Source organism: Bradyrhizobium sp. CB2312, from assembly GCF_029714425.1.
Classification (GTDB): domain Bacteria; phylum Pseudomonadota; class Alphaproteobacteria; order Rhizobiales; family Xanthobacteraceae; genus Bradyrhizobium.
Genome location: NZ_CP121668.1, coordinates 5,528,851 through 5,586,521 on the forward strand (window position 1 = coordinate 5,528,851; position 57,671 = coordinate 5,586,521).

The 57,671-nt window shown below is 64.8% G+C and carries 50 protein-coding genes (2 of these 50 only partly in view); 24 read left to right on the forward strand and 26 right to left on the reverse strand.

What is annotated here, in order from left to right; genetic code table 11:
- On the reverse strand, positions 1-331 hold the beginning of the coding sequence (gene aspS / locus QA642_RS27215; protein ID WP_283079599.1) for an aspartate--tRNA ligase. It extends 1,442 nt beyond the left edge of the window; only the first 331 of its 1,773 coding nucleotides appear in the window; its start codon is at positions 329-331; its stop codon lies off the left edge, out of view.
- A gap of 210 nt (positions 332-541) precedes the next feature.
- On the opposite strand from aspS, the gene QA642_RS27220 reads away from it, so the two are divergent.
- Positions 542-2,014, forward strand: coding sequence for a protein adenylyltransferase SelO (locus QA642_RS27220; protein ID WP_283086990.1), 1,473 nt, complete (start codon positions 542-544; stop codon positions 2,012-2,014).
- Between the two features lie 116 nt (positions 2,015-2,130).
- Here QA642_RS27220 and QA642_RS27225 read toward each other — a convergent pair whose 3' ends face one another.
- On the reverse strand, positions 2,131-2,667 hold the full coding sequence (locus QA642_RS27225; RefSeq protein ID WP_283079600.1) for a transposase: 537 nt from the start codon (positions 2,665-2,667) through the stop codon (positions 2,131-2,133).
- A 191-nt stretch (positions 2,668-2,858) separates the two neighbouring features.
- Between QA642_RS27225 and QA642_RS27230 the strand changes: the two genes are divergently transcribed.
- The 4 genes from QA642_RS27230 to QA642_RS27245 are packed head-to-tail and all read left to right on the forward strand — an operon-like array spanning position 2,859 to position 6,871.
- Positions 2,859-3,710, forward strand: coding sequence for a phosphodiesterase (locus QA642_RS27230; protein WP_283079601.1), 852 nt, complete (start codon positions 2,859-2,861; stop codon positions 3,708-3,710).
- Between the two features lies 1 nt (position 3,711).
- Positions 3,712-4,662: a sugar ABC transporter permease gene (locus QA642_RS27235; protein ID WP_283079602.1), complete on the forward strand. Its 951-nt coding sequence runs from the start codon at positions 3,712-3,714 to the stop codon at positions 4,660-4,662.
- A complete protein-coding gene (locus QA642_RS27240; protein ID WP_283079603.1) occupies positions 4,659-5,528 on the forward strand; it encodes a carbohydrate ABC transporter permease in 870 nt (289 codons plus the stop codon). The genes QA642_RS27235 and QA642_RS27240 overlap by 4 nt, the downstream gene beginning before the upstream one ends.
- Before the next feature lie 11 nt (positions 5,529-5,539).
- Positions 5,540-6,871: an ABC transporter substrate-binding protein gene (locus QA642_RS27245; protein WP_283079604.1), complete on the forward strand. Its 1,332-nt coding sequence runs from the start codon at positions 5,540-5,542 to the stop codon at positions 6,869-6,871.
- Between the two features lie 73 nt (positions 6,872-6,944).
- Here the strand turns inward: QA642_RS27245 and QA642_RS27250 are convergent, their stop codons facing one another.
- The 4 genes from QA642_RS27250 to QA642_RS27265 form a co-directional block, all read right to left on the reverse strand.
- The gene (locus QA642_RS27250) at positions 6,945-7,766 is read right to left on the reverse strand and encodes an ABC transporter permease subunit (RefSeq protein WP_283079605.1); all 822 of its coding nucleotides are present in this window, start codon (positions 7,764-7,766) and stop codon (positions 6,945-6,947) included.
- Between the two features lie 10 nt (positions 7,767-7,776).
- Entirely contained in the window at positions 7,777-8,661 is an 885-nt protein-coding gene (locus tag QA642_RS27255) for a sugar ABC transporter permease (protein WP_283079606.1), read from the reverse strand.
- Positions 8,662-8,673: 12 nt separating this feature from the next.
- On the reverse strand, positions 8,674-9,738 hold the full coding sequence (locus QA642_RS27260) for an ABC transporter ATP-binding protein (protein ID WP_283079607.1): 1,065 nt from the start codon (positions 9,736-9,738) through the stop codon (positions 8,674-8,676).
- Between the two features lie 68 nt (positions 9,739-9,806).
- The gene (locus QA642_RS27265) at positions 9,807-10,946 is read right to left on the reverse strand and encodes an extracellular solute-binding protein (RefSeq protein WP_283079608.1); all 1,140 of its coding nucleotides are present in this window, start codon (positions 10,944-10,946) and stop codon (positions 9,807-9,809) included.
- 173 nt (positions 10,947-11,119) lie between these two features.
- Here QA642_RS27265 and QA642_RS27270 point away from each other — a divergent pair, with 173 nt between their 5' ends.
- Positions 11,120-11,854: a FadR/GntR family transcriptional regulator gene (locus QA642_RS27270; RefSeq protein WP_283079609.1), complete on the forward strand. Its 735-nt coding sequence runs from the start codon at positions 11,120-11,122 to the stop codon at positions 11,852-11,854.
- 32 nt (positions 11,855-11,886) lie between these two features.
- On the opposite strand, the gene QA642_RS27275 is transcribed toward QA642_RS27270, so the two are convergent.
- Positions 11,887-12,876: a zinc-dependent alcohol dehydrogenase family protein gene (locus QA642_RS27275; RefSeq protein ID WP_283079610.1), complete on the reverse strand. Its 990-nt coding sequence runs from the start codon at positions 12,874-12,876 to the stop codon at positions 11,887-11,889.
- Positions 12,877-12,979: 103 nt separating this feature from the next.
- Between QA642_RS27275 and QA642_RS27280 the strand changes: the two genes are divergently transcribed.
- Together QA642_RS27280 and rnd are read left to right on the forward strand one after the other, a co-directional pair.
- Positions 12,980-13,879: a LysR family transcriptional regulator gene (locus QA642_RS27280; protein ID WP_283079611.1), complete on the forward strand. Its 900-nt coding sequence runs from the start codon at positions 12,980-12,982 to the stop codon at positions 13,877-13,879.
- A gap of 354 nt (positions 13,880-14,233) precedes the next feature.
- Positions 14,234-15,382, forward strand: a complete 1,149-nt coding sequence (gene rnd, locus QA642_RS27285) for a ribonuclease D (RefSeq protein ID WP_283079612.1) — start codon at positions 14,234-14,236, stop codon at positions 15,380-15,382.
- A gap of 131 nt (positions 15,383-15,513) precedes the next feature.
- Here rnd and QA642_RS27290 read toward each other — a convergent pair whose 3' ends face one another.
- Both QA642_RS27290 and QA642_RS27295 read right to left on the reverse strand, forming a co-directional pair.
- Entirely contained in the window at positions 15,514-16,896 is a 1,383-nt protein-coding gene (locus QA642_RS27290) for an aspartate aminotransferase family protein (protein ID WP_283079613.1), read from the reverse strand.
- Between the two features lie 189 nt (positions 16,897-17,085).
- Positions 17,086-18,426, reverse strand: a complete 1,341-nt coding sequence (locus QA642_RS27295) for an MFS transporter (RefSeq protein ID WP_283079614.1) — start codon at positions 18,424-18,426, stop codon at positions 17,086-17,088.
- A gap of 190 nt (positions 18,427-18,616) precedes the next feature.
- Between QA642_RS27295 and QA642_RS27300 the strand changes: the two genes are divergently transcribed.
- Complete coding sequence (locus QA642_RS27300; protein ID WP_283079615.1) at positions 18,617-19,333, forward strand: IclR family transcriptional regulator; 717 nt, start codon at positions 18,617-18,619, stop codon at positions 19,331-19,333.
- 97 nt (positions 19,334-19,430) lie between these two features.
- On the forward strand, positions 19,431-21,026 hold the full coding sequence (locus tag QA642_RS27305) for an FAD-dependent monooxygenase (protein WP_349253796.1): 1,596 nt from the start codon (positions 19,431-19,433) through the stop codon (positions 21,024-21,026).
- An 11-nt stretch (positions 21,027-21,037) separates the two neighbouring features.
- Here the strand turns inward: QA642_RS27305 and QA642_RS27310 are convergent, their stop codons facing one another.
- The 4 genes from QA642_RS27310 to QA642_RS27325 are packed head-to-tail and all read right to left on the reverse strand — an operon-like array spanning position 21,038 to position 23,049.
- Complete coding sequence (locus QA642_RS27310) at positions 21,038-21,205, reverse strand: hypothetical protein (protein ID WP_283079616.1); 168 nt, start codon at positions 21,203-21,205, stop codon at positions 21,038-21,040.
- A gap of 30 nt (positions 21,206-21,235) precedes the next feature.
- Positions 21,236-21,799, reverse strand: coding sequence for an isochorismatase family protein (locus QA642_RS27315; protein ID WP_283079617.1), 564 nt, complete (start codon positions 21,797-21,799; stop codon positions 21,236-21,238).
- Between the two features lie 25 nt (positions 21,800-21,824).
- Positions 21,825-22,445 (reverse strand): GNAT family N-acetyltransferase, encoded by a 621-nt coding sequence (locus QA642_RS27320; protein ID WP_283079618.1) that lies wholly within the window; start codon positions 22,443-22,445, stop codon positions 21,825-21,827.
- Positions 22,432-23,049: a hypothetical protein gene (locus tag QA642_RS27325; RefSeq protein ID WP_283079619.1), complete on the reverse strand. Its 618-nt coding sequence runs from the start codon at positions 23,047-23,049 to the stop codon at positions 22,432-22,434. The genes QA642_RS27320 and QA642_RS27325 overlap by 14 nt, the downstream gene beginning before the upstream one ends.
- A 72-nt stretch (positions 23,050-23,121) precedes the next feature.
- On the opposite strand from QA642_RS27325, the gene QA642_RS27330 reads away from it, so the two are divergent.
- Entirely contained in the window at positions 23,122-24,162 is a 1,041-nt protein-coding gene (locus QA642_RS27330; RefSeq protein WP_283079620.1) for a LysR family transcriptional regulator, read from the forward strand.
- A gap of 17 nt (positions 24,163-24,179) precedes the next feature.
- Here the strand turns inward: QA642_RS27330 and QA642_RS27335 are convergent, their stop codons facing one another.
- Complete coding sequence (locus QA642_RS27335) at positions 24,180-25,391, reverse strand: autotransporter outer membrane beta-barrel domain-containing protein (RefSeq protein WP_283079621.1); 1,212 nt, start codon at positions 25,389-25,391, stop codon at positions 24,180-24,182.
- Positions 25,392-25,771: 380 nt separating this feature from the next.
- Between QA642_RS27335 and QA642_RS27340 the strand changes: the two genes are divergently transcribed.
- Positions 25,772-25,978, forward strand: coding sequence for a cold-shock protein (locus QA642_RS27340; RefSeq protein ID WP_008551638.1), 207 nt, complete (start codon positions 25,772-25,774; stop codon positions 25,976-25,978).
- A gap of 90 nt (positions 25,979-26,068) precedes the next feature.
- On the opposite strand, the gene purN is transcribed toward QA642_RS27340, so the two are convergent.
- Complete coding sequence (purN, locus tag QA642_RS27345) at positions 26,069-26,722, reverse strand: phosphoribosylglycinamide formyltransferase (protein ID WP_283079622.1); 654 nt, start codon at positions 26,720-26,722, stop codon at positions 26,069-26,071.
- Positions 26,722-27,795: a phosphoribosylformylglycinamidine cyclo-ligase gene (gene purM / locus QA642_RS27350; protein WP_283079623.1), complete on the reverse strand. Its 1,074-nt coding sequence runs from the start codon at positions 27,793-27,795 to the stop codon at positions 26,722-26,724. The genes purN and purM overlap by 1 nt, the downstream gene beginning before the upstream one ends.
- 156 nt (positions 27,796-27,951) lie before the next feature.
- Here purM and QA642_RS27355 point away from each other — a divergent pair, with 156 nt between their 5' ends.
- From QA642_RS27355 to ppx, 4 genes are all read left to right on the forward strand, one after another.
- A complete protein-coding gene (locus QA642_RS27355; protein ID WP_283079624.1) occupies positions 27,952-28,494 on the forward strand; it encodes a CDP-alcohol phosphatidyltransferase family protein in 543 nt (180 codons plus the stop codon).
- Between the two features lie 93 nt (positions 28,495-28,587).
- Complete coding sequence (locus tag QA642_RS27360; RefSeq protein ID WP_283079625.1) at positions 28,588-29,265, forward strand: DnaA/Hda family protein; 678 nt, start codon at positions 28,588-28,590, stop codon at positions 29,263-29,265.
- Positions 29,266-29,453: 188 nt separating this feature from the next.
- Entirely contained in the window at positions 29,454-31,643 is a 2,190-nt protein-coding gene (locus QA642_RS27365; protein ID WP_283079626.1) for an RNA degradosome polyphosphate kinase, read from the forward strand.
- Positions 31,644-31,658: 15 nt separating this feature from the next.
- Positions 31,659-33,161, forward strand: a complete 1,503-nt coding sequence (gene ppx / locus QA642_RS27370) for an exopolyphosphatase (RefSeq protein ID WP_283079627.1) — start codon at positions 31,659-31,661, stop codon at positions 33,159-33,161.
- Between the two features lie 54 nt (positions 33,162-33,215).
- On the opposite strand, the gene QA642_RS27375 is transcribed toward ppx, so the two are convergent.
- The 4 genes from QA642_RS27375 to ndk form a co-directional block, all read right to left on the reverse strand.
- Entirely contained in the window at positions 33,216-34,349 is a 1,134-nt protein-coding gene (locus tag QA642_RS27375; RefSeq protein ID WP_283079628.1) for a PepSY-associated TM helix domain-containing protein, read from the reverse strand.
- Positions 34,350-34,372: 23 nt separating this feature from the next.
- On the reverse strand, positions 34,373-36,712 hold the full coding sequence (locus QA642_RS27380) for a TonB-dependent siderophore receptor (RefSeq protein WP_283079629.1): 2,340 nt from the start codon (positions 36,710-36,712) through the stop codon (positions 34,373-34,375).
- A gap of 270 nt (positions 36,713-36,982) precedes the next feature.
- A complete protein-coding gene (locus QA642_RS27385; protein ID WP_283079630.1) occupies positions 36,983-37,843 on the reverse strand; it encodes a TerC family protein in 861 nt (286 codons plus the stop codon).
- Between the two features lie 47 nt (positions 37,844-37,890).
- Positions 37,891-38,313 (reverse strand): nucleoside-diphosphate kinase, encoded by a 423-nt coding sequence (gene ndk / locus QA642_RS27390; protein ID WP_027557606.1) that lies wholly within the window; start codon positions 38,311-38,313, stop codon positions 37,891-37,893.
- Positions 38,314-38,625: 312 nt separating this feature from the next.
- Here ndk and QA642_RS27395 point away from each other — a divergent pair, with 312 nt between their 5' ends.
- The 3 genes from QA642_RS27395 (at position 38,626) to QA642_RS27405 (ending at position 41,204) form a co-directional block, all read left to right on the forward strand.
- The gene (locus QA642_RS27395) at positions 38,626-38,880 is read left to right on the forward strand and encodes a hypothetical protein (RefSeq protein WP_027557605.1); all 255 of its coding nucleotides are present in this window, start codon (positions 38,626-38,628) and stop codon (positions 38,878-38,880) included.
- A gap of 217 nt (positions 38,881-39,097) precedes the next feature.
- Entirely contained in the window at positions 39,098-39,271 is a 174-nt protein-coding gene (locus QA642_RS27400; protein WP_283079631.1) for a hypothetical protein, read from the forward strand.
- A gap of 70 nt (positions 39,272-39,341) precedes the next feature.
- Positions 39,342-41,204: an ABC-F family ATP-binding cassette domain-containing protein gene (locus QA642_RS27405; RefSeq protein WP_283079632.1), complete on the forward strand. Its 1,863-nt coding sequence runs from the start codon at positions 39,342-39,344 to the stop codon at positions 41,202-41,204.
- Positions 41,205-41,275: 71 nt separating this feature from the next.
- Here the strand turns inward: QA642_RS27405 and QA642_RS27410 are convergent, their stop codons facing one another.
- The 6 genes from QA642_RS27410 to QA642_RS27435 form a co-directional block, all read right to left on the reverse strand.
- Positions 41,276-42,727 carry an HlyD family type I secretion periplasmic adaptor subunit gene (locus tag QA642_RS27410; protein ID WP_283079633.1) on the reverse strand — a complete coding sequence of 484 codons (1,452 nt, stop codon included), beginning with the start codon at positions 42,725-42,727 and terminating at the stop codon, positions 41,276-41,278.
- Positions 42,714-44,846 (reverse strand): type I secretion system permease/ATPase, encoded by a 2,133-nt coding sequence (locus QA642_RS27415; protein ID WP_283079634.1) that lies wholly within the window; start codon positions 44,844-44,846, stop codon positions 42,714-42,716. The genes QA642_RS27410 and QA642_RS27415 overlap by 14 nt, the downstream gene beginning before the upstream one ends.
- A gap of 259 nt (positions 44,847-45,105) precedes the next feature.
- Entirely contained in the window at positions 45,106-47,952 is a 2,847-nt protein-coding gene (locus tag QA642_RS27420) for a calcium-binding protein (RefSeq protein ID WP_283079635.1), read from the reverse strand.
- A gap of 414 nt (positions 47,953-48,366) precedes the next feature.
- On the reverse strand, positions 48,367-48,900 hold the full coding sequence (locus QA642_RS27425; RefSeq protein WP_283079636.1) for a hypothetical protein: 534 nt from the start codon (positions 48,898-48,900) through the stop codon (positions 48,367-48,369).
- A gap of 127 nt (positions 48,901-49,027) precedes the next feature.
- A complete protein-coding gene (locus tag QA642_RS27430; protein ID WP_283079637.1) occupies positions 49,028-49,480 on the reverse strand; it encodes a DNA polymerase III subunit chi in 453 nt (150 codons plus the stop codon).
- A 6-nt stretch (positions 49,481-49,486) separates the two neighbouring features.
- Positions 49,487-50,986 carry a leucyl aminopeptidase gene (locus QA642_RS27435; RefSeq protein WP_283079638.1) on the reverse strand — a complete coding sequence of 500 codons (1,500 nt, stop codon included), beginning with the start codon at positions 50,984-50,986 and terminating at the stop codon, positions 49,487-49,489.
- Between the two features lie 339 nt (positions 50,987-51,325).
- Between QA642_RS27435 and lptF the strand changes: the two genes are divergently transcribed.
- From lptF to pdxA, 5 genes are all read left to right on the forward strand, one after another.
- Entirely contained in the window at positions 51,326-52,495 is a 1,170-nt protein-coding gene (gene lptF / locus QA642_RS27440) for an LPS export ABC transporter permease LptF (protein WP_283079639.1), read from the forward strand.
- Positions 52,492-53,589 (forward strand): LPS export ABC transporter permease LptG, encoded by a 1,098-nt coding sequence (gene lptG / locus QA642_RS27445; protein WP_027557596.1) that lies wholly within the window; start codon positions 52,492-52,494, stop codon positions 53,587-53,589. Before lptF ends, lptG begins: the two co-directional genes overlap by 4 nt.
- Positions 53,590-53,660: 71 nt before the next feature.
- Positions 53,661-56,075 (forward strand): LPS-assembly protein LptD, encoded by a 2,415-nt coding sequence (locus QA642_RS27450; protein WP_283079640.1) that lies wholly within the window; start codon positions 53,661-53,663, stop codon positions 56,073-56,075.
- 68 nt (positions 56,076-56,143) lie between these two features.
- Positions 56,144-57,079 carry a SurA N-terminal domain-containing protein gene (locus QA642_RS27455; RefSeq protein WP_283079641.1) on the forward strand — a complete coding sequence of 312 codons (936 nt, stop codon included), beginning with the start codon at positions 56,144-56,146 and terminating at the stop codon, positions 57,077-57,079.
- On the forward strand, positions 57,079-57,671 hold the 5' portion of the coding sequence (pdxA, locus tag QA642_RS27460) for a 4-hydroxythreonine-4-phosphate dehydrogenase PdxA (RefSeq protein WP_283079642.1). Its footprint extends 421 nt past the window's final position; 593 of the gene's 1,014 nt are visible here — the first part of the coding sequence; its start codon is at positions 57,079-57,081; its stop codon lies off the right edge, out of view. Before QA642_RS27455 ends, pdxA begins: the two co-directional genes overlap by 1 nt.

Genomic DNA, 57,671 nt, shown 5'->3' on the forward strand with positions numbered 1-57,671 from the left:
GCAGGTCGCCGGCCGGGCCCAGCACCTCGATCTCGCTGACATAGACCTCGACCTTGCCGGTCGGCAGGTCGTCATTGTCGGTGCCCTCGGGGCGACGGCGGACCTTGCCGTCCATCTTGACCACGAATTCCGAGCGCAGCTTTTCGGCCAGCGAGAACGCCGGCGAGTCCGGATCGACCACGCACTGGGTCAGGCCGTAATGGTCGCGCAGGTCGATGAACAGCACGCCGCCATGGTCGCGAACGCGATGGACCCAGCCCGAGAGGCGGATGGTCTCGCCGATGTTGCTCTCGCGGAGCGCGCCGCATGTATGTGACCGGTAGCGATGCATGGTCGTCCCAAAATCAATGTCGGAGGAAGCGAATCGGACGGCCTGAAACGACCGGTCCGAAGTTGCGGCAGGGTTTACCCGACGAGGCCCAAAGCAGCAACCCGAGCCGGCAACCAAGGGAACGACCTGATTTGGCGCCGAAACGGCCATTTTTGACCTATCGGGGCTCAAGCCTTTGCCATCAGGCGTTCCCCGCCTATCTTTATGGCCATGACCGTCCATTTCCCCTTCCAGAACTCCTATTCGGCGCTGCCGGACAGCTTCTTTGCCCGCGTCGCGCCGACCCCGGTGGCCGCGCCCCGGCTGATCAAGCTGAACCGGCCGCTGGCGGTCCAGCTCGGGCTCGATCCCGATATGCTGGAAACCCCGGAAGGTGCCGAGATCCTGGCCGGAAAGACGGTTCCGCCCGGAGCCGATCCGATTGCCATGGCCTATGCCGGCCACCAGTTCGGGCAATTCGTGCCCCAGCTCGGCGACGGAAGGGCGATCCTGCTTGGCGAGGTCATCGACAAGGATGGCGTCCGCCGCGACATCCAGCTCAAGGGATCTGGCCCCACCCCATTCTCCCGCCGCGGCGACGGCCGCGCCGCGCTCGGGCCGGTCTTGCGCGAATACATCGTCAGCGAAGCGATGTTCGCCCTGGGCATCCCGACCACCCGCTCGCTCGCCGCCGTCGTCACCGGCGAGCATGTCATCCGCGAGACCGCACTGCCCGGCGCGGTGCTGACGCGTATTGCCGCGAGCCACATTCGCGTCGGCACCTTCCAGTTCTTCGCGGTCCGCCGCGACACCGATGCGATCCGCCGGCTCGCCGATCATGTCATCACGCGGCACTATCCGGACCTGCTTCATGCTGAGCGGCCCTATCACGCCCTGCTCGCGGCCGTCGTCGCGCGCCAGGCCGAGCTTGTCGCGCGCTGGCTGCTGGTCGGCTTCATCCATGGCGTCATGAACACCGACAACACCTCCATCTCCGGCGAGACCATCGACTACGGCCCCTGCGCCTTCATGGACGCCTACAATCCCGCACAGGTGTTCTCGTCGATCGACGAGATGGGCCGCTATGCCTATGCCAACCAGCCGCGCATCGCGTTGTGGAATCTGACGCGCCTCGCCGAATGCCTGCTGCCGTTGTTCTCGGACGAGCAGGAGAAGGCGGTCGCGGAGGCCCAGGACATTCTCGGCGCCTTTGCCGAGACGTTCAGCGCGGCCTATCAGACCGGCCTGCGCAAGAAGGTCGGCCTGTTCACGGACCGCGACGGCGACGAAGCCCTGATCCAGGACCTGCTCGAGGCCATGGCCAGGAACCAGGCCGACTTCACCCTCACCTTCCGCAAGCTCGGCGAGGCCGCAGGCGATGACGCCGCCGACGCCCGCGCGCAGTTCATGGATCCCACGGCGTTCGACGAGTGGGCCAAACGCTGGCGCGAGCGCACCGCGCTGGAGCCGCAGAGCGCGGCCGAGCGGCAAGCGGCCATGCACGCCGTCAACCCGGTCTTCATCCCGCGCAACCACCGCGTCGAGGCCGTGATCCAGGCGGCGGTGAATGACGACAACTACGCGCCGTTCGAGGAGCTGGTGAAGGTGCTGGCGAAGCCGTTCGAGGACCAGCCGGAGTACATCGCCTACGCCGATCCGCCGCTGCCGGATCAACGGGTGTTGCAGACGTTCTGCGGCACGTGAGGCAAACTCGGTGCGTAGGGTGGATTAGCCGAAGGCGTAATCCACCACTTGTCTCACCAAGCGGAAAGTAAAGAGGTGGATTACGCTTTGCTAATCCACCCTACCAGCTGTAGCGATCAACGCGTCCGCTCGCCGAACTCGCCAGCCATCTTGACGTCGCCACCCCAATCCTCCGGAAACAATCCGGCGCGGACATCGCGATGAAACGACGAATACGGCCAGTTGCACACCTTCGAGACGTGCCCGTGCTTGACGGGATTGTAGTAGCAATACCCAACGTGCCGGGCGTAGTCGGCTTCGTCTCGGATCAGATGCTCCCAGAACCGGCGTTGCCAGATGCCGCGTTCGTTGCGCGCGGCGCGGACCGCGCTCAGCCGCTCGTCCGCTGGCAACGCTTTGGCAAACCGCGTTTTGATCAACCGCCAACGAACCGAGAAATTGGCGTCCCCCGGCGGCAGCCTCCAGATTGCATGGAGATGATCCGGTAGAACCACAAAAGCATCGATCTCGAAGGGATAGCTCCGGCGTGTTGCAGCGACCGCGTCGCGCAGGATTTCGATCTGATCGATCAAAAGAGCCTTCCGACGATCGAGCAGGTTCACAGTGAAGAACCAGCATCCTCCGGGAACGAACGCGCGGCGGTAGTCGGACATGAACCATGAATAGCACAACTTGAAGTTGGCTTACAGCGGTGGATTACGCCTTCGGCTAATCCACCCTACGCCATGCCAACTGTGGACACGGGAACCGCTGTCATCAAACTGAAACACATGCGCTCTAACGGGCTGCCAAGGTCGTCCTACCGGAGGCGCCCATCCTCAAGACAGTCCCGACAAAGCGCGCCATGCCATTCAAATTCATCCACATCACCGACACGCATCTGGCGAACCCCGGGCTGAAGCTCTATGGGCTCGATCCGCGCGCCCGGCTCGATGCCGCCGTCGCCGACATCAACAAGCATCAATCCGACGCTGCGTTTGCGGTCGTGACCGGCGACCTCACCCATTGGGGCGAGCCTGACTCCTACGCCAATTTCGCCGAGGCGATGTCTGCGCTGAAAATGCCGTACATCGCCATGGTCGGTAATCACGACAAGCGCGTCGCCTGCCTCGACGGCCTTCGGTCCGCGCCGCGCGATCCCAACGGCTTCGTGCAGGGCACGCGGACGACCGAGCACGGCCTGTTCGTTTTCCTCGACACCCTGGACGAGACCAGCCACGCCGGCGAGATGTGCGAAAAGCGCCTCAACTGGCTCGCCGGCACGCTGGCTGCGGCGCCGGACGACATGCCATTCGTCGTGTTCATGCACCATCCGCCGTTCCCGGTCGGCGTCCACGCGATGGACGAGATCGCGCTGAAGCAGAGCGCCGAATTCGCCGAGGTGATCGCGCCGTATCGTTCGCGCATCCGCCACCTGTTCTTCGGCCATGTGCACCGGCCGATCTTCGGCAGCTACGGCAAGATCCCGTTCTCGACGCTGCGCGGCACCAACCACCAGGTCTGGTTCGAGCTTGATGCTGCCGCCACCGACCATCTCGCAAGCCACGAGCCGCCGGCTTACGGCGTCGTGCTGATCGACCAGGAGAACCTGGTCGTGCACAGCCACGACTTCCTCGACCAGAGTCTGCGCTTCCCCTTCGAGCCGCCCGCGGGCGTGGACGGCCGCGACTATGCGCTCAACTTTCCGGCGCGGTGAGATGAGCCTCGCTGAACCCGCGGCTCTCCCGGTCGCGGCATCGGCGCCGCCGCGCCTCAACGTCCTGAAGCGGTTCTCTCACCGCTTCAAAGCCTCGCTGCCGGCCTATCTGCTGCTGCTGCCCTCGCTCGTCTTCCTCGCGCTGTTCACCTATGGCGCGATGGGCCGCGTCATCATCGACGCGCTGTATCAGCGCGCGACGCCCAAGGCGCCGGTACGCTTCGTCGGGCTCGAGAACATCCACGCGGTGCTGGCCGACCCCGCCTTCACCGGCGCGGTCGTCAACAATCTGATCTACGCCATCGGCACGGCGGTCCCGAGCATCGCGCTTGCGCTCCTGTTCGCGCTGGCGCTGGCGCGCACCAATGCCGTGACCAGCGCGCTGCGCGCCGCGCTGTTCCTCCCCGTGCTGATCCCGATGGTCGCGGCCTCCGCGCTGTTCCTGTTCATCTTCCTGCCCAATGTCGGCCTGCTCGACTACTATATCGGCCGGCTGCTGCCGGTGCTGCCGAACTGGCTCGGCGATCCCGATATCGCGCTGTACGCGATCATGGTCATCACGATCTGGAAGAACGCCGGCTATTACATGCTGTTCTTCCTCGCTGGCCTGCAGTCCGTGTCCGAGGATGTCATGGAGGCCGCGCATCTCGATGGCGCGGGGCCTTGGCAGCGCTTCCGGCACATTACTCTGCCGGAGCTCAAGCCCACCTTCCTGTTCGTGATCGTGATCGCCACGCTCAACGCGGTGACGCAGGTCGACCACGTCTTCGTCATGACCAAGGGCGGGCCGTCGAACGCCACCAACCTCGTGCTGTTCTACGTCTACCAGCAGGCGGTCGAGCATTACGACGTCGGCAAGGCCTCGGCAGCGACGCTGCTGACGCTCGCCGCCCTGATGGGCCTCACCGCGCTCTCGTTCCGCACCATGGCGAACCGCGAGGGCGGGCCATGAAGCTGATCGACGCGCTGTGGAAGGACGCCCCGCTCGCGACCCGCCGCGAGATCACGCCCAAGCTCGGCTTCCTGCTGACCGCGCTGCTCGCGCTGGTCTGGCTGATCCCGTTCCTGTGGATGGGCGTGGCGACGCTGCGCCCGGCCTCCGACGGCATCAACCTGATGGCCGAGCTGATGCCGAGCCTGAAGCCCACGCTCGACAACATCAGGGATGCCTGGGAGATCGGTGATTTCCCGCGCTACTTCCTCAACACCACGATCATCTGCACCGGCATCCTCCTGGTGCAGTTCGTCACGATCACGCTGGCAGGCTTCGCCTTCGCCCGGCTCGACTTCGCCGGCAAGACGCTGATCTTCTATTTGTTCCTGATGCAGCTGATGCTGGTGCCGGTGCTGCTGATCGTGCCGAATTTGCGCATCGTCGCGCAGTTCGGTCTCTACGACACGCTCGCCGGCGTGATGATGCCGTTCTTCGCCTCCGCCTTCGGCACCTTCCTGATGCGGCAGGCCTTCGAGGCGATACCGACCGAGCTGGAAGACGCCGCTCTGATCGATGGCGCGAGCCTGTTCCAGCGCATCCGCCACATCTACGTGCCGCTGTCGCTGCCGAGCTTCTCGGCCTTTGCGATCATCTCCGTGACCAGCCACTGGAACGACTTCCTGTGGCCGCTGATGGTGATCAATTCGCCGGACAAGCGGCCGCTCACGGTTGGCCTGTCCGTCTTCACCGCCACGGCGGAGGGCACGCAGGCCTGGGGCACCATCGCCGCCGGCACGCTGATGGTGATCGCGCCCCTGCTCATCACCTTCCTGATCTTCCAGAAGCGCTTCATCAGCTCTTTCGTCACCTCAGGCATCAAATAGGAGATTTCTCGATGCTGTTTACCCGCAGGCTCATGCTGGGCCTTGCCATGGCAGGTTCTATGGCTGGCGCCCTCGCCGTCCCGGCGATGGCCGAAGGTCCGACCGAGATCGACCTGTTCTTCCCTGTGCCCGTCGACGGCAAGCTCGCCCGCGACATGGGCACCTTGATCAAGGAGTTCAACGAGACCCATCCCGCGGTCAAGGCGACCGCCGTCTACACCGGCTCCTATGACGACACGCTGATCAAGACGCGCGCGTCGATCAAGGCCGGCAAGCCGCCGGCCGCCGTGATCATGTCGGCGAACTTCCTGCTCGACATGCAGATCGAGAACGAGCTCACCAACCTCGATCCCCTGATCGCCGCCGACGGCACCACCAAGGACCAGTTCCTTGGCCAGTTCTTCCCGGCGCTGCAGGGCAACGCGGTGATCAACCGCTCGGTCTACGGCGTTCCCTTCCACAATTCGACGCCGCTGCTCTACATCAACGCCGACAAGGCCAAGGAAGCGGGCCTCGATCCGAACAACCCGCCGCAGACCTGGGCCGAGCTCACCGACTGGGCGAAGAAGCTTACCAAGCGCGAGGGCGACAAGGTGACCCAGTGGGGCATCGCGATCCCCTGCGCCTACGACTATTGCGGCTGGATGATGGAAACGCTCACCATGACCAATGGCGGGCGCTACTACAACGAGGAGTTCGGCGGCGAAGTCTATTACGACACGCCCTCGATGCTGGGCGCACTGACCTGGTGGAACGACCTCGTCTACAAGCACAAGGTCCACGCGCCCGGCGCCACGCCCGGTCCTGCCGTCAGCACCTCCTTCATCTCCGGCAACGCCGCGATGATGATGCTCTCGACGGGCTCGCTCACCTACGTGCGCGACAACGCCAAGTTCGCCTACAAGGTCGCGTTCATCCCGCGCAACGTCCGCAATGCCGTTCCGATCGGCGGCGCCTCCCTGATCGTCCCGGCCGGCCTCGAGGCCGACAAGCAGAAGGCCGCCTGGACGCTGATCAAGTGGATGACCTCGCCCGAGAAGAGCGCCTGGTGGAGCCGCGCCACCGGCTACTTCGCGCCCAACATGGCCGCCTACAAGACGCCCGAGATGGTCGACTTCCTCAACAAGAACCCGGACGCCAAGACCGCCGTCGAGCAGCTCGACGTCGCAAAGCCCTGGTTTGCGACCTACAAGACCGTCCCCGTCCGCAAGAACCTCGAGGACGAGGTCATGCTGGTCCTCAACGGCAAGAAGCAGCCGAAGGAAGCCCTCGCCGCCGCCCAGAAGGCCGCGGATGAGACGCTCAAGCCGTACAATGCGGAGACCTCGCTGAAGCTGCCGTAAGGCCGCCGTTCGCAAACGAATGTCGGCGCTCCGCCCCGCGGGGCGCCGACATCATTTCGAGGCCTCGATCGCGTCAGTTACGCTTGCCGTCGAGCCTGAACACCATCTGCGTCGGACGCACGAACCGCAATGCGACCAGGAGCACGGCCATCACCGTGCACATGTAGATGACGGCCATCGCGTCGATGGAATAGACCGGCCGGACGCCGCCTGCGAAGACGTTGTAGTACAGCGCGACGACCAGGGTCTGCGAGCCGCCTCCGGCGAGCAGGAATGCCAGCTCGAAGTTCGAGATGGTGTTGACGAGAACGAGCAGGCCCGCCGTCAGAATGCCCGGCAGCATCAACGGCAGCAGGATGCGGCGGAAAATCTGCATCCGGCTCGCTCCGAGCATCTGCGCCGACCATTCCAGGTTCAGGCTGATCTGCTCGAAGAACGGCAGCAGGATGAACACGGCCAGCGGAACCATGGGGACGAGCACGGCGAGAATGACGCCCAACACGGTGCCGCCCACGCCGAACCCATAGAGCGTCGTGGCGAGCGGAATGCCGTAGGTCATCTGCGGGATCAGCAGCGGCAGGAAATAGAGCAGCAGCAGGACCGGCTTGGCGTTGAAATTCCGTCGGGCCAGGACGTAAGCCGCCGGAAAGCCGATCGCCAGCGCGATGAACACGACGGCCAGCGCGATGAACAGCGTGATGAAGAGAACGTGCGAGAGCTCGAACTCCCGCCAGGCGTAGGTGAACCAGTCGGTCGTGAAGGCCGGCGGCAGCGGCTTGCCGAACCAGCGCTTGGCGAACGAGCTCACGACGACATGCGTCACGATTCCCAGCAGGTTGAGGATGAACCCGAGCAGGAACAGGTAAATCGCCAGTTTCCACATCCGTCCACGCATTGGCGCCCCCTCAGCGTTTGCCGACGCCCATGGTCGTCGCGATGGTCATGCGACGGCGCACCAGCACGATGACCACCAGCGCCGCGAGCTGGCAGAGCCCCATGATGACCGCGATCGCGGACGCGTAGGACATGTCATATTGCTCGAAGGCCTGCTGATAGGCCGCGATCGAGATCGTCCGCGTCGAGCCGGCCGGCTGGCCGACCATCACCGCGGACGGAAACACGGCAAAGCTCATCACGAAGACAAGCGCGAACGCGATGATCAGGCCCGGCGCGATCAGCGGGAACATGACGCGGCGGAAGATGGTCCAGGGCCCTGCGCCCAGCATGCGGGCGGAGCTTTCCAGGCTGGGGTCGATGCCGGAGATGTAGCCGAGCAGCATCAGGAAGCAGAACGGGAAGTTCTGCATGAACAGCGAGAAGGTGACGCCGATGGAATTATGCGTCAGCTCGAGCGGATTCTGGATCAACCCGACGGCAAGCAGCAACTGGTTGAGCCAGCCATTGTGACCGTAAAAGCCGAGGATGCCTTCCGACAGGAAGACGACACCGAGCGAGATCGGCAGAACGAGGATGGTCGTGATGGTGCGCTCGAACCAGATGCCACGCCGCATCCCGTAGGCGAGGAACAGCGCGACCAGGACGACAGCGATTGTCGTCGGCAACGCCAGCATGAAGGTCGTCTTGATCGTATTGTACTGGTAGGCGTCGTTGAAGAACGCGACATAATTCGAGAACATGCCGGCATCGCGCTTCTTCGGCTGCAGGCTGATGTAGATCCCGTACAGGAACGGGTAGACGAACATCGCGAGCACATAGAGCAGCGACGGCACGAGGCAGAGGATCGCGACGAGGTCGAGTTCGCTGCGGGAATCGAAGCGGATGCGTGCCACGATCTCTCCCCCTCACTCGCGCCGCAGCAGCACGAACTTGTCCGCCGGCAAAGTCAGATCCAGCGTCTCGCCCAGGGTGAGCTTCTCCAGCGAGCGAATCCAGAGCCGCGCGCCGCCATCGAGCGCGATCTCGGCCTCCTGCTCGCGGCCGAGATATTCGACCAGCTCGACCTTGCCGCGCACGGCATTGATGCCGTCGGCAACCTTGCCGAGACGCACGTCCTCCGGCCGGATCGCCAGCACGGCGTCCCCACCCGGGCGAAAGCCGTCCCTGGCCCGGGCCTGCAAGGTCTGGCCCCTGAAACCCGCATCGATCATGCCGCCGGCTTCCGAACCGAGCGTCACATCGAAGAAGTTTCGAAACCCCATGAAGTCGGCCACGAACACATTGCTGGGATGGTCATGGATCTCTTGCGGCGTGCCCACCTGCATGAGCACGCCTTCGCGCAGCACGACGATCCGGTCGGAGAGCGACAGCGCTTCAGCCTGATCATGGGTGACGTAGATCGAGGTCAGGCCAAGCCGTGCGTGCAGCTGCTTGATCTCGGCACGCATCTCGACGCGGAGCTTTGCATCGAGGTTGGACAGCGGCTCGTCGAACAGCATCAGGCGCGGATGCAGCACCAGCGCGCGCGCGATGGCGACGCGCTGCTGCTGCCCACCGGAGAGCTGGCCGGGATAGCGGTCTTCATAGCCGGCAAGACGCACCAGACCCAGCATTTCACGCACGCGCCGGTCTATTTCCGCAGAGGGGCGCTTCTGCAACGAGAGGCCGAACGCGACGTTGCCGAACACCGTCAGATGCGGAAACAGCGCGTAATTCTGGAACACCATGCCGAAGCCGCGCTTTTCAGGCGGCACGTCATCGATCCGGCGTCCGTTAAGGTGGATCTCGCCGTCGCTTGGCGGCACGAGCCCCGCGATGATGCCGAGCGCCGTGGACTTTCCGCACCCGCTTGGCCCGAGAAAGGTGACGAATTCGCCGCCACCGATCGCCAGCGGAAAGCGGTCGAGCACGACCTTGCCGCCATAGCGCTTGGTGATCGACATCACGAGCTTATCAATGGAATCGGCCATTCCCTGCCCCGCATACGCGCGCGAGGGCCGCGCTTCGCGTGCCCCTCGCGTCCTGGTCCCGGTTCTTGTTATTTCTTGACCTGGTCGGCACCGACCTCGCGGTCCCACCGTTCCATCGCGTAGCTCAGCTCGGTCACGCCGAGCGGAGGCGACACTTTCCACTTGGTCCCGATCTCATCGTACTCGGAACGCCAAAACTCCTTCACCTCGTCCTGGATGTCCTTGGGCGCCGATGCCAGGGTCGCGGCCTTCACGACCGGCCCGATGAAAGCCTTCCAGGTGAGCGCCTGCTGCTCCGGCTTCCACATGAACTTCATGAGGTCGACGATGATGTCGACCTGCTCCTGCGGAACACCCTTCGGGATGCACCAATAGTGACCGTCGACCACGAACGTGGTGTTCTCCAGGATCGCGATCTTCGAATCCGGCGGGATCACGCTCTGCGCGCGGGGCTTCATGTCCCATTCCATGATCCCGGCGATCATCCAGCGCTGTCCCTGCGCAAATTCCTTCAGGGTGATCGCGGTGCCGGTCGGATAATATTCGACGGACTTGCCGAGCTCCTTCAGGAAATCCCAGCTCTTGTCCCAGCCCTTCTCGGGATCGAGCGGCTTGGAATCCCCGAGAATGAAGGCAAAGCCCTGCAGCATCGCGCGGCCCGGCCCACTGTTCGCCGGGCGTGCATACATGAACTTACCCGGGTTCGCCTTCACCCACGACAGCAAGTCCTGTGCGGTCTTCGGCGGGCTCGGCACCTTGGCGGGATTGTAGATCAGCACGGGACCGCCGGCATTGCCGACGGACGGAATGAGAAAGCCCTTGCCCTCGTCGTAAAGCGCCTTGCCCGCATCGGTGAGACCATCGCGCGGAAAGCTCTTCTGATAGTCGGGGATGGCGATGAGCTGTCCGTTCTGGGCGAGCAGCGAGCCGCCGTCCTGCCCGGTCAGCACCAGGTTGATGTCGAGGCGTCCGGCATCCTGCTGCGCCTTGATCTTGGCCGGAAGCTCCGGCGCCGGCGCGCGCTGGATCTTGATCTCGCTGACCTTGTCCGGATTGGCCTTCTTGTAGTTCTCGATGATGGTCTGGACCGAGGCGAGATCGCCGCCGGTATCGATGATCGAAAGACTGATCGGAGCGGCAAGGGCTCCGCTGCAAAAAGCCGATCCCATCAAGGCGGCGGCCACCAAGGTCGCGGACCTCATCCTCATTCTCGCCTCCCACGCGCTTTATTTCTTGTTTGACTTGTTATTTATTTGTAAGGCGAGCATCGACGAAATTATTGCTGGTTGTCAAGTCGCCTGTTCTGCAGCGGCTTCGAACTGCGGCCAAGCGCCTCGATGCGCGAACTGAGATGTCAAAAACTTGTCTGGCGGAGCCGGAGTTGAAAAAGCCTGCGATGAAATCCGCGGAGTTGCCGCTCTCCTCCTCGACCGGACGATTGAGCGACCGGATCTACGACCACGTACTGGGCCAGATCGCGATCGGCATCCTTCCCGTGAACTGCCGGCTGCCGCCGGAAAACGGCCTTGCTGAACTTCTCGGCGTCTCGCGTCCCGTCGTTCGCGAGGCGCTGACGCGACTGCGCGATGACGGGCTGATCGCATCACGCCAGGGCGCGGGCTGGTTCGTGACCCGGCGCCCAGCCGCCAATGCCTTCGAATTCGCGCCCGTCAGCAGCATCCCGGACATCCAGCGCTGCTTCGTCTTCCGCATGGCCGTCGAGGGCGATGCCGCCGCCCTCGCCGCGCGCAACCGCGACAGGCAAGGTCTGCGCCGGATCCAGCAGGTCCTGACCAAGCTCGACACGATGGTCGCGCAGGGGCGCGAGGGCGGCCTCGGCGTCGAGGAGGACCTGCTGTTCCACCGCACCATCGCCGAGGCGAGCGGCAACCGGTTCTTTGTCGAGACGCTGACCTCGCTACGGGAGCAGATCGCGATCGGCGTCAACCTGAACCGCAACCTCTCGCTCATTCAGCCGCGCGGCCGCATCCTCAGAGGCCAGCAGGAGCACCGCCGCGTGTTCGAGGCCATCGAGGCTGAAGACGAAGAAGGCGCGCGTCGTGCCATGCGCACGCATATCGAGAACGCGCGAAAGAGGATCTTCGAGGGAGGCTGATCGCCGCGCGAACTCAGATCGTCACCACGATCTCAGATCGTCACTACGATCTTGCCGAATTGCTCGTTCGACTCCAGGAAGCGATGCGCCTCGACGATCTCCTCGAAGCGGAACGTTCTGGCGATGATCGGGTTCAGCGAGCCATCCGACAGCCCGTCGAGAATGAACGCCTTTGCCCGCGCAAGGCGCACCGGGTCTCGGATGATCTCGTGGACGAGATAGCCGCGTAACACCAGGCTCTTGGTCAACACGTGGAAGAGCGGAAACGGCGTCGGCTCGGGGCTCAGCCCGCCGTACTCGATCAGCACGCCGCCCGGCGACATCGCCGCGGTCAGCGGCTCGAACGCGGGCCCGCCGACAGCGTCAAAGACCGCGCGGACGCCGTTTGGACCGGCGATCGCCGCCAGCTGTGCTTCGATGTCCTCCTCGTCCGAGGCGATCACGTGCGCGGCGCCGGCCTCGCGCAAAGCAACCCGCTTGGCCGAGGTCCGCGTCAGCGCGACCGGGACAGCGCCGATCCGGTTCGCGATCTGGATGGCCGCGAGGGCGACACTGCTCGACGCCGCCGTGATGGCGACGACGTCCCCTCGCCCGAGCCCGGCGATATCGACCAGCGCACCGTAGGCCGTCAGATACTGCATCCACATCGCGGCGGCCGTCTCGAAGCCGAGCTCGGGCGGATGCTTCACGACGAGCTCGGCCGGGAACGTCGCGAGCTCGGCATAGGCCGGCCATCGCACCATCGACAGCGGCGGCACGATGCTGACGATGTCGCCCGGCACGAAGCCGGTGACGTCGTCCCCGATCGCCTCGACGATGCCGGCCGCCTCCAGTCCCAGCCCCGATGGAAATACCGCGGTCTCGATATAGGTCCCTCTCCGCAACAGCGCTTCCGCACGGTTGAGGCCAAGCGCCCTGACCCGGATCTGAACTTCACCCCTTGCCGGCGGCGGAACGTCGACAGTCTCGATGCGCAGCACCTCAGGGCCGCCATGATGATGAAAGCGAACGACGCGAGCCATGGGCACACTCCAAAACAGTTGAACTGAATGGAGCTATGCCGACCCCGCGGAAGCAGATAAATCGCCTGAACAAGCGAACAGTCGAAACCAGGAGTTTTCAATCATGGACCGCCTGACCAGCATGGCCGTGTTCGTTCGGGCCGTCGATCTCGGCTCGTTCGCCGCCGCGGCCGACGCCCTGGAGATATCGGGGCCGATGGTCGGCAAGCATGTGCGATTCCTCGAGGAGCGCCTCGGCACGCGCCTGCTCAACCGCACCACGCGGCGCCAGAGCCTGACCGACGCGGGCCAGGCCTATTACGAGCGCTGCCGTGCCGTGCTCAGCGAGGCGGAGGCAGCCGATGCCGCCGTTGCCGATGACTTGTCCGAGCCGCGCGGCAGGCTGCGCGTGACCATGCCGGCCCTGCTGGGACGGCACTGCATCGCGCCGCTCTTGATGAAGCTCGCGCGGAAATATCCGCGTCTCGAACTCGACCTCTCCTTTGGCGATCCGATCGCAGATATCATCGAGGCCGGCTATGATCTTGCGATCCGGACCGGCGATCTCGACGACCAGTCCGGGCTGATCACGCGTCGCATCGGGGGCCAGCGCATGGTGGTGTGCGGCGCGCGCTCGTATTTGCGCAACAACGGCAAGCCGAAATCGATCGACGATCTCGCCGCGCACCAGGCGATCATCTACCGCCGCTCCGGACGCGTCCGGCCGTGGTTGTTCCCGCAACAGGGCCAGCCGCCACGCGAGATCATGCCGTCAGGCCGGCTGAGGCTCGATGACATGGAAGCGATTGCCGATGCCGCCGCGCAGGGCATGGGGCTCGCCTGGCTGCCCTATTGGCTGGTCCGTGAACGCCTCAACACTGGCGCGCTGGTCACCCTGTTCGCCGGCCAGGGCGAGTTTCTTTACGACTGCCACGCCGTGTGGCCCCGTTCGCCCCGCCTGTCCCCAAAAGTCCGCGTCGCCGTGGACGCGCTCGCCGCGGCCTTGCCGAAACTCATGGCGTGAAGCGAGCTGAAGGCCCCCGTTAACCTCTCGTCCACCATCCGGCCCGGCCCGCCGCCGGTAACCACGAGAATTAACAGACCGTCAACGCACCCCCGACAAATCTATCAATGTTTCTGGAGATTTCGCCGTGGATCTGTTGGTTTTCGAGTTCCTGGGGCTGGCGCTGGTCGCCATGTGCGTGGTCGTGGTGGCACTGCCCTGCGCCCGCAAATCCTCGCACCGGATCCGCTACGAATAGGAATTTTCCGCGAAAGGGCCGATTTCGGCCCGATGCAAGGCTCGAATTCGCTTAGAGCCCCTTGACATCACAGCACTTTCGGCAGAACGGCTGATGGCACGTGTCATGGGTCGTTCATGGATTTAATTACCACCACCGCTGACCTCGCGGCTGCCTGCAGCCGCCTCGCCAAGCACCCCGTTATAACCGTCGATACCGAGTTCCTGCGCGAGACCACCTATTACCCGCTGCTGTGCGTGGTGCAGATGGCCAGCGCCGAGGAGGCCGTGGTCATCGACACCCTGGCCGAGGGCATCGACCTCAAGCCGTTCTTCGAGCTGATGGCCAATGAGAGCGTGCTGAAGGTATTCCACGCCGCTCGCCAGGACATCGAGATCATCTGGCATCAGGCCAATATCATCCCGCATCCGGTGTTCGACACCCAGGTCGCCGCCATGGTGCTCGGCTACGGCGACAGCATCGCCTACGACCAGCTGGTCGAGAAGGTCACCGGCCACCGCCCGGACAAGACCCACCGCTTCACCGACTGGTCGCGCCGGCCGCTCAGCAAGGAGCAGATGCACTACGCGGTGTCCGACGTCACGCATTTGCGCGACGTCTTCGCCGCGCTCGACGCCGACCTGAAGAAGCGCCGCCGCAGCGAATGGGTCTCGATCGAGATGGAAGTCTTGACCTCGCCCCGCACCTACGACTTCCACCCCGAGCGCGCCTGGGAGCGGCTGAAGACGCGCGTGCGCAAGCCGAAGGACCTCGCCGTCCTGATGGAGGTCGCGGCCTGGCGCGAGCAGGAGGCGCAGAGCCGCGACGTGCCGCGCGGCCGCGTGCTGCGGGATGAAGCCATCAGCGACATTGCCACCCACGCGCCGAACTCGCTGGAGAAGCTCGCCCATCTGCGCTCGGTGCCGAAGGGTTTTGAGAAATCCAAATGGGGCGCGGACATCGTCGCCGCGGTCGAGCGTGGCCTGGCGCGGGATTTCTCGGCGCTGCCGAAGCTGGAGAAACCGCGCAACAACAACAACGGCGCGGCGATCGTCGAGCTGTTGAAGGTGCTGCTGCGCATGACCGCGGAGCGCCATGCGGTCGCCAGCAAGGTGATCGCCACCGTCGACGATCTCGAGGAGATCGCAGCCAGCGACGAGGCCGACGTCCCCGCCTTGCGCGGCTGGCGCCGCGAGCTGTTCGGCGAGGCCGCCCTGAAGCTCAAGCGCGGCGAGCTGGCGCTGGCGATCGAGAAAGGCCGCGTGGTCGGGGTTCAGCGGGCGTAGACGCTCGCTCCGCTCTCTCCATCGTCATTGCGAGGAGCTCTTGCGACGAAGCAATCCAGACCGTTTCCGAGGAGGGATTCTGGATTGCTTCGCCGCGCTCGCAATGACGGAATTTGACGCAGCAGCGAGCCCTACGCCGGCGTCAGCTTCGCCACTTCGCCTTTCGTATCGTCAAGCACGCCTGATATCGCAGCGACCAGCTCGTCGATCTGGCCCTTCGTGGTGATCAGCGGCGGGCAGATGGCGATGGCGTCCAGCATGTTGCGGGAGATCACGCCGCGTTCCTGGAGCATGCGGCTGGCAATGCCGCCGACCGCGCCGGGCGTCGCCGCTGCCGTCTTGCGGCCCTTGTCCAGCACGAGCTCGAGTGCTGCGATCATGCCGACGCCACGGACCTCGCCGACCAGCGGGTGGCTCGCGAGCTCGCGTAAGCGGCCCTGCATATAGCCGCCGAGCTCGGCGGCATGTGCGACCAGGCCGCGCTCCTCGATGATCTTGAGGTTTTCAAGCGCGATCGCCGAGCCGACCGGATGACCGCCTGCGGTGAAGCCGTGGCCGAGCACGCCGATCTTGTTGCTCTCGTCCGCGATCGGCTCGAACATGCGGTCGTTGAGGATGATCGCCGACAACGGAAAGTAGCTCGAGGTGATCTGCTTGGAGACCACGATCGCATCCGGCTTGATGCCGTAGGTCTCGCAGCCGAACATCTTGCCGGTGCGGCCGAAGCCGCAGATCACTTCGTCCGCGACCAGAAGGATGTCGTACTTCTTCAGAACGGCCTGGATCTTGTCCCAATAGGTCGCCGGCGGAACGATGACGCCGCCCGCGCCCATCACCGGCTCGCCGAAGAAGGCCGCGATCGTGTCCGGCCCTTCCTTCTGGATCAGCGCGTCGAGCTCCTCGGCCCGGCGCGTGGCGAACGCTTCCTCGCTCTCGCCGGGCGCACCGTCCTTGTAGAAATGCGGCGAGCCGGTGTGCAGGATGTTCGGCAGCGGCAGGTCGAACGAGCGGTGGTTGTTCGGCAGGCCCGTGAGACTGGCCGACGCAATGGTGACGCCGTGATAGGCGCGCATCCGGCTGATCACCTTCTTGCGCTGCGGCTGGCCGAGCGCATTGGAGCGATAGGCGATCAGCTTCAGGACGGTGTCGTTGGCCTCCGAGCCGGAATTGGTGAAGAACACCTTGCTCATTGGGACAGGCGCGAGTGCGACCAGCTTCTCGGCGAGGTCGATCGAGGGTCCGTGCGATTTGGCGGAGAAGGTGTGGTAGAACGGCAGCGCCTGCATCTGCTTGTGCGCGGCCTCGACCAGCCGCTTCTCGTTGAAGCCGAGCCCGACGCTCCACAGGCCGGCCATCGCCTCGAAATAGCGCTTGCCCGCCGCATCGAACACGTAAGGCCCCTCGCCGCGTTCGATCACCAGGGGACCGGCCTGCTGATGGGTACGCGCATTGGTGTAGGGATGGAGCTGGTAGGCCACATCCCGGGCCTCTTGCGAATTCGGCAGCATGGACATTTGCGTGCTTCCTCAACGGTGCGTCACTGGCGTCATGACGCAGACCAGTCCAAGCGAGCTTGTCCAAAGAAAGCGTCGACATCTTGGCTATTGCGGCAGGCCGCAACTTGCAACGTCATTTCGTTGGCAACAAGCGCACATGAGCGTTGCAGGAAAGCTGGCGCATCGGCAGCCTGCACGCCCCCTCGCCTAGCCCCGCCGCGCCAGGACGAAAGCCGCAGCTGCCGCGATCAGCGCCGGAACGGCTGCGGCGCCGAACAGCGGCTGCGGTCCCATGTCGCGGGCCAGCATCAGGCCGCCGATCAGAGGCCCCAGGATTGAACCAATGCGGCCGATGCCGAGCGCCCATCCGACGCCGGTCGATCTGATCGCCGTCGGATAGAAGGTCGCCGTGAGCGCGTTCGAGGCGATCTGTCCCCCCACGATGCAGAAGCCAGACGCGAAGATGGCGATCGTGACCAGAACGATCGAATGACTTGCCATGCCGACGGCCGCGACCGCGACCGCGGCGACCAAATAGGTCAGCGCCAACGCGCGAAACGAAAAGCGATCGATGAAATGGCCGAGCGTGAAACTGCCGACGACGCCACCGACCTGCAGCATCGAGCCGATCGCGGCCGCCGCCGAAACCGAGACTCCGAGGTCGTTCAGCACCGTGGGGAGCCAGTTCGACAGGAGGTAAAGGTCGAGCAGGCTCATGAAGAAGACGATCCAGAGCAGAAGCGTCACCGATCCACGCCCCTCTGCAAACAGATGCGCAACAGGCAGTCCCGTGAGCCTGGGCTCCTGCACGACGAAGCTGGCACTCGCCGGGAACGAGGCGCCCGGAACCACCTTCTGGAGCAGGTCGGCCACCTCCCGGTCGCGGCCGCCGATCATCGCCAGGAAGCGGATCGACTCCGGCAACGCCTTGAACAGGAAAGGAAGCAGCAGCAGCGGCCCGAGGCCCCCGACGAGAAACACCGAACGCCAACCGAAGGCCGGAATCAGTGCGGCCGCCAGCAACCCGCCCAGCGCCGCACCAATCGAAAAGCCTGCGAACATGATCATCACGAGCGTGGCGCGGCGGCGATGCGGGCTGAATTCGGAGGTCAGGGCAACGGCGTTGGGCATCGCACCGCCAAGCCCAAGGCCGGTCAGGACGCGCAACGCGATCAGCCAGGTCGTGTCCGTCGCAAACACCGTGAGCAACGTCCCGATGCCGAACACCAGCGTACTCGCAAGGATGATGCGTCGGCGGCCGATCCTGTCGGCCATTGGCCCGAAGACGAGGGCACCGATCATGAGGCCCAAAAGCCCCGCGCTGAACACCGGTCCAAGGCTCCCGCGTGCCAGCTTCCATTCCTGCGCGACCGCAGGGGCGACGTAGCCGATGGCCTGGGTGTCGAAGCCGTCGATGAACAGCACGGCGGCGCAGACCAGCAGAGCCCGGATCTGAAAGGCTCCAACCGGCTGAGCATCGACAAAGGCCGGAACGTCGATCGCGTCGATCGTGCCTGGCACGACCTCATCTGCAGCTGTCACAGCCATGCCAAACCCCTCCCCGGCAGCCCCTGCACTATTTTTCTTCTCAAAATCTCTTATAATGAGATTACTATGAAGGCAAGTCGTGCAGCTGCCGCCGTTTTGGGGCCCGCGCGAATGCGCTAACACGGCGAACACGCGAAGCTGGATCTAGCCCCACTTGGTCAAAGCAAACAGTCAGGATCGAGTCCTTGCCGTGCTCGATCTCTTCACGGAGGCACGGCCGCAATGGTCGCCGGACGAGCTCATGAAGGAGCTCGGCTACTCCAGGCCGACATTGTACCGCTATCTGAAGAGCCTGAAGGAGAGCGGGTTCGTCATGCCGATGCGCGGCGGGCGGTTCGCACTCGGCCCGCGCGTGGTCGAGATGGATTATCTCAGCCGCCGTTCCGATCCGCTGATCGCGGCCGCCACGCCGCATCTGGAACGCCTGTCGGCCATGCATCCCTGCACCGCCCTGGTCGTGCGGTGGTATGGCGAAAAGATGCTGTGCGTAGCCTCGATCGCGTCCGCGGTGAATCCCGTGAGCAGCTATTCGCGCGGCCGGCCGATGGCGATGGGACGCGGCGCGATTGCACGCTCGATCATGGCCTTCCTGCCCAGGCAACGCGTGATGCCGCTCGTGACGCGCTACGCGGCCGATCTGCGCAGCGTCGGTGCCGGCGGCACGCCTGACGAAATTCTGGCAACCCTGAAGCGTGTGCGCCGCGCCGGCGTCGCTGTCGCCTTCGGCGAAGTGACGCCGGGCGCGATTGGGATAGCGGCCCCGATCCTCGATGCAAGTTACCCGGTCGCCAGCCTGTGCATCACGATCGCGGGCCAGGATACCAAAGGCGAGTTGATCGATCGCATCAGCGCCGAGGTCCGGGAAGCCGCCCGGCAGATATCCTTGATGACCGACAGTGACCCATAATAATCTCATTATACGAGATTATACTTGACGTGTTTCCTGGGGCGTCCCATGAGGACGGACGATCGCGCCTCGCGCGATGACAACCTGGGGAAACGATGTGAGGCAGGCTTCAGCGGACAGTGATGCGCCCGTCGTAATCGTCGGCGGCGGACCAGTCGGGATGGGTCTGGCGATCGGCCTCGGCCTGCGCGGCATCAAGACCATCGTGGTCGAGCGCCACGAACGGCCCAAACCGATCCCAAAGGGTCAAAACCTCACCCAGCGAACGATGGAGCATTTCCATTTCTGGGGCGCCGAAAGCGCCCTGCGCGAAGCTCGCACCATTCCTCCCGATTACGGCATCGGCGGAATGACCAGCTATGGCACGTTGCTCAGCGGCTACAATTACGATTGGCTGCAGCGCGAACTCGTGCGCCCGTTCTATTTCACCGACAACGAACGCCTGCCGCAATACGCGACCGAAGCCGTGCTGCGGCAACGCGCGGCACAGCTCTCCTCCATCGACCTGCGATACGGCTGGACCTGCCGGGACGTCCGGCCCGACGCCGGCGGCGTAAGTCTCGACATCGAGCATCGCGACGGCGCGAAACAGAGCCTGCGCGCCGACTACGTCGTCGGCTGTGATGGCAGCCGATCGATCGTGCGCGAACGCGCAGGCATTACGCAGACCCGCTCCGACCACGATCGGCTGATGGTGCTGCTGGTGTTTCGCTCCGTCGAATTGCATCGGCTGCTCGCGGCCTTTCCCGGCAAGTCGTTTTACAGCGTGCTGCATCCGGAGCTCGAGGGCTATTGGAAGTTCTTCGGCCGGGTCGATCTCGGGAGCACCTGGTTCTTTCACGCCCCCGTTCCCGCAGAGACCACGGCCGACAATTTCGATTTCCGCCGCCTCCTGCACGAGGCCGCCGGAGCTGAATTCGACGTCGAATTCGAGCACATCGGATTCTGGGATCTACGCTTCACGCTCGCCGACAGCTATCGTGCGGGCCGCGTCTTCGTCGCGGGAGACGCAGCGCACAGCCATCCGCCCTATGGCGGCTACGGGATCAATACCGGCTTCGAAGACGCCGTGAATCTGGCGTGGAAGCTCGCCGCCATGTTGCAAGGCTGGGCGCCCGCCGGTCTGCTCGACAGCTATGATGCGGAGCGGCGGCCGGTGTTTGCGTCCACCGCGCGTGACTTCATCGAGACGCCGATCTTCCGCGACCGTGATTTTCTTCGCCGGCATGATCCGGCGCGAGATCGCAGCGATTTCGAGGTCGCCTGGCACGGGCGCCACTCCGGCGCGCGCGCCGAGGTCAACGCCTTCGAGCCGAACTACGAGGGGTCATCGATCGTCTTCGGCCCGGCTGGAGCCATCTGCAGCGCGATCGGCTCGCATGCCTATCCCGCGCGCGCAGGTCACCATCTCACCCCGCAGCCCCTGTCGTCAGGCAAGAACGTGTTCGAGGAACTGGGCAACGGGTTCACCCTGATTGACCTCGCGGACGGCACAGCTGCGACAGCATTCGAGCAAGCCGCAGGACGACTTCATATTCCGCTGAAGGTGATCAAGGACACTGCCTCTGGCGGACGGGAGAAATACGCGGCGCGGCAAATCCTGGTCCGCCCCGACCAGTTCGTCGCCTATGCGGGCGACGGCGACGGCACCGACGCGTCTTACATCCTGCAACGCGCAATCGGCGGCGCGTGAGGAGGTAAACCTCAAGCCGCGTTGTCGTCATCCCCGTCATCGGCGACAGCGGCCTCCCTCACCTCGACGACTGCCATCGAGAGCAGATAGACAGTCGTCGGCAGGCCAAGCCGGCGCGCCCGCTCGGCGGCACGCGACAGGTCGCTCGCCAGCTCCTTGAGCTCGTCTCCCCGTGACAATGTCTCACCCCATCCGCCGATCGCGGCCGCCTACACCGCGACGGCGCCGCTGGCTCTGATCAGGTCGGCGCTGGAATGAACTGTAGCAAAATTTCCGACGACATTCACCACCGCATGCTTGTAGGCGGCGGCATCGCCCGTGCCCGCCTGTCGGCAGGCCACGGCATCGCCGATCACCTGATAGCGATGGCTGCGGTGAAACCCGTCGATGGCGGTGGCCAGGATAGTTTCGTCGAACGAAAAGCCGATCAGGATGCAGCGCACATTGCGGATATTGGACATGTAGTCCACGAACCGCGAGGAGCTGTAGGCCGAGGGCAGCGGATGCTCGAACGTCATCTCGCCCGGCCGCGGCTTCGCTTCCTCGATCCAATCGGTCAGCCTCGATGCCGGATTGAACCAGGCCGCCTGCGCGATCCGCTTCAGATGCATCACCGGCTTGAGATTGTTGCGCCACAATGTGAGCAGTTCCAGGCAGCGCGCAGTGGCGGCATCGCCGTCACGGATGAGATGGCGTCGCCCGGGGGTCAGATATTCGACCTGGAGATCCGCGCAGATCAGGATCGGCGGATCATCGTCAACAGAGACCAGCATATTGTTGCGCACAACTGCACCAGTTTCAGCGATCAGCGAGTGCGAGGTCCCGCAGCGGCGAGGTCACTGCCCGCCCCGCGGATGCATCGAGCACGCCCGGCCGGTCCCAATCGCCCTCGGGGCGGATGATCACATAGGGATCGCTGTCCAGCGTGATGGCATCCGGGCCCGGCTCGATCTCCAGCAGCATCTCCGTGTAGGAGAAATCGGAGAACGTGATCTTGCGGTTATGGCCGAGCGGCTTGGCGCCGAAATGGGCCCAGAAATCGACCAGCCGGTCCTGCGCCTGGCCGTAAATCTTGCGGAACCCCTTGCGCTTCACATAGTCCACGCTCGCCTGCACCAGCTTGAACGAGACGCGCGAGCGCCGATATTGGTGCCGCACCGCGAGCCGCTCCACCTTGGCGAAATCGCCGAAGAAGCGAACCCGCAGGCAGCCCGCAGGCTCGTTGCCGACATAGCCGATGAAATGCGCGGCAACCATGTCGTTGCCGTCGAACTCCTCCTCGAACGGACAATCCTGCTCGGCGAGATAAACCGCGGAGCGGATGGCGGTGACCAGCATGAGATCGTTCGGGTCACGCGCGAGACGGATGGTGATGGCGCGGGAGTCGGGCTTGGCGAGAGGAATCCTAGTACCGTGCATGTGCAAAACTCCTTGCGTGAACGATCGCGCCCGGCATGCGCATCGGCTGCCTGTTCCAGGGGCGCTGGTAGCACCAGAGGTCGGGTTGGAAGCTCGGGACGGGCTCGAATCCCGTCGCCCTCATGATGTCGCGGCCGGCCACGGTTGACGGCTGCGCATAGCAATCGGCGTTGCGAAACCTTAGCTGTCGCAAATGAGCCGCAGTCTTGCCGAGACCGGCGATGCCGCGGCCCCTCGCCGCGATCGCCCAGATGTAGATGGCAGCAACGTCTTGCCTTGGTGAGGCGAGATAGTGGGTCTCGGGCGCGGTCAGGCAAATCTCGTCGAGCAGCAGAGCATCGTGCCCGCGCTCATTGAGAAACAGGAAGGCCATGCCGCCGAGCAATTTGCCCTTGCGGCTGAACGTCATGATGCTCTGGGGATCGAAGGTGAGATATCTCGCAAGCTCCGCCGCGCCGATCTCTACACCCGGCACCAGCCGATGCGCCATCTCCGAAAGCGTCGCAATTTCGGAAAATTGCGCGCACCGGACATCCACGTCCGGGCTTTGCGGCAGCGCATCGAAATCATGCCTTGCGGCAAACGAGCCCCTTTCCATACTCATGTCGTCCCACTATCGTTCGAAGCCTTCAGCGCCCCGCTACGACGTTGAGCTTAGCGGTTGGGGATCAGGAGTATGCAGCAGTTATTGCACCGGGGTGCTGCGATGATGCAGCACCGTGAAGAAGCCCTGGATGCATCCTGGGACGATTTGAAGCTGTTTTTAGCGTGCGCAAAATATAAAAGTTTTCGCAACGCGGCCGAGGAGCTCGGCCTCACGTCCACCACCTTGATGCGCAGGATCGACCGGCTCGAGGAGAGCATCGGCTGCAAGCTGTTCCTGCGCGACCAGAGCGGACTGACGCTCAGCGACGAAGGCACCGCGATGATCGCCGACGTCGCGCACATGGAGCGCCACGCCTTCAACGTCTTCCGCCGCGCCTCGCGCTCGTCGAACGACACCGCGGGCACCGTGCGCGTCGCGGTGACGGAAGGCCCCGGCAATTTCTGGATCCTGCCGCGGCTGATCGATTTCCAGAAGACCTATCACAAGATCACGGTCGACTTGCGCTGTGCGATGGAGCAGGCCGACGTGGCGCGGCTTGAATCCGATATCGCGATCCAGCTCGAGCCGCCGACCAATCCCGATCTGATCGTCACCAAGCTCGGCCGTCTGCACATCTATCCCTTCGTCTCCAGGGAATACGAGAACCTCTACGGCGTGCCGGCAACGCTCGCCGACTTGAAGAACCATCGCATCGTCAAGCAGACCGCTCCGCAAATCGACGACAGCGCCTATGCCCGCATTCTCGGACTGACCTCGCTCGAAGGCATCGTCGGCATCAAGACCAATTCATCCGTCGGCGCGCTCTATGCGGTCGAACGCGGCGCCGGCATCGGCTTCCTGCCGACCGTCTCGATCGCGCTCGGCGCACCGCTCGTTGCCGTCGATCTCGGCGTCAGCCACCACGCCGATCTCTGGCTCACCTATCACCGGGAATTCCGCAGCTCCGAGCGCCACAAGATCGTGGTCGACTGGCTGAAGAGGATCTTCGATCCGAGGACCTATCCCTGCTTCCGCGACGAGTTCATCCACCCGAACGCGCTGGTGCCGATGATGACCGCCGTGCGCGAGGGGTTTGGGTTGAGCGGTTACGTCGCGGCGACGCCGACGTAACGCCAGCGCGATCGAGCTTACCAGCGATATTCGAAGCCGGCCGTGCCCTGGTGCGACGTCAGCTCGTTGCGGAACTTGCCGTCGTAATTGACATAGAGCCGCGCCGTGTTGGTCAGGCTGAGTGAGGCCGAGGCGCCGGCGTCCATGCCGTAACGGCTCTCGCCGATACCGGGGACGATGATGCTCTGTGTGCCCAGGCTGACCTGGATCGATCCAAGGTCCTGGTGGAAATTGTCGACGAACTTGCCGTAGGCGGACAGGTCCAGGATCTTCTGGTCGAAGATGAAGTAGCGGCCGATCTCGGCGCCGACCAACACGCGCGCGCGTGAGAGCGTGGTGGAACCGACACTGAGCGGATCGAGCCCGCCAGCCTCCTGGAACGACGCACTGGTCGCGCGTACATATTCGACCGCGCCCTTGGGCACGATGCGCATCTGGTCCTTGATCCAGTAATAGCTGATCTCGGTCAGCGCGCCATCGACGGCTGCGCGATAGCCCGCGGTCGCAAAGCCGAAGCCGGTATCACGGCTGGAGTGGACCTTGCCGAAGCCGTGCACCAACGCGAAGGCCCAGGTCCATGGTCCCTTGTCGACCGAGCCGTTGAAGCCGAGTTGCGTCAGGTCCAGCGTTGCGGACTGGAGCGCGAGCGGCACGTCGATATCGGTGTGGCTCTGGTCGACGGAGAAGCCGAGATTGACGCCCGGCGCAACCCGCGCGCCGAAGCCGGCAACGCCTCCGAGGGTCTTGCGCTTGTCGCCGACGAAGTCGCCTTGCGCATCGGTGCGGACGGAAATGCCGTAGCCCTCGACCCAGGTGCGGTAGCGCGGATCTTCCGTGCTCACGGATGCGCCGCCACCACCGGGATTGGTGCGGAACGCGCGGTCAAAGCCATTGGAGGCCTGGTTGCCCAGTCGCTCCAGAAATCCCGAACCAAGATTGAGCATGCTGTTGCCGGCCGACTGATCGTAGTTGATCGAGGTGGGCATCGGGACAGGGGTCGGCGACGGCGTAGGCGTAGGCGTCGGGGTCGGAGTGGGTGTCGGACTTTGCGCGAAGACGGGCGCCGCCGACATCATCATGACCAGCGCAACAGCCATGGCCGCAAGGGTCTTGGCAAGGGTCTTGGCAAGGGTCTTGGCAAGGGTCTTGGAGACCGCCGCAGCGACCCGGCGGACACGGTTCACGCTGAGTGTCTGCCGTGTCCCGGAGGGCTGCGAGATGCAGCGCATGACGGTTCATCCCAAAAGCAAAATGGCAGCGCGCAAATATGCAACACGATGTGCGGCGCATCGCACGATTTGCGCCGAACTGCCGCGGAGGGTCAACCGAAAGGCAACGTCGTCGCGAGGCATTGCTCTCGATTGTGGTTCCGCTGCCACAGGTTCGAAATAGCGGCTTCAGATAGCCGGACCGCTCTTGAAAATCGCACGCGGCTTGCTAACGGGCGATTTTCATGTTGCAATATTGGACACAATCGGAATTGGCCGCTCGGCTGTGCGTTTCGCGACATTGAGACTCAAGACTCGAACAGACTTCCGGAAGCCCGTTTGTGGCGTGGCACGCGAAACAGCGGCCGCGTCTTTTTTGTATCTAGTGGAGGAGACTGAGGATGCCGCAAAAGGGCACCGTCAAATGGTTCAACCCGACCAAGGGCTATGGGTTCATCAAGCCGAACGGCGGCGATAAGGACGTGTTCGTCCACATCTCCGCCGTCGAGCGCGCCGGACTCTCGACCCTCAACGAAAACCAGGTGGTTGAATACGACCTCGTGGAGAACCGCGGCAAGTCATCCGCGGAGAACCTCAAGGTCTCCTGATGTCTCTCAAAGCCTAGCGTGAGAGATCATGACGTTGCCCCCGGCTCTGCCGGGGGATTTTATTTGGGGCGACAAAACGCGACTCGCGCTTCAGCCCACCACCGGCGCAACCAAAAAGTTCTCCGACGCAGAGCTTCCCGCGGTCTTGCAGACATCGCCCTCGATCCGGACCTTGCCGGTTGCGAGCAGCCGCAGCGCTTCGGGATAGATGCGGTGCTCGACCTCGAGGATGCGCTCCGACAGCGTGTCCGCAGTGTCGTGGTCGCTGACGGGTACCGCGCCCTGCATCACGATCGGGCCGGCATCGGTCTCGGGGATCACGAAATGCACCGTCGCGCCAGACAGTTTTACGCCGGCGCGCAGGGCCTGACCGTGCGGATCGAGGCCGGGGAAGGACGGCAGCAGCGAAGGATGGATGTTGAGCATCCGCCCGTACCAGGCCTTGGTGAACTCGGCCGTGAACAGGCGCATGAAGCCGCCGAGACAGATCAGCTCGATGCCGTGCTGGTCGAGCGCGGCCTGCAGCACCTTCTCGAAGCCGGCGCGGTCCTTGCCGAACGGCTTGCTCTCGATCACCAGCGTGTTCACGCCGGCCGCCTTGGCCCGTTCGAGCCCGAGGGCGTCGGCCTTGTTCGAGATCACGAGCGCGATCTCCGCGGGGAAATCCGGCGCGCTGGCGGCCCTGATCAGCGCGGCCATGTTGGAGCCGCGGCCGGAGATCAGGATGGCGACACGGCGCTTCATCACAGTGCCAGGTCGAGATGGCCGTTATAGACGACGCGATGCTCGCCCTCGGCCGGGATCACGGTGCCGAGCTGCGCCACGGTCTCGCCGGCATCGGTGAAGACCCGCACGACCTCGTCGACCTTGTCAGGCTCGACGATCGCGATCATGCCGATGCCGCAATTGAAGGTGCGCAGCATCTCTAACTCGGCGATGCCGGCCTGTGCGGCCAGCCATTTGAACACCGGTAGTACCGGCAGGCGCGCGAGGTCGATGCCGACGCCAAGATCCTTCGGCAGCACGCGCGGAATGTTGTCGGTGAAACCGCCGCCGGTGATGTGGGCAAGCCCCTTCACCGCGCCGGTCTCGCGGATCGCGCGCAGACAGGATTTGACGTAGAGCTTCGTTGGCGTCAGCAGCGCGCCGCCGAGCGTCATCACGGGCGCGAACGGCGCCGGCGTCTCGAAGCCGAGGCCGGATTGTTCCACGATCTTGCGCACCAGCGAAAAGCCGTTGGAGTGCACGCCCGACGAGGCAAGGCCAATCACCGCGTCCCCCGCCGTAATGTCCTTGCGCGGCAGCAGCGTGCCGCGCTCGGCGGCGCCGACGGCAAAGCCGCCGAGGTCGTAATCGCCGTCCTTGTAGAGGCCGGGCATCTCGGCGGTCTCACCGCCGATCAGGGCGCAGCCGGACTCCCGGCAGCCTTCGGCGACACCGGCGACGATCGAGGCCGTGGCCTCCGGATCGAGCTTGCCGCAGGCGAAATAGTCGAGGAAGAACAGGGGCTCCGCGCCCTGCACCACGAGGTCGTTGACGCTCATGGCGACGAGGTCGATGCCGATGCCGCCATGCAGGCCGGTCTCGATCGCGATCTTGACCTTGGTTCCGACGCCGTCGGTGGCGGCGACCAGGACCGGGTCCTTGAAACCGGCCGCCTTGAGGTCGAACAGGCCGCCGAAGCCGCCGATCTCGGCGTCGGCGCCGGGCCGCGCGGTGGCGCGCACCATCGGCTTGATCAGGTCGACCAAGCGGTTGCCCGCGTCGATATCGACGCCTGAATCGGCGTAAGTGAGGCCGTTTTTGCGGTCGGTCATGCCCGATTTCCAGTGGGTTTGCGGCTGGTTACGTCGAATTCCGGGGACGCGCAATGGCAAGCGTAGCGCCCCGCCCTATACTATGTAGAGATATCAACCGGTTCAGCCTCCCTGGGGGCCGGATTCGAGGTCAGACCGGGTGCCGGGAAGCGCCGCGTGAGTATTCCGAACATCATTACCCTGGGCCGCATCATGCTGGTCCCGATCATCGTCTGGGCCATCGTGTCGAGCCAAATGGAGGTGGCATTCGCCGTCTTCCTGATTGCCGGCATCAGCGACGCCGTCGACGGCTTCCTGGCCAAGCGCTTCAACATGACGAGCGAGCTCGGTGCCCTGCTCGACCCGCTCGCCGACAAGGCGCTGCTGGTGTCGATCTACCTCGCGCTCGGCATCTGGGGCGACATCCCGCGCTGGATCGTGATTCTGGTGGTGTCGCGCGACATCATGATCGTCGCGGCCGTGATCGTATCCTGGCTGTTCGACAAGCCCGTCGAGATGAAGCCGTCGAAAGTATCCAAGCTAAACACAGCGGCCCAGGTCTCCTACGCAGCCCTGGTGCTGGCCGCCCTTGCCTTCGGCTTCAAGCCGGCGCCCTATGACATCGTCCTGATGGGCCTCGTCACGGTCTTCACGCTCTCCTCGGTGTCGCTCTACCTCGTCGAGTGGCTGAGGCACATGAGCACGATCGAGGCCAAGTGAGTTGGGAGACGGCCCCGCAAAAGGCCAACTCCCACCCGATGAAGTCGAATCTCGTCAAACACAGCCGGCGCGCCGGCATGGAGCAAAGCAAGCGTGGCAGGCCGCGTTCATCCCCGACAATTGGCGTTTTCGCTTCCGCATGCGGAGAGCCTTAGCCGGGACAATTTCCTCGAAGGCCCTGCGAATGCCGCCGGTCTCGCCTTGATCGACAGCTGGCCGGAATGGTCGAACCGGATCATGTGGCTGGCAGGTCCCGAAGGCAGCGGCAAGAGCCACCTCGCCGCGATCTGGGCCGAGGTATCGGGCGCCCGCTCGACCACGGCCAATGCGCTGACCGCCGCAGGCGTCCCGGGCGCGCTCGCCACCGGCGCGCTGGTGGTCGAGGATCTCAAGGCCGGGGAGTTTGACGAGCGCGCCCTCTTCCATCTGATGAACCTCGCCCGCGAGGACGGCGCCTACGTCCTATTCACCGGACGCGAGGTGCCGGCATCGCTCGAGATCGAGCTGCGCGACCTGCGCTCGCGCCTGCGCGCCGTTCCCGTCATCTCGCTGTTCCCTCCCGACGACCAGCTCTTCCGCGGCCTGCTCGTCAAATTCTGCGCCGACCGCCAGCTCACCGTGGACGAGAGCGTGGTCGGCTATCTCGCCACCCGTCTGGAGCGGTCCTCGGCCGCCGCGCGGCAAGCCGTAGAGCTGCTCGACAGCGAGGCCCTGCGGCTCGGCCGTCCCGTCACAAGGGCGCTGGCCGCCGAGCTGCTGCGGGACGCCTGAGGACCGCCGGCCGCCCTTGCCCGCCCTTGGCCGCCCCTGCCACCCTTGGCCCGTGCCACCCTTGGCCGCTTGACGCGGCGCGGCGGCGGAACATCAATGTCATCGAAACGTCATCGCACTAACACATGCTCCCGCCGGTTTTTGCGCATAAGTCGCAAGGTAGGGCGAACTGGATGGACCGACTTCTCATGGAATCAGCGCAAGCCGTTGAAATTAAAGAAAAAGCATCCGAGGTCGACGGCCTGCCGGCGATCGCCACCAGCCCCGAGCGGTTCATCAATCGCGAGCTGTCCTGGCTGCATTTCAACCGCCGCGTCCTGGAGGAATCGGTCAATCCCAGCCACCCCGTGCTGGAGCGGGTGCGATTCCTGTCGATATCGGCGAATAACCTCGACGAGTTCTTCATGGTCCGCGTCGCCGGCATCAAGGCCCAGGTGCGCGAGGGCATTGCCGAACGCGCGCCCGACGGCCTGACGCCGTCCGAGCAGCTCGCGCTGATCAACCGCACCGTCTCCCGGCTCGCCTCCGACCAGCAGGCGATCTGGCGCGACCTGCGCGGCACGCTGGCCGATGTCGGAATCGTGCTGGTCGACGGCAAGGACGTCACCAAGGCGGAACGGACCTGGATCGAGGACTACTTCCTCAACAACGTGTTCCCGCTGTTGACGCCGCTCGCGATCGACCCGGCCCACCCCTTCCCGTTCATTCCGAGCCTCGGCTTCACCATCGCGCTCCAGCTCACGCGCGAGGCCGACGGCAAGCAGATGAACGCGCTGATCCGCATGCCCGGCAAGATCGACCGCTTCATCCGACTGCCGGCCGAGGGCAAGATGCGGCTGATCTCGCTGGAGCAGGCGACCGGCCTGTTCATCAACCGCCTGTTCCCCGGCTACAATCTGCACGGCCAGGGCGCCTTCCGCATCATCCGCGACTCCGAGCTCGAAATCGAGGAAGAGGCCGAAGACCTCGTCCGCCTGTTCGAGACCGCGCTGAAGCGCCGCCGCCGCGGATCGGTGATCCGGCTCGAGATCGACGCCAAGATGCCCGAGGAGCTGCGCAGCTTCGTGCAGCACGCGCTGTCGGCTGCCGATGACGAGGTGTTCCTCGTCGACGGCGTGCTCGCCATGAACGAGCTCTCGCAGCTCACCCGCCTCGACCGGCCCGACCTCGAATTCACCCCTTACGTGCCGCGCCATCCCGAGCGCGTACGCGAGCATGGCGGCGACATCTTCGCGGCGATCCGCCAGAAAGACCTCATCGTCCACCACCCTTACGAATCTTTCGATGTCGTCGTGCAGTTCCTGCAGCAGGCCGCGCGCGATCCTGACGTCGTCGCGATCAAGCAGACGCTGTACCGCACCTCCAACAATTCGCCGATCGTGCGCGCGCTTGCCGAGGCCGCCGAAGCCGGCAAGTCCGTCACCGCGCTGATCGAATTGAAGGCGCGGTTCGACGAGGAAGCCAACATCCGCTGGGCGCGCGACCTCGAGCGCGCTGGCGTGCAGGTCGTCTACGGCTTCCTCGAACTGAAGACGCACGCAAAACTCTCGATGGTGGTCCGCCGCGAGGGCGGCAGCCTCACCACCTACGTCCACACCGGCACCGGCAACTACCATCCGGTCACCGCGCGTATTTACACCGACCTCTCCTACTTCACCTCCGATCCGACCATCGGCCGTGACGCCGCGCGCGTGTTCAACTTCATTACCGGCTATGCCGCACCGAGCGATCTGGAGAAGATGGCGGTATCGCCGCTGACCTTGCGCAAGCGCATCATCGAGCACATCCAGGGCGAGACCGCGCATGCCCAGCACGGCCGTCCCGGCGCGGTCTGGATGAAGATGAATGCGCTGGTCGACCCCGACATCATCGACGCGCTCTATGAGGCGTCACAGGCCGGCGTGCAGGTCGAGCTCGTGGTGCGCGGCATCTGCTGCCTCAGGCCCGGCATCCCCGGCCTGTCGGAGAACATCCGCGTGAAGTCGATCATCGGACGCTTCCTGGAACACGGCCGAATCTACTGCTTCGGCATGGGCCAGGGCCTGCCGAGCGCCAAAGCTGCTGTGTATATCTCGTCCGCCGACATGATGCCGCGCAACCTCGACCGCCGCGTCGAGGTGCTGTGTCCGCTGCAAAATCCCACGGTGCATCAGCAGGTTCTCGAACAGATCATGGTCGCCAACCTGAAGGACAATGAGCAAAGCTGGCAGTTGTTGCCGGACGGGTCCTCAACGCGTATGAAGGCCGCGAAGGGCGAGGAGCCTTTCAACGTGCACAACTACTTCATGACAAATCCGAGTCTGTCTGGCCGTGGAAAGTCGCTCAAGGAATCCTCGCCGCGCCGCCTCACGCGCCGTAATGAACGTCATCAGTCCTGATCCGGGACCGTCGACGTGAAGCGGCCGCGCAAGCGCGGCTCGAGCGTCGCGGTCATCGACATCGGCTCCAACTCGGTCCGTCTCGTCGTCTACGAGGGGCTGACGCGGAGCCTCCTCCCGATCTTCAACGAGAAGACGCTGTGCGGCCTCGGGCGCGAGGTGCAGAGCACCGGCCTGCTCGCGCCCGACGCCGTCGACAAGGCGCTGACCTCGCTGAAGCGGTTCCGCGCGCTCTGCCGGGTGATGCAGGTCGGCCGCGTGTTCGCGATCGCGACCGCGGCCTGCCGCGACGCCTCCAACGGCCCCGACTTCATCGCGAAAGCCGAACGCATCTGCGCGGTGAAGATCGAGATCCTGTCCGGCCCGCGCGAGGCGCGGCTGTCGGCGCTCGGCGTGATCTCGGGCATCCATCATCCCGACGGCATCGTCGGCGATCTCGGCGGCGGCTCGCTCGAACTGATCGACGTGCGCCGGAACAGCGTGCGCAGCGGCGTGACGCTGCCGCTCGGCGGTCTCGCGCTGCAGGACCTCGCGCACAAATCGCTCAAGCGCGCCGACCGCATCGTGCGCGAGGAGATCGACGATGTGCCGCAGCTCACCGCCGGCCGCGGCCGCACCTTCTACGCCGTCGGTGGCACCTGGCGCGCGCTCGCGCGCATCCACATCATCCAGAGCGGCTATCCGCTTCAGGTGATGCACGGCTATTCAATTCCCGCGGCTGAAGCGCTCGACTTCTCGCGCCGTCTGCGCCGCCTTGCCGCCACCGGCATGCTCGCCGACATCGAGGTCGTCGCCGACGCTCGCCGCCCGCTCCTCACCTATGCAGCGCTGGTGCTCGAGCACATCATCCGCGTTGCAAAGCCCAAGACCATCGTGTTCTCGACTTTCGGCGTGCGCGAGGGCCTGTTGCACGAGAAGCTGACGGAAACCGAGCGCAACAAGGACGGGCTGATCTGCGCGGCCGAGGAGCTGAACCAGCTGCTGTCACGTTCGGCGAAGCATGCCCGCGAGCTGATCGCCTGGACCGATATCCTGGTGCGGGTGGTGAAGCTGCGCGAGACTCCGGAAGACCGCCGCCTGCGCCACACCGCGTGCCTGCTCTCCGACATCGGCTGGCGCGTGCATCCGGACCATCGCGGCGAGCAGACGCTCAGCCTCGTCGTCAACGCCAATTTCGGCGCCGTCACCCACACCGAGCGCGCCTTCGTCGGCCTGTCCGTGTTCTATCGCTATGCGGGCCTCAGCGAAGAGAACCAGCCTCCGGCCACGATGCAGGAGCTGCTCACGCCGGCCCAACTCGAACGCGCCCGCCTGCTCGGCGCGGCGTTCCGCGTCGCTCATCTGATCTCCGCGGCACGGCCCGGCGTGCTGCCGGCCACGCATTTCCGCAGCCAGGGCCGCAACCTGATGCTGGTGTTCGAGCACCGGCTCGTCGACCTCGTCGCCGACCGCGTCGGCAGCCGCTTCCGCCAGCTCGCCCGCCTGATCGGCCGCAACGGCTCGATTGTGCGGCGGTGACAGACTAAAGCGCGATGTGGGGCCTCAAAAGCTCACATCCAATTTAGCCGGTCCTCATCTCCCGGAACGTCGTTTGAGCCACATGATCAAGCCGCTGACGAACAGCGCGAGTGGCGCGAATCCAGCTGCGAAAACCAGCAGGCGCCCCGCGAATCCAAACGTCGCGCCATTGTGGAGCCAGAGCTGTTCGGCCACGTAGCGGTCGCCCAGCGACATGGCATCGAACGTGCGATCGTGCACCACCGCGCCACTCCATGGATCGAGCCAGATCGCCCCTCGCGTCCGCACGGCGGGATCAGCTCCCTCCGGGCGGAACTGCACGCGCCACGTGTTTCGCGCTTCGCCTGGCGGGGACAGCATGGCGACCGCCCTGCCCGGCTTGGCCTCCTGTGCGCGTCGCATGATCGCATCGGGAGAGAGCAGCGGTATCCCGGCGGGAGGGGGCGCTGCGATCCGTGGCGAGGGATCAGGCGTCGGTTGCGACAGAACGCTGACGATGGGACGCACCACGTCCGGAAAAACGAGGCCGATGCCGGTGACCGAGAGTCCCAGGAGCACGAACAGCGCCCAAAAGCCGGCAGCGCCATGAACGTCGAAGACAAATCGCAGCAGCGACACGTCCCTGCGGATCGATATCGATCGGCAGAACCGACCCGGCTTCGGCCACCACAGGAATAAGCCCGACGCCGTCAAGCCCAGCAGCATGAATCCGGCCACGCCGACCAATTCCCTGCCCCACCACTCGTAGAGCAGCAGCGTATAGTGGAGACGATAGACCTTGAGCGCGAACGCGTTGATATAGTCACGCCGCCCCAGCACCTTCCCGTTTGATGGATCGACCATGGTCGTCCAACGATTTGGATAATGACCTCTCTGGGTTTCGTGCGCATGTATGACGATCCATACCGGCCAGGTCCGATCCGGAACGAGGATCGTGGAAATCGGCGCGGCATCCGCCGCCGCGGCAGCGCGGATCACCTCGCTCAACACAACGCTTTGTTCGGGGGTCGCGGGCGTGTAAAGCGCCGGGTTCAGAGCGGCGTCGATTTCGCGATAGAAGACGATGAAGCTTCCCGTGAGGCCGATCAGCACGACGACGATGCCGCCGGCCAGTCCGAGCCACCGATGAGTCCACAGAAGCCCCCGCCGCGCGCGTCCGGCGAGGTTCCGGCCCCGCGACATCGTCATTGTACGCGTCAAGCCGAGCCGGCTCAGAAATCGGTCGACATCGACAACAGCAGGGTTCGCGGATTGCCCTGCGACACTGCGGAGAAGCTCGCAACGCCGGCCCAGTAGTTGGTGTCGAACACGTTCTGGACCAGGGCCCGGAACGTCACCGGCCGGTCGTTGATACGCGTGCTGTGGCGAGCCCCCAGATCGAGCCTCGTCCAGGCCGGAACGACCTGCGTATTCGCCGCATCGAGATACTGGTATCCGGTATAGACGGTGTTTGCGACCAGCGTCAGACCAGGCGCGAACGGGGTATCCCATTCAGCAGACAGGTTCGCTTGCACCTGAGGCACACCGATCGGCGTCTTGCCAAGATTGACTGGCGCGCTCGTCTTCGTCAGTTCGGGGTCGATCAGCGTCACACCGCCAAGAACGCGAATGCCCGGCTGCAGCTCTCCAAACACGGTCAATTCCAGGCCGCGATTGCGCTGCTCGGCGTCGGCGCGGAAGACCTTGTCGACGCCCAGCTGTCCCGATGGCTTGGTGATCTCGAACAGGCTGATCGTGGTGGCGAGCATGCCGAAATCGATCTTGACGCCTGCTTCCTTCTGCTTGCTGAAATAAGGCGCCAGGACCTCTCCGGAATTGCTCGCCGTCGTCGGTGCGATGTCGCCTTTGCTCAGCCCTTCGATGTAGTTGGCGTAGAGCGAAACGTTGCTCCAGGGCTTGACGACCACGCCGACCATCGGCGTCAACGCCGTCTGGTCGTAGGAGGCGGTCACGGCGCCCGTCGTGGTGTTGTAATTGTTCGACTTGACGCCCTGCTGCCGAACGCCAACGGTCAGCTGAAGACGCTCCTGGAAAACTGACAACGTGTCGACCAGCGCAAGGCCGGTCAATTCGGTGTCCGACAGCCGCAGAACGGTTGCGGGCGCCGGAACGAGCTGCTCGAGACGGGCGATCGGCGCATAGATATTGGACAGCACCGGCGTCCCGGACACAGAGCCCCGTCCGATCTGGTCTGTGTAATAGCTCCCCTGGAAAGTCACGGCGTGACTGATCGCGGCGGTGTCGAACCGGGCACGCACGCCGGCGTCGGCCACGTCCCTGTCGATGTCGAATTTGAAGCGCCCCGGTGTCGACGTGGTGTTGCCTGCCGCGTTCAGGATCGTCGGCGTGCCGAACAAGCGATCGACCTGGGTCCGGCCACCACCGCCGTCGGCGAACACCGTCACGGAATCCGTCACATCGTATTCGGCGCGCGCCAGCAGCGAGTTGTCGTGAACCTTGGCCCATTCCCAGGCCTGCGTGACATTGCGCCTGCCAACTGGCGCGGTCGGGACGGCGACGCCTGTTGCGACCAGAAACGGCCTGGTGGGCGCGTCGAACTTTTCTTCCTGGTCGATGAAGTCGAGCGACGCCCTGAATCTCTCACCGCGATAGTCGAACGCGGCGGAGCCGACATGTGCCTCCCGGCTCTGGTTGTCCAGCGGCGTATCGCCATTGTGATAGCTGCCGTTAACGCGAATTCCGAATTCGCGATTCTCGCCGAACCGGCGGCTGACGTCGAGATGCGTACCGAACTGGGAGCTCGTCGCGTAGTCGGTGGTCACGCGCGTGAGATCGACATCCCCGGCACGCTTCGGAACGATGTTGATGGTGCCGCCGACGCTGCTGTTTGGAGCCATGCCATAAAGCAGCGCGGTCGGCCCCTTGATGATCTCGATCCGTTCGACGTAGTCGGTGAACACGCGGTAGTTCGGCGCGACACCATAGACGCCGTTGAAGGCTATTTCTCCGACATTGCCCTCGCCGATCGGAAATCCGCGGATGAAGAAGGAATCTAGAATGCCGCCGGTCTGCCCCGTGAAGCGAACCGAGGGGTCGTTGCTTACGACGTCGGCGACCGTCGTGGCCTGTTGATCTTCGATCTTCTTGGCCGTGTAACTCGTGATGTTGAACGGTGTATCCATGAAGTCCTTGTTGCCGAGCAGGCCGACCTGGCCCCCGCGCGCGATCTGCCCGCCTGCGTAGGACTGCGGGAGTGCGCCCGGTTTCGGCGCGGCGGGATTTCCTTCCGCCTGAACCGCTGGCCGCTCAGTCGCGCGTGAACTGGCGCGAGCCGCCGTTCGGCCGCGATTGGAGCGGGGACGCGCGCGCTGCTTCTGCGCATCGCCGACAACGGTCACCGCCGGTAGCGCGGTCTCGCGCTCCGCCGCGGGCGCAGTGCCCTGAGCGTTGACGGGCTGCGGCAGGCCGGCGCTGAACAAAGCGATGGCGGCGACTGAGCCCGCGAAGGCTGTGGCTCTGGAGAGCCTCGGAAGCGTCGTGACGGTGGACGCAAGAACAGCAACAGGACGGCAAATGACTCGCGACGGCATCGCACCAGCTTCCGATTTCATGAACATGAACGACGGAGCGACGTGCCGCGGGCAGTGTTATCGAGTCAACGAAAGTGGCCTTTGATTTCAGCAGTTTATAATGAGATAAACTCTAGATCGCCCGGAGGTTGCGAACGTTGTGCGTCACGCTGCGACATGTCGAAGCGCGTCACGCGCGACCGCTTGACGGGAGAGTTTGCAGTCAGCTGCAACGCTCGCCGGCGCGTGGGCCGGCGAGACTGATCAGGCTGGCTGACTACGCTTGGGGAATTATTCAGCCGACGCCTTGGCGTGGCGCTCGGAGGATTCGAGCGCGGCCTGGCCGAGGCTGCGCCGGCGCCAGATGGTGCCGACGACCAGCACGACGACGACGCCGAGCGCCGCGCAGAGATATTCACCGCCCGACCCGCCATGGCCGAATTGCAGCGGGATGCGCATGCTAGTGAGCATCTTGTCCAGAGAGGCGCCGAGCGGCCCGTCGAACAGCGTGTGCAGCCTGGGCGCGATGCCGGGATCGGTCGCGATCACCTCGCCCGCGATCCAGCCGAGCAGCGCAGCACCAGCCCACACCAGCACCGGCAGCTTGGCAAGCAGCGCCATGATCAGCGCCGCACCGGCGACGATCAAGGGAACGCTGATGGCAAGGCCGAGGATCAGCAGCGGCACGCTGCCATTGGCGGCAGCCGCGACCGCGATGACGTTGTCGAGGCTCATGACGATGTCGGCGACGACCACGATCTGCACGGCCTGCCACAGATGCGAGGCGGACTCGACGCCCTCCTCGTCCTCGTTTTCAGGCACCAGCAACTTGGCCGCGATCACGATCAGCGCGAGACCGCCGACCAGCTTGAGATAGGGCAGCTCCATCAGGCTGGCGACGATGCCCGTGAAGATGATCCGCAGCAGCACGGCCGCGCCGGCGCCGAGGATCATGCCCCACAGCCGGTGCCGCGGCTTCAGGCCGCGGCAGGCAAGCGCGATCACCAGCGCGTTGTCGCCGGAGAGCAGGATGTTGATCCAGATGATCTTGCCGACCGCAATCCAGAAGGTCGGCTCGGCCATCTCATTGCGGAACTGGGTGAAGAATGCCCCGATCGTAGCGGGATCGAAGATCTGCCAGAGCCAGTTCACAATGAGTCCTTTCGCCCCGTCGCCTTGTTAACGCGCCAGCCGAGAGATCAGCCGACGATCTCGTTGCCCGAGAAGAACTGCGCGATCTCGATCGCGGCGGTCTCCGCGGCGTCCGAGCCGTGGGCCGAGTTCTCGCCGATCGACTTTGCGTAGAGCTTGCGGATGGTGCCGTCGGCGGCCTTGGACGGATCCGTCGCACCCATCGCGTCGCGGTACTTGGCGATCGCGTTCTCGCCTTCCAGCACCTGCACGACCACCGGGCCCGAGGTCATGAACTCAACGAGCTCGCCGAAGAACGGGCGGGCCTTGTGGACGGCATAGAAGGTCTCGGCCTGTTCCTTGGTCATGCGGATGCGCTTCTGCGCGACGATGCGCAGGCCCGCTTTTTCGATCACGGCGTTGACCGCACCGGTCAGGTTACGCGCGGTCGCATCGGGCTTGATGATCGAGAAAGTGCGTTCGATGGCCATAATCTTGTCCTTGAGAAGAAAGCGGTGGTTTTCGAGTTGCGGGGCTTATATCGGCGCCTTTGCGTTACGGCAAGCGACCGCCCAAACGGCCGCACAGGCGCTTCGCCGCAGGGCCCGGCCCCCGGGATTAAGCATGGATTACAACAATTTCACCCAGATGAACCCAATCTGAAACCCCCGTCAGGATTGGGTTCAGCTTCACCGGGGTAAGGTCAGGCCTATCGAAACCGAAGCCAATCCAAAGGCAGACCGTTTCGGCGGCCCTTTCATCGACGCGATAGCCCCGCGCCGGCAGTCTTTGAGGAGATCACCATGTTGAGGAAACTTTCGCTTGCCGCCGTCGCCGCGGTCGCGCTGGGTGCCGCGCTGGCACCGACCTCCGCCTCCGCTCACTGGCATGGCGGGTGGGGCTGGCACGGCGGTGGTGGCGGCTGGCACCACGGCTACGGCTGGGGCGGCCCGCGCTTCTATGCCCCCGTCTCTTACGGTTATGGCGGCTGCTACGTGCGCCGGCTGGTCCCGACCCCCTGGGGACCCCGCTGGCGGCTGATCAACCGCTGCTACTGAGCCCGACAGCACCTTGAGCCCCAGGTACCTTCCCCCAGGTACCTTCCATGCGAAGCCCCGGCGTTCCCCCCTGCGCCGGGGCTTCGTATTTGCGCGGATATCGCGAATTCATACAATTTTTACTAGAATGTCGGGCATGCCCCGCGGCCGGCGAAACAATTTGGGGGGCCAAGGACTTGGTACCGTGTCGTTACTCTGAGAACACGGAACCTGCGCGATGGCTGGCCCTTCTGCCAATGACAGCGAACAGATCGACCGGCGCACCAGCCGCTCGATTTGTGATGCCGTGGGCGAACGGCTCCAGCAGAGCATCCGCCCCGAACCGCGACTGCCGACCCATCTCGAGCAGCTCCTCGACGAGCTGCGGCGGCGCGACCGCGATCCGCATTGATTTGATTCGGACCGCTTAAGGTCACGGAAAAACGGGTTGCGTTCGCGGCGCCTTGCGGTGACAAGGCCCCATGCTTTCCATCACCGACCTTTCCATCCGCCTCGCTGGACGCCTCCTGATTGACCAGAGTTCCGTGCAGATCACGCCGGGCTCGCGCGTCGGCATGGTTGGACGCAACGGCACCGGCAAGTCGACCCTGTTCAAGGTGATCCGCGGCGAGCTCGCGGCCGAGCACGGCACCGTGACGCTACCGCCGCGCTGGCGCGTCGGCAGCCTCGCGCAGGAAGCGCCGAACGGCCCGGAGAGCCTGATCTCCGTCGTGCTCAAGGCCGATCTCGAACGCGACGCGCTGCTTCACGAAGCCGAAAGCGCGACCGACCCGCACCGCATCGCGGAGATCCAGACACGGCTCGTCGACATCGACGCGCATTCGGCGCCCGCGCGCGCCGCCGCGATCCTCTCCGGTCTCGGCTTCTCCGCCGCCGACCAGCTGCGCCCCTGCGCCGAATTCTCCGGCGGCTGGCGCATGCGCGTCGCACTTGCCGCAACGCTGTTCGCCGCCCCTGACTTGCTGCTGCTCGACGAGCCCACCAACTATCTCGACCTCGAAGGCACGTTGTGGCTGGAGGATCACCTCGCGCATTATCCGCGCACGGTGATCGTGATCAGCCATGACCGCGACCTGCTCGATAGCTCGGTCGACCAGATCCTGCATCTGGAGCGCGGCAAGCTCACGCTCTACAAGGGCACCTATTCCTCCTTCGAGGAGCAACGCGCCGCGCGCGAGCTGCTCGATGCCAAGGCCGTCAAGCGCCAGGAAGCCGAACGTGCGCGCTTGCAAGCCTTCGTCGACCGCTTCAAGGCCAAGGCCTCGAAAGCCCGGCAGGCACAGTCTCGCGTCAAGATGCTGGAGCGGCTGAAGCCGATCACGGCGCTGGTCACCGAGGACGTGCGCGAGATCACTTTCCCCGCGCCGGAGAAGATCCTGTCGCCGCCGATCATCGCGGTGGACAACGCCTCCGTCGGTTACGACCCGGCAGCGCCCGTGCTCGGCCGAGTCACCTTGCGCATCGACAACGACGACCGCATCGCCCTCCTCGGCGCCAACGGCAACGGCAAGTCGACACTTGTAAAACTGCTCGCCGGGCGCCTTGCGCCCTTCTCCGGCAAGGTGACGCGCGCGGACAAGCTGTCGATCGCCTATTTCGCACAGCACCAGCTCGACGAATTGAACGAGGACGCCTCCGCCTACGACCACGTCCGCAAGCTGATGGGCGATGCTCCCGAGGCAAAGGTGCGGGCGCGCGCCGGCGCGATCGGCTTCTCCGGCAAGGCCGCCGACACCAAGGCCGGCAAATTGTCGGGCGGCGAGAAGGCGCGCCTGCTGCTGGGGCTTGCCACCTTCTTCGGCCCGAACATGATCATCCTGGACGAGCCGACCAACCATCTCGACATCGACAGCCGCGCGGCGCTCGCCGAAGCCATCAACGAATTCCCCGGCGCGGTGATCATGGTCTCGCATGACCGCTATCTGATCGAGGCCTGCGCCGAGCGGCTCTGGATCGTCGCCGACCGCACCGTCACCAATTACGACGGCGATCTCGACGAGTACCGCCGCCTGGTGCTGTCCACGCGCAATGCCGAGCCGGCCCCACGCGAGCGCAGCGCGCCGAGCGAGAAGCCGCAGCGGCCCAGATCGGACAATCGCGGCTCGCTGAAGAAGCGCATTGCCGACGCCGAATCCGAGATCGCGCGCGTCACCGACATCATCGCCAAGATCGATACCGCGCTCGCCCTGCCCGACATCTTTACGCGCGATCCCAAGCAGGCCGCGCAACTCTCAAAGGCCCGCGCCAACGCCGCCGACGCGCTCGCGCGCGCGGAGGAGCAATGGCTCGAGGCAAGCGCGCAGTTCGACGAAGCCGCCAGCTGACTTCAAGATCCGCAAAACAACCCCATGCACAGTAGCGAAGCCATTGAATAGGCTCAGCTAACCGGAAAGGCCTAGCGTTCCCGCATGATCTCGTGCCGGTAGCGCTGCAATGGCGACAAAAGGTAACTGAGTATGGTGCGTGAGCCGGTCCGGATTTCCACCGTCACGGCCATTCCCGGCGACAGGCTGACGAGGCGGTCGTCCACCTGCATCTGGGTGCGATCGAGCGAGATGCGGGCGCTGTAGCTGAGCTCCTGCCCGGTGGGCTCGCTGCTGTCATGCTGCTGCCCGAGCGCGCGGTCGCCGCGCTCCGGCGGGCGGTCGCGGATGATGGCGTCCTGCGAGACACTCAGCACGCGGCCTTCCAGCAGGCCGTAGCGGGTGAAATTGAAGGTGTCGATCTTGATCGCGGCGCCCTGCCCGGCCTCGACGAAGCCGATGTCGCGATTGGAGATCATTGCCTCGACCTCTAGGCGCGTATCCGACGGCACGATCACCAGCAGCGATTGCGCTGGCGTGACCACACCGCCGACGGTGTGGACAGCTAGCTGCTGCACGACACCGTCAACCGGTGACGTCAGTTGCTGCAAGCTGGTCCGCTGCTCCGCCTTGATCAGGTCGCGCGCAACGCTATTGGCCTTCTGCTCGCTCTTGGCGAGCTCGTCGGAGATGCTCTTCCTGTACTCGGCCACAGCTTGCGTGCGGGTCTCGCGGATCGCGGCGACGGCGGACTCTGCTTCCTTCAAGCGGCTGTTCTGGACGCGAAGCTCCTCCTGCTGCTCGATCTGAAGCTGAAGCGTCTCGTAATAGGTCAACTTCGAGCCGATCTCCTTCTCCATCAGCGTCTTGCGGATATCGACGCGCTGCTGCGTGACCGGGAGCAACGCATCGAGCTTGTGGATCGTCGCCGCAATGGTCTGATGCTCGGCGTCCTTCTGCGCCTCCTGGCGCGCAAGCGCCGCGAGCTTGGCACGATGCTCGCCGACCTGGCTCGCGAGCAACTGCCGCTGCGTCGTCACCAGCACGGGGTCGGCATCCGCGGGTGCAACGAGATCAACCGAAGCATCTTCGCCAGCCATCAGCGCGGCGCGGAGACGCACGATATTGAGACGCTCGGCCATGAGATCGTCATGCAGGCGATCGCGCTCGGCGGCATTCACAGTTGGATCGAGCTCGATCAGCACGTCGCCGGATTTGACCGCCTGCCCGTCCTGCACGCGGATCGCACGTACCACGCCGGTCTCGAACGGCTGGACCACCTTGCTGCGCCCGCTCGACACGACCTTCCCGGTCGCGGACGCCACGATGTCGATCGTGCCCCAGGCGGACCACGCCAGCGCCGCGCAGACCAGAAGCATCAGGACGATCGCGATGGCGCGGCCGATCGGCGACGGCGGTGTCTCGGTGATCTCCAGCGCCGCCGGCAGGAACGCGATTTCCTCGGCGCGCCGGGTATTTGCGTTCCTGAAGGGAACGACGGTCTGTTCCGGCTTTCGGGCCGGCACGGTGCTAGCCGACCTCATAGAGGCCTCCCTGAAGGCGGTGCAGGGCCGCATAGCGGCCGCCGGTCTTGATCAAGGCGTCATGCGTGCCGTCCTCGACCAGACGTCCCCGCTCCAGCGTGAAGATGCGGTCGGCGCCGCGCACGGTGGACAGACGATGCGCGATGATCAGAACCGTGCGGCCCTTCGCGATCTCCTTCATGTTGTCGTGGATGATCCGCTCGCTCTCATAGTCGAGCGCGCTGGTGGCCTCATCGAAGATCAGGATGCGGGGATTGCTCACCAGTGCGCGGGCGATCGCAATGCGCTGGCGCTGCCCGCCCGACAGCGTCGAGCCGCGCTCACCCACCACGGTGTCGTAGCCTTCGGGGAGCTCCAGAATGAAATCGTGCGCGCCCGCAAGCCTTGCCGCCGCCATGATGCGCTCCATCGGCAGGGCTGGATCGGCCAGCGCGATGTTGTCGCGCACCGAACGGTTGAACAGCATGTTCTCCTGCAGCACGACGCCGATCTGCCGCCGCAGCCAGGCCGGATCGGTCATGACGAGGTCCATGCCGTCGATCAGCACGCGGCCGCCCTGCGGCAGGTAGAGCCGCTGCACCAGCTTTGCGAAGGTGCTCTTGCCCGAGCCCGACGAACCGACGATGCCGACGGTCTGGCCCGCCGGAATCTCGAACGAGACGTCGTGCAGGATTTCCGGTCCATCGAGCCGGTAGCGGAACGCGACGCGCTCGAAGCGGATGTTGCCCTGAAGCGGCGGCAGCCCGGCGCGGCCGGCGGAGTAAGCCGGCTCCGCCGCGCTGTTGAGGATGTCGCCGAGCCGCGCGATCGAGAGCCGCGCCTGGTGGAAATCCTGCCAGACCTGCGCCAGTCGCAGCACCGGCGCCGAGACTCTGCCTGCAAAGATGTTGAAGGCGACGAGCTCGCCGACGGTCAAGGCGTCACCGATCACGAGCCGCGCGCCGACATAGAGGATGGCGGCGGTGACGACCTTGCTGACGAACTGCACGAGCTGGCTCGCGGTGTTGCCGAGGCTGCTGACGCCAAAGCTCGCGGAGACGTAAGCAGCGAGCTGCTCTTCCCAGCGCCGCTGCATCTGCGGCTCGACCGCCATCGCCTTCAACGTCTCGATGCCGCTGACGCTTTCGACCAGGAATGCCTGGTTCTCGGCGCCGCGGCGGAATTTCTCCTCCAGCCTGCGGCGGAACAACGGCGTCGCCACCGCCGAGATCGCGATGTAGAACGGGAACGAGCCCAGCACGATGCAGGTCATGACAGGCGAATAGGCGAACATCACCGCCAGAAACACCGAGGTGAAGACCAGGTCGATGAGCAACGTCAGCGACGATGAGGTGATGAAATTGCGGATATTCTCGAGCTCGCGCACCCGTGCCACGGAATCGCCGACGCGCCTTGCCTGGAACCAGGCCATCGGCAGCGCCAACAGATGGTGGAACAGCCGCGCGCCGAGCTCGACGTCGATGCGGTTGGTGGTGTGCGCGAACAGATAGTTGCGCAGGATCCCGAGCACCGTGTCGAACAGCGAGACGACGACGAGGCCGATCACCAGCACGTCGAGCGTGGACAACGAGCGGTGCACCAGCACCTTGTCGATCACGACCTGGAAGAACAGTGGCGAGACCAGCGCGAACAGCTGAAGGAAGAACGAGGCGGCCACCACCTCGCCCAGCAGCCGCCGATACTTGCCGATCGCACCGATGAACCAGGTGATGTCGAAGCGGCGTCCAAGGTCGGAGAGCCCGGCGCGCCGGGCCATCAGGATCAAGCTGCCGTCCCAGAGCGCGACAAGCTCGTCGCGCTCCATGAACACCGGCCGCTGCGCCTGCGGCGACTGCACCAGCACCTTGTCGGTCGTGGCTTTGGCGATGACCATGAAGCTGCCGTCACGCAGCATCGCGATCGCCGGCAGCGGGGTATCCGACAGACGCTTCCATTCCGTTCGATAGGTTCGTGCCTTCAGTCCGAGCGACCTGGCGCAGCGGACGATGTCCGCTGCGCCGAAACGGGTCGTGCCCAGCCGGTGCCTGAGCTGGTCGCGGTCGGCCGCGACACCCTGCAGATGCAGCAGGGTAAGCAGCGCGTCGAGACCCGTGTCAGGCAAGACCACGTTCGTCGTCATGGGTGTTCTCCGGAGCGGAGCAGCTAGAGCGGGATGTCGATCTCTCCCGCTTGCGGGAGAGGTAGCGGCCGCCGTGGGGCGGCCCTTTTTCTCGAAGGACACCGAGGCGAAGCCTCGACTTTGGTGCAGCGGCGGGTGAGCGCTTTCTCCTCTTGCTCCTCTTGGGGTTCTCGATGCGGAGACACCCCCACCCCGGCCCTCCCCCGCAAGCGGGAGAGGGAGCGCACCTACGTCGTTGCAACGGCAGCTTTCATCAAGCTCAGGCGTGCTGCGGCGGGGCGAGCGTCTGGGTCTGCGCCGTGTGCGGATCGGCCAGCGGCATCTCGCCGTGGCCGTCGCCTGCGGGAGCGAAGCTTGCCGCCATGGCCTGGTTGAGCAGCATCGCTGCGGCGAACGCTCCGCCCTGGATCACGACGTTGCTACCGCTGCCGCCGTCGAGGACGTCAGCACCTCCGCCGCCGATCAGGACGTCATCGCCTGCCCCGCCGCTCAGCGTGTCGTTGCCGGAACCGCCGATCAGGACGTCGTCGCCGTTGCCGCCATTGGCGACGAGCTGGATGCCGCCGTGCAGGCCCGAGGCCGTGATGACATCGTCGCCATCGAGACCGTTGATGACGATCCTGTCGCTCGCGCCGGCATCGGTGATGTTGATGTCCTGGCCAAGCCCCGACACCGTGATGATGCCGTCGTGCTCGGTTACCGTGATGACATCACTGCCGCTGGTGCCGTTGATGTTCACCGTGTCGGCGGCACCGTCATTGGCCCCGAGGTCGAGATTGATCTGGTTCACGCCGGTCCCGGAGAGATCGCCGACCGTGATGTTGTCGGCGCCACCCAGGGCGTTGAAGTTGATGTGCTCGACGCCGTTGAGATCCATCGCTATGGCGGCGACGTCGCGGGTGAACAGCACCCGGCCGCCATTGGCCGAGATGTTGATGTTCTCGCTGATATTGGCACCGTTGAACTGCAGGGTGTCGGTGCCCTTGCCGCCTTCGACGACGTCGCTGCCGTCGCCGGGATTCCAGACGAAGGTGTCGTCGCCGGCTCCGAGATTGGCGACATCGTTGCCGCGGCCGCCGTTCACGATGTCATTGCCGGCGCTGCCGGTGATGGTGTCGTTGCCGTCGCCACCGTTGATGTCGAGGCTGAACGGCTGCCCTGCCTTGATCGTGGACGCGTTGATGACGTCGTTGCCGCCACCGCCGTTGACGCTGAGCACGTCACCGGCATCGGAGTGAGCGATCGTCACCTGCGCCGCAAGGCCGTTGACCACGATCGAGCTGCCGGAGGTCGTCACCGAGATGTTGTCGTCTCCGGCACTGCCGTTCACCGTGACGCGGTCCGCAGCTCCATCGCCGCTCGTGCTGCCGGGGCCGGCGCTGAGGTCGATGGCGACCTGCGTCACCCCGGTCCCGGTCAGGTCGTTGACGGTGATATTGTCGGCCCCGCCGGCAGCCGCGATCTGCACGTGCTCGACGCCATCGAGATCCATGACGATGGCACCGACGTCGCGGGTGAGCAGCGCACGGGTTCCGTTCGCCGAGATCGACATGTTCTCGGCCACATTGGAGCCGTTGAAAACCAGCGTATCCGTATCCGCGCCGCCCTCGACGGTGTCGCTGCCATCGCCAGGATTCCACGTGAAGAGATCGTCACCCGCACCGAGATCGGCGACGTCGTTGCCGCGGCCGCCGGTGACCTTGTCGTTGCCGTCACCGCCGATCAGGAGATCGGCGCCCTGACTGCCGGTGATGGTGTCGTTGCCCGCACCGCCGTCGAGGGTCAGTCCGATCACCGCGGGAAGCGCGGACGCGTCGATGACGTCGTTGCCGCCGAGCGCCTGGATCACCAGACGGTCGTTGGCCGCTTCCGCATTCGCGATCGTCACGACTTCCGGCAGGCCTGTCACCGTGGCCGTGGTGCCCACGGCCGTGACCGTGATGTGCTGGTTGCCGTTGGTGCCGTTGACGGTCACTGTATCGGCCGCGCCGTCGCCTTGCGTGCCCCCGGGCGTGGCTCCGAGATCGACCAGCACCTGCTTGACGCCGGTGCCGGTGAGATCGCCGACGGTGATGTTGTCGGCACCGCCGCGCGCATCGAATTCGATCTGCTCGACGCTGTTGAGGTCCATCGTGATGTTGGCGACGTCGCGGGTGAAACGCACCCTTCCGCCATTCGCCGAAATGTCGATCTTCTCGTTGATGTTGGCGCCGTTGAACAGCAGCTTGTCGTTGCCCGATCCGCCTTCGACCGTGTCGCTGCCGTCGCCGGGATTCCAGATGAAGGTGTCGTCGCCCGATCCGAGCTGGGCGACATCGTTACCGCGTCCGCCATTGACGATGTCGTCGCCGGAGCCGCCGATCAGCAGGTCGTTGCCGTCGCCGCCGGTGATCCTGTCGTTGCCTGCGCCGCCGTCGAGCGTCAGCGAGATCAGGGGAGCGAGCCCGTTGCCCGCGGTGATGACGTCGTCGCCGCCGCCGGCGTGCAGCACCAGATTCTCCGTCGTGCCGATGTCGAGCGAAAACGGTGCAGCACCCGTGCCGTCGAATCGCACGCGCGTGCCGTTCGCCACGATCGTGAACGTCTCGGAATCATTGCTGCCGTTGACCTGCGCCGTGTCGCTGCCGTCACCACCCTCGAACAGATTGGTGCCGCCGCCGGGATTCCAGATCATGAGGTCGTTGCCAGCTTCGCCGAACAACTGGTTGTCACCGCTGCCGCCGTCGAGCGTGTCGTTGCCCGCGCCGCCGAACAGCAGATCGTTGCCGCCGCCGCCCTTGATCGTATCGTTACCGGCCTGGCCGAACAGCAGGTCGGCACCCGAGCCGCCCGTGATCTTGTCGTTGCCGTCGCCGCCGAAGACGTGCACCGCGGGCATCGGGCCGTTGGATTCGTTGACGGTGATCGTGTCGTCGCCGCCTTGACCGAAGACGTCAATCTCGTTGGTGTTGGTGACGGTGGGATCGCCGCCGACAGTTTTCACAGAGCCGTTGTTGACCAGGATGCGACCGGACTTGTCGCGGCCGATCACGACGCCGTTATTCGTAGCGTCTCCGAAGATGCTGAGCTGGCCCGTAACCGGGGAAAAAACAGAGGTAATAGACATCCAAATGATCCTTCGATCGATCTAGCCCCTCATCTCAACCCGTAGCAGCCGCGCACGTGACAATCTTGAAGCGTCGCTTGAGACGCGCGTGATTATTCTGGAGATTTCCTTCAGTTTTGCTTCGGGCTACGTTTCCACGGCGGATGCAATGACTCTCACGTGAGAGTCGCGCGATCACGCGTAACGACCGCGTGATTTTCACGAGCGCGTTCGACGAGGCTGGCGTCTCGCGCGCGAGCGCGCCGCCCGAACGAAATTGCACCTGTGGTCTCGGAGAGCGCGGAGTTGAAGCACCGATTGCAAGCGCGACTGCCGGCGAGCGCGACCGGGGAGATCACGGTTCACTCCAGCGCAACTGCGATCAAGGGACGCAAGGCCGGTTGACGGTCGAGACGAGCATGCGCGGCCGATCGCTTACGTCGCCGACTTTTTCTTCGGCTTCGGCTTGGCCGCCTTCGGCACGACCGGCGCTTCCGGCGTGCCCTCGATCGAGGACAGGCGGCCGGAGGTGAACGTGTAGATGCCGGCCCGCGGACCGGTGGTCCAGGTCACCACCGCAACGCGGCGGCCGGCGGCATCGTTGGAGAGATTGACGCTGGAGGGCGCGCCGATGCCGCGCACGACGTCGCATTCGGTGTGGCCGAGCGCGACCGTGCCGCCCACGGGCGCGGGTGCCGTCGTCGACGCATTGGCATCGGCAGGTCCCGGAGGTGGCGTCATGCCGGCACAGGCGCCGTCGGCGCTGACCAGATCCTCTGCCGTCACCGGCTTGTCGGGCGTCAGCGGCGGCGATTCGATCGAGATGCTCTTGATGAAGAGGCGGCCGGGCCGTTGGAACCACTCGGCGTCCTTCGACAGCAGGTCGGTCCCGCCCGAACAGCCAGCGACCAGCGGTGCGAGGACTGCGAGCGCAATTATGAACGAGCTGGGAAGCTTTTGATGTCGCACGATAAACTAAATTCCCCGCGTGAAGGACGAGCCCTAAGCGTTTGTCCCAACATCACTTTGCGGCACGAAATTGACCAAAGCCAGCATCGCCCGAAAAGTGCAAATTATCATTAATTGCGATCGACCGCTAATTCCGGCGCTGCCACCGGCCCCGCTCGTCGGCCTGCCAATAGGTGACATCAAATCCCCGCGCCTTGCAATCCGTCCAAGTACTGCGTGCCAAAGCGAGCGCATCCGGATCGTCACCGTTGAACAGCAGCACCATGCGCTCATAGCCCTGCGCGTCCTCGGGCAATGCGGCGTTGTCGACCAGGAAGCGGACATTGGCGCCGTTCGGATTGTCCTCCGCGATCGCCAGCAGGATCGGCTGATCGGCGGCATCGTTCACGCGCCATGTCGCGTGCGGCAGGAAGGAATCGTCGCGATAGGTCCATAAATGCGCGTCGAGTGCATCGGCGCGCTCCTCCGAGGTCGACTGCACGACCACGCGCCAGCCGCGCTCGAGCGATTTCTCGAGAAGCGGCGGCAACACGTTCTCCACCGTCATGTTTTGCAGATGGTAGAACAGCACTTCAGTCATCGTGGATCATTTGCGCTCGTAGTGATCTGCCACCAGCCGATCCAGCAGGCGGACGCCATAGCCGCTTCCCCAGCTCTGGTTGATGTCGGTCTTCGGCGCGCCCATCGCGGTGCCGGCGATGTCGAGATGCGCCCACGGGGTGCCATCGACGAAGCGCTGGAGGAACTGCGCCGCGGTGATCGAGCCGCCGTGACGGCCGCCGGTGTTCTTCATGTCGGCGAACTGGGAATCGATCAGCTTGTCGTATTCCGGACCGAGCGGCATGCGCCAGACCTTCTCGCCGCTCTCGATGCCGGCCGCGAGCAGGCGCTCGGCCAGCTCGTCATTGTTGGAGAACATGCCGGCATGCTCGGTCCCGAGCGCGACCATGATCGCGCCAGTGAGTGTGGCGAGATCCACCATGAATTTCGGCTTCACCTTTTTCGCGACGTACCAGAGCACGTCGGCCAGCACGAGGCGGCCTTCGGCGTCGGTGTTGATGATCTCGATGGTCTGGCCCGACATCGAGGTCACGATGTCGCCCGGCCGCTGCGCATTGCCGTCGGGCATGTTCTCGACGAGGCCAATGGCGCCGACCACGTTGGCCTTCGCTTTACGCGCCGCCAGCGCATGCATCAGGCCGACGACGCAGGCAGCTCCCCCCATGTCGCCCTTCATGTCCTCCATGCTGCCGGCGGGCTTGATCGAGATGCCGCCGGTGTCGAAGCAGACGCCCTTGCCGACGAAGGCGACCGGCGCATCGCCCTTCTTGCCTCCGTCCCAGCGCATGATCACGGTGCGGCTCGGCCGCGCCGAGCCCTGGCCGACGCCGAGCAGCGCGCCCATGCCGAGCTTCTGCATCGCCTTGACGTCGAGCACCTCGACCTTGACGCCGAGCTTGCGGAGCTGGGCCGCGCGGCGCGCGAATTCCTCGGGGTAGAGCACGTTCGGCGGCTCGTTGACGAGGTCGCGCGCGATGACGACGCCGTCGACGACGTGGCCGGCCGAGGCGAACGCCTTCTTGGCCGCACCTGCATCGTCGACCGCGAGCGCGATTTCGGCGCGCAAGCCGCCCTCCTCGCCCTCCTTCTTCTTGGTCTTGTAGCGGTCGAACTTGTAGGCCCGCAGCCGCAGGCCCGAGACAATCGCGACCGCCTGCTCGCTTGTCATGGCGCCCCCTGGCAATTCCGCCATGATCGTCATGGCCGAGGCCTCGGCGGAGAGCTTGCTGGCGGCGACGCCGCCGAATTTGAGGAAATCGTTCGCCTTCAGGCTTGCCGCCTTGCCGCCGCCGATCACGACCAGCCGGGTGGCCTTCACCCCCTCCGGCGCCAGGATGTCGAGCGCCGCGCCGCTTTTGCCCTTGAAGCCGGCGGTGGACGCCGCCCGCTTGACCAGATCGGTCGCGCCGCCGAGCACCTTCGCGGTGGCCGGGCCGAGCTTCAGGCCGTCGTCGCAGAACACCACCAGGATGCCACGGGGGGCGGCAGACAACGGGACAAAGCCGACCTTGATGGCATCGGACATGAGTAACTCCTTCAAAACATCAGGCTTTTCGCCCTTCCTCGGTTCCGGCAAGGGGCCGGAGCTGAACGGCGATTCACTGGACTTTGCGCACTATGGGCCAGCGGCCCGGCAGATGCCAAGCACCGCCGTGGCCGCCAGGCCACAACGAGCGAAATATTAACCATATGTTGAGGGTGCCACGGGGCAGCCATTTTGTTGACGGATCAAAGGGATGGTAGTGAGAAAGTAAGCCGACGGAAGAACTGCTGGTCCGACCTTGGGGATCCCCTTGCGGGATTGGTTGGACGGGTGGCATTCCGAGGCTGCGTCGGGGGCTTGGTGGGATTCGTGCGGTAGCGCATGGGGTCAATTGATAGGTATATTTTCCGCACGACGCTGGCGTCGTTTGCGCTGGTCCTGGTCAGCCTCACCGGCGTGATCTGGATTACGCAGGCGTTGCGCGGCATCGACCTGATGACGAGCCAGGGTCAGACCATCCTGACCTTCCTCGGCATCACCAGCCTCGTCGTGCCGGCGCTCGTCCTGATCATCTCGCCGATCGCGCTGATGATCGCGATCTCGCACACGCTGAACAAGCTCGCGACCGATTCCGAGATCATCGTGATGAATGCCGCCGGCTTCTCGCCGTTCCGGCTGTTCTTTCCGTTCTTCTACGCCACCTGCGTGGTGGCTGCGCTCGTCGCCTTCATCGCGGCCTATCTCGCCCCCGACGGCATGCGGCGGATCAAGCAGTGGGACGCCGAGATCACCGCCGACGTGCTCACCAACATCCTGCAGCCCGGCCGCTTCGCCCAGCTCGACAAGAACCTGACGATCCGGATCCGCGAGCGCCAGCCCGGCGGCATCCTCGCCGGCATCTTCATCGACGACCGCCGCGATCCGAACGAGCGCGTCTCGATCGTCGCCGAGCATGGGGAGGTCGTGAAGAACGAGAACGGCTCGTTCCTGGTGCTCAAGGACGGCAATCTCCAGCGCTTCGAGGCCGGCAAGCGCGATCCCGCGCTGGTGGCGTTCGGCCGCTACGGCTTCGACATGTCGAAATTCGGCAACCAGGGCCGTGACGTCACCCTCGGCATCCGCGAGCGCTATCTCTGGGAGCTGTTCTCGCCGTCCGAGGATGACCCCGTCTACAAGCAGATTCCCGGGCAGTTCCGCTCGGCCCTGCATGACAGCCTCTTGGCGCCGATCTATCCCTTCGCCTTTGCCGTGCTGACCTTCGCCTTCCTCGGCGCACCTCGCACCACCCGCCAGAGCCGCAATTTCTCGATCGGCTCCTCGATCCTCGCGGTGTTCGGCCTGCGCATGGCGGGCTTTGCCTGTTCGGTGATGGCGGTGAAATCGCCGGGCCCGGTGCTGGTCCAATACGCGATGATTTTCGGCGCCATCGGCGTCGGGCTGTGGATGATCATCGGCGGCATCGTCGTCGAACCGCCGCCCGGCCTCATGGAAGCGATCAACAGATCGAACGCCCGCATCGCGCGGCTGTTTGGACGACCGGCCACCGCATGAGCATGCTCACCAATACGCTCGGGCGCTATTTCGCCGGACGCTTCGTCGTCGCGGCGCTTGGCGTGTTTGCGAGCATCTTCCTGCTGCTGGTGCTGGTCGACTACATCGAGATGGTGCGCAAGACCTCCGGCCTTGCCTCCGCCTCCGCGCTCATGGTCGCCGAGACCTCGCTGTTCCGGGTGCCGCAGCTCCTGGAGAAGCTGACGCCGTTCTGCATGCTGATCGGCGCCATGACCTGCTATCTCGCCCTCTCCCGCCGGCTCGAGCTCGTGGTTGCGCGGGCCGCCGGCATCTCGGCCTGGCAGTTCATCTCGCCCGCGCTCGGCAGCGCGCTGCTGATCGGGGTGATCGCCACCGTCGCCTACAATCCGATGTCGGCGAATCTGCGCGAGCTCTCCAAGCGCATGGAGGCCGAGCTGTTCGGCTCGGCGCCGGGCGGCGGCATCCAGGACGCCACCGGTTTCTGGCTCAACCAGGTGACCAGCGACGGCCAGACCATCATCAATGCCGCGCGCAGCGAGCAGCAGGGCGTGCGGCTCACCGGGCTCACGCTGTTCCGATTCGACACAGATCAGCACTTCAAGGAGCGGATCGAGGCGCGTGAAGCCACGCTCGAATCCGGCCATTGGCTGTTCAGGGGCGTCCGCCGCTTCACGCTGGACTCACCGCCGGTCGACCAGGCCACGTTGGAGATTCCGACGACGCTGACCGAGGCGCAGGTCCGCAACAGCTTTTCCACACCCGAGACTGTGTCCTTTTGGCAACTACCGAGCTACATCCGCTCATCGGAAAGCTCGGGCTTCGCGACAGCCGGATACCGACTCCAGTATCAAAAGCTTCTGGCGCAGCCGTTTTTGCTGGCTGCCATGGTGATGCTCGCGGCCTCCGTGTCGTTGCGTTTCTTCCGGATGGGCGGCGTGCAGAAGATGGTTTTGAGTGGCGTGGGCGCAGGCTTTCTGCTCTACGTTCTATCGAAAGTGACTGAAGACTTGAGCAAGGCTGAGTTGATGCATCCGATCGCTGCGGCGTGGTTGCCCGTGGTGGTGGGCGGCCTCACCGGCTTTTTGGCCTTGTTGTACCAGGAGGACGGTTAGTGACTGCCGTCCGTCGAGGACCCGTGTCTCGTTTGACGCGGCGCACCGTGGTGCGCGCGAACGGATGCGGCTTGTCCATTCGCAGGCTCCTGCTCGCCGTCGTCACGGCTGCCTCGTTTGGCGGACTGATCGATGTCGCCGCGGTGACGCCGGCCGCGGCCCAGAGCTTCACCTACAATCCGCTGCCGCCGCGTCCGAAGCCGCCGAAGGTCGCCAACGACAACCAGATGCTGGTTCAGGCGACCGAGGTCGATTACGACTACAACAATTCGCGCGTCTCCGCGGTCGGCAACGTCCAGCTGTTCTACAACGGCACCAGCGTCGAGGCCGACAGGGTCATCTACGACCAGAAGACCAAGCGGCTGCATGCCGAAGGCAACATCCGCATGACGGATGCCGACGGCAAGATCACCTATGCCGAGATCATGGATCTCTCCGACGACTACCGCGATGGTTTCGTCGATTCGCTGCGCGTGGACACCGCCGACCAGACCCGCATGGCCGCGAGCCGCGCCGACCGCTCCAGCGGCAATTACACGGTGTTCGAGAACGGCGTCTACACGGCCTGCGCGCCGTGTAAGGACGATCCGAAGAAGCCGCCGCTCTGGCAGGTCAAGGGTGCCCGCATCATCCACGACCAGCAGGAGAAGATGCTGTATTTCGAGACGGCGCAGCTCGAATTCTTCGGCGTGCCGCTCGCCTACATGCCCTATTTCTCGACGCCCGACCCGACCGTGAAGCGCAAGACCGGCTTCCTGATGCCGGGCTTCACGTCGAACACGCCGTTCGGCTACGGCGTCGAAATCCCGTTCTACTGGGCGATCGCGCCCGACATGGACCTGACCTTCAACCCGCGCTTCACGACCAAGCAGGGCGTGCTGTTCCAGGCCGAATACCGCCAGCGCCTGATGGACGGCGCCTATCAGGTCCGCGTCTACGGCATCGACCAGCTCGACCCGGGCGCGCTTGCCGGTCAGCCCGGCGACCGCCAGTTCCGCGGCGCCGTCGACACCAAGGGCCAGTTCGCGCTGAACGACAAGTGGGTCTGGGGTTGGGACGGCGTCCTGATGTCCGACTACTATTTCTTCTCGGACTACCGGTTGTCGCAGTACCGCGACCCGCTGGGCTCGTTCCTCTATCTGCCGACCGACGCGCTGTCGCAGCTCTATCTGACCGGCGTTGGCAATCGCAGCTTCTTCGACGCGCGCACGATGTACTGGCTGAGCTACTCGGGCAACCAGAGCCAGGTGCCGATCGTCTATCCCGTGATCGACTATTCGAACGTGCTGAACTATCCGGTGTTCGGCGGCGAGTTCAGCTACAGGACCAATTTCACGAACCTGTCGCGTGACTCGGCCGTGTTCGATCCGATCACGACGTTGGCCAACACCAACAGCCTGTGCACGACGGCGTCGGCCGATCCGCTCGCCCGCACGCCGTCGCAGTGCCTGCTGCGCGGCTTCCCCGGCACCTACACGCGCCTCACGGCCGAAGCGCAGTGGCGCAAGTCCTACACCGATCCGTTCGGCGAGATCTGGACGCCGTTCGCGATTCTGCGCGCCGACGCGGTCAACTCCTCGGTCTCCAACCAGCCCGGCGTGTCGAACTTCCTGCCGGTCGGCGACACCCAGGCATTCCGCCTGATGCCGACCGTGGGTCTCGAATACCGCTACCCCTTCATCAACGTTCAGCCCTGGGGTTCGACCACCATCGAGCCGATCGCGCAGATCATCATCCGCCCGAACGAGACCTATGCCGGCAGGTTCCCCAACGAGGATGCCCAGAGCATGGTGTTCGACGCCTCGAACCTGTTCAGCGTCGACAAGTTCTCCGGCTACGACCGCGTCGAGGGCGGCGGCCGCGCCAATGTCGGCGTGCAGGCCACCACCCAGTTCGACAGGGGCGGTGCCGTCAAGGTGCTGTTCGGGCAGTCCTACCAGCTGTTCGGCCTGAACTCCTACGCGGTCCAGGACTCCATCAATACCGGTCTTGATTCCGGCCTCGACAAGCCGCGGTCCGACTACGTGGCGAGCGCCGCCTACTCGCCCAACAGCACCTATACATTCAGCGTCCGCTCGCGCATGGACGAGCAGACCTGGAACGTGGAGCGCTTCGAGGCCGAAGGCCGCGCCAACTTCAATCGCTGGTCGATGAGCGTGATGTACGGCAATTACGCGGCACAGCCGGAGCTCGGCTATCTGAACCGCCGCGAGGGCATCCTGACCTCGGGCTCGATCAAGGTCGCGGCCAACTGGGTGGTGACGGGCTCGGCGCGCTGGGACCTCGAGGCCAACAAGATCAACCAATATGTGCTCGGCGCCGGCTATGTCGACGATTGCTTCGTGCTGGCGGCGAACTATGTAACTTCGTATAGCTACTCCGCGGGCACCGCGCCGCCCGTGCTGAGCCACGCGTTCATGTTCCAGATCGGCCTGCGCACGCTGGCGACGTCGACAGGCAGCAGCAGTTCCGCGGGCCTCCAGTGAACGGTTTGAAGTCCCGGCCGCGTTTGCCTCTTCGCAGGCTTACGACGGCGGGCATGCGAGCGACACTCATGACGACCCCATTGCCTGTCTTCCGCTTCCTCCTCGCCATCAGTGCCGGGCTGGTCCTGGCCGGCCTCCCCTCGCCGTCGCGCGCGCAGAACATCGTCGTCATGGTCAACGGTGATCCGATCACCGATTTCGACATCGAGCAGCGCTCCAAGCTCGACCAGCTGACGACGCAGAAGACCCCGAGCCGGCAGGAGGTCATCAACGAGCTGATCGACGACAAGGTGAAGATCAAGGAAGGCAAGAAGTACGGCGTCGACCCTGGTGTCTCCGACCTCAACCAGTCCTATGACGGCATGGCGCAGCGCATGCGCATCTCGCCGGAGGCGCTCACCAAGTCGCTCGAGTCCAAGGGGGTCCGCCCCGAGACGCTGAAGGGCCGCATGAAGGCCGAGATGGTCTGGACCAGCCTCGTGCGCGGCCGCTTCAAGGAGAAGCTGATGGTCGGCGAGAAGGACGTCGCCGACAAGGTGCGCGAGGGCGGCAACGAGAAGCTCCAGATCGAGGGCACCGAATACAAGATGCAGCCGATCGTGCTGATCGTGCCGCGCGGCTCCTCCCCTGCGTTCCAGGAGACGCGGATGAAGGAAGCCGAGCAATATCGCTCGCGCGTCGGAAGCTGCGAGGAAGCCAATTCGCTGTTCCGCTCGACGCCGAACGCCACCATCCGCGAGAGCGTCACCAAGACCACGGCGGACCTGCCGGAGGCGCTGCGCAAGGTGCTCGACGACACGCCGATCGGCCATCTGACCGCGCCGGAAGTGACGAGGGCCGGCATCGAGATGGTGGTGCTGTGCTCGCGCAAGCCGACCACGATCGACACGCCGAAGAAGCGCGAAATCCGCGAGAAGATGTATCAGGAGAAGTACGAGAAGACCCAGAAGGCCTATCTCGATGAGCTCCGCAAGGCGGCGATGATCGAATATCGCAACCGCTGATGGCCCGCGCTCCGATAAAGCCCCTCACCCTGACCCTGGGAGAGCCCGCCGGCATCGGCCCCGACATCACCATTGCCGCCTGGCTCCGGCGAGCCGAGCTGAACCTGCCCCCGTTCTATCTGCTCGGCGACGAGGCCTTCCTCGCCCGCCGCGCCAAGGCGCTCGGCGTCGATCTCAGGATCGCTGCGGTAAGCCCGGCTGAGGCCGCGGCCGCCTTCACCGACGCCCTGCCCGTCGTCGCGACCGGCGAGCGCGCGAGCGCCGAGCCCGGCACGCCCGACGCATCGAGCGCGCCGGCCGCGCTCGCCTCGATCCGCCAGGCGGTCGCGGATGTCCGCGCGGGCCGCGCCGGTGCCGTCGTCACCAACCCGATCGCCAAGAGCGTGCTGTACCGCGCCGGCTTCCGTCATCCCGGCCACACCGAATTCCTCGCCGAGCTTGCCGCGGAGAACGGCCGCGTGCCGCAGCCGGTGATGATGCTGTGGTCGCCACGGCTCGCCGTGGTGCCCGTGACCATCCACGTCTCCTTGCGCGAGGCGCTCACCCAGCTGACGAGCGAGCTGATCGTCTCCACCGTGCGCATCGTCGCGAG

Coding starts and splice junctions, on each gene's coding strand:
- QA642_RS27220 (WP_283086990.1), top strand. CDS start 542: ATGACCGTCCATTTCCCCTTCCAGAACTCCTATTCGGCGCTGCCGGAC.
- QA642_RS27225 (WP_283079600.1), bottom strand. CDS start 2,667: ATGTCCGACTACCGCCGCGCGTTCGTTCCCGGAGGATGCTGGTTCTTC.
- QA642_RS27230 (WP_283079601.1), top strand. CDS start 2,859: ATGCCATTCAAATTCATCCACATCACCGACACGCATCTGGCGAACCCC.
- QA642_RS27235 (WP_283079602.1), top strand. CDS start 3,712: ATGAGCCTCGCTGAACCCGCGGCTCTCCCGGTCGCGGCATCGGCGCCG.
- QA642_RS27240 (WP_283079603.1), top strand. CDS start 4,659: ATGAAGCTGATCGACGCGCTGTGGAAGGACGCCCCGCTCGCGACCCGC.
- QA642_RS27245 (WP_283079604.1), top strand. CDS start 5,540: ATGCTGTTTACCCGCAGGCTCATGCTGGGCCTTGCCATGGCAGGTTCT.
- QA642_RS27250 (WP_283079605.1), bottom strand. CDS start 7,766: ATGCGTGGACGGATGTGGAAACTGGCGATTTACCTGTTCCTGCTCGGG.
- QA642_RS27260 (WP_283079607.1), bottom strand. CDS start 9,738: ATGGCCGATTCCATTGATAAGCTCGTGATGTCGATCACCAAGCGCTAT.
- QA642_RS27265 (WP_283079608.1), bottom strand. CDS start 10,946: ATGAGGATGAGGTCCGCGACCTTGGTGGCCGCCGCCTTGATGGGATCG.
- QA642_RS27275 (WP_283079610.1), bottom strand. CDS start 12,876: ATGGCTCGCGTCGTTCGCTTTCATCATCATGGCGGCCCTGAGGTGCTG.
- QA642_RS27280 (WP_283079611.1), top strand. CDS start 12,980: ATGGACCGCCTGACCAGCATGGCCGTGTTCGTTCGGGCCGTCGATCTC.
- rnd (WP_283079612.1), top strand. CDS start 14,234: ATGGATTTAATTACCACCACCGCTGACCTCGCGGCTGCCTGCAGCCGC.
- QA642_RS27290 (WP_283079613.1), bottom strand. CDS start 16,896: ATGTCCATGCTGCCGAATTCGCAAGAGGCCCGGGATGTGGCCTACCAG.
- QA642_RS27295 (WP_283079614.1), bottom strand. CDS start 18,426: ATGGCTGTGACAGCTGCAGATGAGGTCGTGCCAGGCACGATCGACGCG.
- QA642_RS27315 (WP_283079617.1), bottom strand. CDS start 21,799: ATGCTGGTCTCTGTTGACGATGATCCGCCGATCCTGATCTGCGCGGAT.
- QA642_RS27320 (WP_283079618.1), bottom strand. CDS start 22,445: ATGCACGGTACTAGGATTCCTCTCGCCAAGCCCGACTCCCGCGCCATC.
- QA642_RS27325 (WP_283079619.1), bottom strand. CDS start 23,049: ATGAGTATGGAAAGGGGCTCGTTTGCCGCAAGGCATGATTTCGATGCG.
- QA642_RS27330 (WP_283079620.1), top strand. CDS start 23,122: ATGCAGCAGTTATTGCACCGGGGTGCTGCGATGATGCAGCACCGTGAA.
- QA642_RS27335 (WP_283079621.1), bottom strand. CDS start 25,391: ATGCGCTGCATCTCGCAGCCCTCCGGGACACGGCAGACACTCAGCGTG.
- QA642_RS27340 (WP_008551638.1), top strand. CDS start 25,772: ATGCCGCAAAAGGGCACCGTCAAATGGTTCAACCCGACCAAGGGCTAT.
- purN (WP_283079622.1), bottom strand. CDS start 26,722: ATGAAGCGCCGTGTCGCCATCCTGATCTCCGGCCGCGGCTCCAACATG.
- purM (WP_283079623.1), bottom strand. CDS start 27,795: ATGACCGACCGCAAAAACGGCCTCACTTACGCCGATTCAGGCGTCGAT.
- QA642_RS27365 (WP_283079626.1), top strand. CDS start 29,454: ATGGAATCAGCGCAAGCCGTTGAAATTAAAGAAAAAGCATCCGAGGTC.
- QA642_RS27375 (WP_283079628.1), bottom strand. CDS start 34,349: ATGACGATGTCGCGGGGCCGGAACCTCGCCGGACGCGCGCGGCGGGGG.
- QA642_RS27380 (WP_283079629.1), bottom strand. CDS start 36,712: ATGCCGTCGCGAGTCATTTGCCGTCCTGTTGCTGTTCTTGCGTCCACC.
- ndk (WP_027557606.1), bottom strand. CDS start 38,313: ATGGCCATCGAACGCACTTTCTCGATCATCAAGCCCGATGCGACCGCG.
- QA642_RS27395 (WP_027557605.1), top strand. CDS start 38,626: ATGTTGAGGAAACTTTCGCTTGCCGCCGTCGCCGCGGTCGCGCTGGGT.
- QA642_RS27400 (WP_283079631.1), top strand. CDS start 39,098: ATGGCTGGCCCTTCTGCCAATGACAGCGAACAGATCGACCGGCGCACC.
- QA642_RS27405 (WP_283079632.1), top strand. CDS start 39,342: ATGCTTTCCATCACCGACCTTTCCATCCGCCTCGCTGGACGCCTCCTG.
- QA642_RS27410 (WP_283079633.1), bottom strand. CDS start 42,727: ATGAGGTCGGCTAGCACCGTGCCGGCCCGAAAGCCGGAACAGACCGTC.
- QA642_RS27415 (WP_283079634.1), bottom strand. CDS start 44,846: ATGACGACGAACGTGGTCTTGCCTGACACGGGTCTCGACGCGCTGCTT.
- QA642_RS27420 (WP_283079635.1), bottom strand. CDS start 47,952: ATGTCTATTACCTCTGTTTTTTCCCCGGTTACGGGCCAGCTCAGCATC.
- QA642_RS27430 (WP_283079637.1), bottom strand. CDS start 49,480: ATGACTGAAGTGCTGTTCTACCATCTGCAAAACATGACGGTGGAGAAC.
- QA642_RS27435 (WP_283079638.1), bottom strand. CDS start 50,986: ATGTCCGATGCCATCAAGGTCGGCTTTGTCCCGTTGTCTGCCGCCCCC.
- lptF (WP_283079639.1), top strand. CDS start 51,326: ATGGGGTCAATTGATAGGTATATTTTCCGCACGACGCTGGCGTCGTTT.
- lptG (WP_027557596.1), top strand. CDS start 52,492: ATGAGCATGCTCACCAATACGCTCGGGCGCTATTTCGCCGGACGCTTC.
- QA642_RS27455 (WP_283079641.1), top strand. CDS start 56,144: ATGACGACCCCATTGCCTGTCTTCCGCTTCCTCCTCGCCATCAGTGCC.